This window comes from Pseudomonas palleroniana, assembly GCF_022836895.1.
Classification (GTDB): Bacteria; Pseudomonadota; Gammaproteobacteria; order Pseudomonadales; family Pseudomonadaceae; genus Aquipseudomonas; species Aquipseudomonas palleroniana.
This window is the reverse complement of the sequence record NZ_CP092411.1, coordinates 634,387-692,057: the sequence shown is the minus strand read 5'-3', so window position 1 is coordinate 692,057 and position 57,671 is coordinate 634,387. Positions and strand designations below refer to the sequence as shown.

At 61.9% G+C, this 57,671-nt stretch carries 47 protein-coding genes and 1 pseudogene (2 of these 48 only partly in view); 29 read left to right on the top strand and 19 right to left on the bottom strand.

The window, feature by feature from the left end; translation table 11 throughout:
- The 6 genes from MJP36_RS02925 to MJP36_RS02900 all read left to right on the top strand — a co-directional run.
- Nucleotides 1–759, top strand: partial view of a YicC/YloC family endoribonuclease gene (locus tag MJP36_RS02925; protein WP_090367966.1) — the 3' portion only. It extends 105 nt beyond the left edge of the window; 759 of the gene's 864 nt are visible here — the last part of the coding sequence; its start codon lies beyond the left edge, outside the window; its stop codon occupies nt 757–759.
- A gap of 10 nt (nt 760–769) precedes the next feature.
- Complete coding sequence (gene gmk / locus MJP36_RS02920) at nt 770–1,390, top strand: guanylate kinase (protein ID WP_060753670.1); 621 nt, start codon at nt 770–772, stop codon at nt 1,388–1,390.
- Between the two features lie 167 nt (nt 1,391–1,557).
- The gene (gene rpoZ, locus MJP36_RS02915; RefSeq protein ID WP_060753671.1) at nt 1,558–1,821 is read left to right on the top strand and encodes a DNA-directed RNA polymerase subunit omega; all 264 of its coding nucleotides are present in this window, start codon (nt 1,558–1,560) and stop codon (nt 1,819–1,821) included.
- A gap of 60 nt (nt 1,822–1,881) precedes the next feature.
- Nucleotides 1,882–3,987, top strand: coding sequence for a bifunctional GTP diphosphokinase/guanosine-3',5'-bis pyrophosphate 3'-pyrophosphohydrolase (spoT, locus tag MJP36_RS02910; protein ID WP_060753672.1), 2,106 nt, complete (start codon nt 1,882–1,884; stop codon nt 3,985–3,987).
- Between the two features lie 39 nt (nt 3,988–4,026).
- On the top strand, nt 4,027–4,407 hold the full coding sequence (locus MJP36_RS02905; RefSeq protein WP_060753673.1) for a RidA family protein: 381 nt from the start codon (nt 4,027–4,029) through the stop codon (nt 4,405–4,407).
- Between the two features lie 57 nt (nt 4,408–4,464).
- Nucleotides 4,465–5,208, top strand: coding sequence for a hypothetical protein (locus tag MJP36_RS02900; protein ID WP_060753674.1), 744 nt, complete (start codon nt 4,465–4,467; stop codon nt 5,206–5,208).
- Between the two features lie 161 nt (nt 5,209–5,369).
- Here MJP36_RS02900 and MJP36_RS02895 read toward each other — a convergent pair whose 3' ends face one another.
- Complete coding sequence (locus MJP36_RS02895; RefSeq protein WP_161548603.1) at nt 5,370–6,227, bottom strand: SDR family oxidoreductase; 858 nt, start codon at nt 6,225–6,227, stop codon at nt 5,370–5,372.
- 188 nt (nt 6,228–6,415) lie between these two features.
- Here MJP36_RS02895 and exbB point away from each other — a divergent pair, with 188 nt between their 5' ends.
- From exbB to MJP36_RS02865, 6 genes are all read left to right on the top strand, one after another.
- Nucleotides 6,416–7,396 carry a tonB-system energizer ExbB gene (gene exbB / locus MJP36_RS02890; protein WP_060756680.1) on the top strand — a complete coding sequence of 327 codons (981 nt, stop codon included), beginning with the start codon at nt 6,416–6,418 and terminating at the stop codon, nt 7,394–7,396.
- A 6-nt stretch (nt 7,397–7,402) separates the two neighbouring features.
- Nucleotides 7,403–7,828 (top strand): TonB system transport protein ExbD, encoded by a 426-nt coding sequence (gene exbD / locus MJP36_RS02885; RefSeq protein ID WP_003195519.1) that lies wholly within the window; start codon nt 7,403–7,405, stop codon nt 7,826–7,828.
- Nucleotides 7,825–8,574 (top strand): energy transducer TonB family protein, encoded by a 750-nt coding sequence (locus MJP36_RS02880; RefSeq protein WP_060756678.1) that lies wholly within the window; start codon nt 7,825–7,827, stop codon nt 8,572–8,574. Before exbD ends, MJP36_RS02880 begins: the two co-directional genes overlap by 4 nt.
- A 131-nt stretch (nt 8,575–8,705) precedes the next feature.
- Complete coding sequence (locus MJP36_RS02875) at nt 8,706–9,626, top strand: hydrogen peroxide-inducible genes activator (RefSeq protein WP_244384861.1); 921 nt, start codon at nt 8,706–8,708, stop codon at nt 9,624–9,626.
- 8 nt (nt 9,627–9,634) lie between these two features.
- A complete protein-coding gene (recG, locus tag MJP36_RS02870) occupies nt 9,635–11,710 on the top strand; it encodes an ATP-dependent DNA helicase RecG (protein ID WP_090372290.1) in 2,076 nt (691 codons plus the stop codon).
- Nucleotides 11,711–11,786: 76 nt separating this feature from the next.
- Nucleotides 11,787–13,187 (top strand): aminoacyl-tRNA deacylase and HDOD domain-containing protein, encoded by a 1,401-nt coding sequence (locus tag MJP36_RS02865; protein WP_104995024.1) that lies wholly within the window; start codon nt 11,787–11,789, stop codon nt 13,185–13,187.
- Between the two features lie 155 nt (nt 13,188–13,342).
- Here MJP36_RS02865 and MJP36_RS02860 read toward each other — a convergent pair whose 3' ends face one another.
- The 13 genes from MJP36_RS02860 to tagH form a co-directional block, all read right to left on the bottom strand.
- Entirely contained in the window at nt 13,343–13,720 is a 378-nt protein-coding gene (locus MJP36_RS02860) for a helicase (protein WP_104995025.1), read from the bottom strand.
- 124 nt (nt 13,721–13,844) lie between these two features.
- Nucleotides 13,845–14,768, bottom strand: a complete 924-nt coding sequence (gene tagQ / locus MJP36_RS02855) for a type VI secretion system-associated lipoprotein TagQ (protein WP_060756676.1) — start codon at nt 14,766–14,768, stop codon at nt 13,845–13,847.
- An 84-nt stretch (nt 14,769–14,852) separates the two neighbouring features.
- Nucleotides 14,853–16,565, bottom strand: a complete 1,713-nt coding sequence (locus tag MJP36_RS02850) for a formylglycine-generating enzyme family protein (protein WP_244384860.1) — start codon at nt 16,563–16,565, stop codon at nt 14,853–14,855.
- The gene (locus MJP36_RS02845) at nt 16,558–17,742 is read right to left on the bottom strand and encodes an ABC transporter permease family protein (RefSeq protein ID WP_244384859.1); all 1,185 of its coding nucleotides are present in this window, start codon (nt 17,740–17,742) and stop codon (nt 16,558–16,560) included. Before MJP36_RS02845 ends, MJP36_RS02850 begins: the two co-directional genes overlap by 8 nt.
- Nucleotides 17,742–18,446, bottom strand: coding sequence for an ABC transporter ATP-binding protein (locus tag MJP36_RS02840; protein WP_104995028.1), 705 nt, complete (start codon nt 18,444–18,446; stop codon nt 17,742–17,744). Before MJP36_RS02840 ends, MJP36_RS02845 begins: the two co-directional genes overlap by 1 nt.
- Complete coding sequence (locus tag MJP36_RS02835) at nt 18,446–21,412, bottom strand: serine/threonine-protein kinase (protein ID WP_244384857.1); 2,967 nt, start codon at nt 21,410–21,412, stop codon at nt 18,446–18,448. The genes MJP36_RS02840 and MJP36_RS02835 overlap by 1 nt, the downstream gene beginning before the upstream one ends.
- On the bottom strand, nt 21,409–22,128 hold the full coding sequence (locus MJP36_RS02830) for a PP2C family protein-serine/threonine phosphatase (protein ID WP_090367946.1): 720 nt from the start codon (nt 22,126–22,128) through the stop codon (nt 21,409–21,411). The genes MJP36_RS02835 and MJP36_RS02830 overlap by 4 nt, the downstream gene beginning before the upstream one ends.
- The gene (gene tagF / locus MJP36_RS02825) at nt 22,129–22,782 is read right to left on the bottom strand and encodes a type VI secretion system-associated protein TagF (RefSeq protein ID WP_090367944.1); all 654 of its coding nucleotides are present in this window, start codon (nt 22,780–22,782) and stop codon (nt 22,129–22,131) included. It lies immediately after the preceding gene.
- Nucleotides 22,779–26,279 carry a type VI secretion system membrane subunit TssM gene (tssM, locus tag MJP36_RS02820; RefSeq protein ID WP_060756669.1) on the bottom strand — a complete coding sequence of 1,167 codons (3,501 nt, stop codon included), beginning with the start codon at nt 26,277–26,279 and terminating at the stop codon, nt 22,779–22,781. The genes tagF and tssM overlap by 4 nt, the downstream gene beginning before the upstream one ends.
- Nucleotides 26,276–27,565: a DotU family type VI secretion system protein gene (locus MJP36_RS02815; RefSeq protein ID WP_060756668.1), complete on the bottom strand. Its 1,290-nt coding sequence runs from the start codon at nt 27,563–27,565 to the stop codon at nt 26,276–26,278. The genes tssM and MJP36_RS02815 overlap by 4 nt, the downstream gene beginning before the upstream one ends.
- Nucleotides 27,566–27,571: 6 nt before the next feature.
- Nucleotides 27,572–28,906, bottom strand: a complete 1,335-nt coding sequence (tssK, locus tag MJP36_RS02810) for a type VI secretion system baseplate subunit TssK (protein ID WP_161548595.1) — start codon at nt 28,904–28,906, stop codon at nt 27,572–27,574.
- A gap of 18 nt (nt 28,907–28,924) precedes the next feature.
- Nucleotides 28,925–29,434 carry a type VI secretion system lipoprotein TssJ gene (gene tssJ, locus MJP36_RS02805; protein WP_060756666.1) on the bottom strand — a complete coding sequence of 170 codons (510 nt, stop codon included), beginning with the start codon at nt 29,432–29,434 and terminating at the stop codon, nt 28,925–28,927.
- A gap of 53 nt (nt 29,435–29,487) precedes the next feature.
- Entirely contained in the window at nt 29,488–30,819 is a 1,332-nt protein-coding gene (gene tagH / locus MJP36_RS02800; protein WP_060756665.1) for a type VI secretion system-associated FHA domain protein TagH, read from the bottom strand.
- A 394-nt stretch (nt 30,820–31,213) separates the two neighbouring features.
- On the opposite strand from tagH, the gene tssA reads away from it, so the two are divergent.
- From tssA to MJP36_RS02740, 12 genes are all read left to right on the top strand, one after another.
- Nucleotides 31,214–32,233 (top strand): type VI secretion system protein TssA, encoded by a 1,020-nt coding sequence (gene tssA / locus MJP36_RS02795; RefSeq protein ID WP_060756664.1) that lies wholly within the window; start codon nt 31,214–31,216, stop codon nt 32,231–32,233.
- 54 nt (nt 32,234–32,287) lie between these two features.
- Nucleotides 32,288–32,794 carry a type VI secretion system contractile sheath small subunit gene (tssB, locus tag MJP36_RS02790; RefSeq protein WP_003231688.1) on the top strand — a complete coding sequence of 169 codons (507 nt, stop codon included), beginning with the start codon at nt 32,288–32,290 and terminating at the stop codon, nt 32,792–32,794.
- A 2-nt stretch (nt 32,795–32,796) separates the two neighbouring features.
- Nucleotides 32,797–34,296 (top strand): type VI secretion system contractile sheath large subunit, encoded by a 1,500-nt coding sequence (gene tssC / locus MJP36_RS02785; protein WP_060756663.1) that lies wholly within the window; start codon nt 32,797–32,799, stop codon nt 34,294–34,296.
- 165 nt (nt 34,297–34,461) lie between these two features.
- A complete protein-coding gene (locus tag MJP36_RS02780; RefSeq protein ID WP_060756662.1) occupies nt 34,462–34,950 on the top strand; it encodes an Hcp family type VI secretion system effector in 489 nt (162 codons plus the stop codon).
- 78 nt (nt 34,951–35,028) lie between these two features.
- Entirely contained in the window at nt 35,029–35,544 is a 516-nt protein-coding gene (gene tssE, locus MJP36_RS02775; RefSeq protein WP_060756687.1) for a type VI secretion system baseplate subunit TssE, read from the top strand.
- Nucleotides 35,541–37,400 (top strand): type VI secretion system baseplate subunit TssF, encoded by a 1,860-nt coding sequence (gene tssF, locus MJP36_RS02770; RefSeq protein ID WP_060756661.1) that lies wholly within the window; start codon nt 35,541–35,543, stop codon nt 37,398–37,400. Before tssE ends, tssF begins: the two co-directional genes overlap by 4 nt.
- Nucleotides 37,364–38,407 carry a type VI secretion system baseplate subunit TssG gene (gene tssG / locus MJP36_RS02765; RefSeq protein ID WP_244384855.1) on the top strand — a complete coding sequence of 348 codons (1,044 nt, stop codon included), beginning with the start codon at nt 37,364–37,366 and terminating at the stop codon, nt 38,405–38,407. The genes tssF and tssG overlap by 37 nt, the downstream gene beginning before the upstream one ends.
- Nucleotides 38,400–41,057, top strand: a complete 2,658-nt coding sequence (gene tssH, locus MJP36_RS02760) for a type VI secretion system ATPase TssH (protein WP_244384853.1) — start codon at nt 38,400–38,402, stop codon at nt 41,055–41,057. Before tssG ends, tssH begins: the two co-directional genes overlap by 8 nt.
- 155 nt (nt 41,058–41,212) lie before the next feature.
- The gene (locus MJP36_RS02755) at nt 41,213–43,153 is read left to right on the top strand and encodes a type VI secretion system Vgr family protein (protein ID WP_244384852.1); all 1,941 of its coding nucleotides are present in this window, start codon (nt 41,213–41,215) and stop codon (nt 43,151–43,153) included.
- A 15-nt stretch (nt 43,154–43,168) separates the two neighbouring features.
- Entirely contained in the window at nt 43,169–43,603 is a 435-nt protein-coding gene (locus MJP36_RS02750) for a DcrB-related protein (protein ID WP_010207557.1), read from the top strand.
- A 12-nt stretch (nt 43,604–43,615) separates the two neighbouring features.
- Nucleotides 43,616–48,001 carry an RHS repeat-associated core domain-containing protein gene (locus MJP36_RS02745; RefSeq protein WP_244384851.1) on the top strand — a complete coding sequence of 1,462 codons (4,386 nt, stop codon included), beginning with the start codon at nt 43,616–43,618 and terminating at the stop codon, nt 47,999–48,001.
- 1 nt (nt 48,002) lies between these two features.
- Nucleotides 48,003–48,572 carry an imm11 family protein gene (locus MJP36_RS02740; RefSeq protein WP_244384850.1) on the top strand — a complete coding sequence of 190 codons (570 nt, stop codon included), beginning with the start codon at nt 48,003–48,005 and terminating at the stop codon, nt 48,570–48,572.
- 403 nt (nt 48,573–48,975) lie between these two features.
- Here MJP36_RS02740 and MJP36_RS02735 read toward each other — a convergent pair whose 3' ends face one another.
- The 3 genes from MJP36_RS02735 to MJP36_RS02725 form a co-directional block, all read right to left on the bottom strand.
- Complete coding sequence (locus tag MJP36_RS02735) at nt 48,976–49,251, bottom strand: HU family DNA-binding protein (protein ID WP_003213368.1); 276 nt, start codon at nt 49,249–49,251, stop codon at nt 48,976–48,978.
- 191 nt (nt 49,252–49,442) lie between these two features.
- Nucleotides 49,443–50,591 (bottom strand): NAD(P)/FAD-dependent oxidoreductase, encoded by a 1,149-nt coding sequence (locus tag MJP36_RS02730; RefSeq protein ID WP_161548587.1) that lies wholly within the window; start codon nt 50,589–50,591, stop codon nt 49,443–49,445.
- A 37-nt stretch (nt 50,592–50,628) separates the two neighbouring features.
- Nucleotides 50,629–50,796: a rubredoxin gene (locus MJP36_RS02725; protein ID WP_060756655.1), complete on the bottom strand. Its 168-nt coding sequence runs from the start codon at nt 50,794–50,796 to the stop codon at nt 50,629–50,631.
- A 195-nt stretch (nt 50,797–50,991) separates the two neighbouring features.
- Here MJP36_RS02725 and MJP36_RS02720 point away from each other — a divergent pair, with 195 nt between their 5' ends.
- Nucleotides 50,992–51,555 (top strand): chorismate--pyruvate lyase family protein, encoded by a 564-nt coding sequence (locus tag MJP36_RS02720; protein WP_161548586.1) that lies wholly within the window; start codon nt 50,992–50,994, stop codon nt 51,553–51,555.
- A pseudogene (gene ubiA / locus MJP36_RS02715) lies at nt 51,555–52,446 on the top strand (4-hydroxybenzoate octaprenyltransferase). Before MJP36_RS02720 ends, ubiA begins: the two are co-directional and overlap by 1 nt.
- Before the next feature lie 91 nt (nt 52,447–52,537).
- Here ubiA and MJP36_RS02710 read toward each other — a convergent pair.
- The gene (locus MJP36_RS02710; protein WP_090367923.1) at nt 52,538–52,915 is read right to left on the bottom strand and encodes a COG4315 family predicted lipoprotein; all 378 of its coding nucleotides are present in this window, start codon (nt 52,913–52,915) and stop codon (nt 52,538–52,540) included.
- A gap of 153 nt (nt 52,916–53,068) precedes the next feature.
- Here MJP36_RS02710 and phoB point away from each other — a divergent pair, with 153 nt between their 5' ends.
- The 3 genes from phoB to MJP36_RS02695 all read left to right on the top strand — a co-directional run bounded on the left by phoB (nt 53,069) and on the right by MJP36_RS02695 (nt 56,736).
- Nucleotides 53,069–53,758 (top strand): phosphate regulon transcriptional regulator PhoB, encoded by a 690-nt coding sequence (gene phoB / locus MJP36_RS02705; protein ID WP_244384848.1) that lies wholly within the window; start codon nt 53,069–53,071, stop codon nt 53,756–53,758.
- Between the two features lie 80 nt (nt 53,759–53,838).
- Nucleotides 53,839–55,125, top strand: coding sequence for a phosphate regulon sensor histidine kinase PhoR (phoR, locus tag MJP36_RS02700; protein ID WP_232965739.1), 1,287 nt, complete (start codon nt 53,839–53,841; stop codon nt 55,123–55,125).
- Between the two features lie 270 nt (nt 55,126–55,395).
- Entirely contained in the window at nt 55,396–56,736 is a 1,341-nt protein-coding gene (locus tag MJP36_RS02695; protein WP_060756650.1) for a hemolysin family protein, read from the top strand.
- Between the two features lie 157 nt (nt 56,737–56,893).
- Here the strand turns inward: MJP36_RS02695 and MJP36_RS02690 are convergent, their stop codons facing one another.
- Nucleotides 56,894–57,671 carry the 3' portion of a response regulator gene (locus tag MJP36_RS02690; protein WP_205344305.1) on the bottom strand. Its footprint extends 131 nt past the window's final position, so 778 of the gene's 909 nt are visible here — the last part of the coding sequence; its start codon lies off the right edge, out of view; its stop codon occupies nt 56,894–56,896.

Genomic DNA, 57,671 nt, shown 5'->3' with positions numbered 1-57,671 from the left:
CTGCGCCTGCCGGAGTCTTTCCGTGACCTCGAAGGCGCCGTGCGTGAAGCGCTGCGCCAAGGTATCTCGCGCGGCAAGCTGGAATGCACCCTGCGCTTTACCGAAGAAACCACCGGCAAGCCCTTGCAGGTCGATCGCGACCGCGCCGCGCAACTGGTCGCTGCGGCAGAAACCATCGCCGGCCTGATCCAACAGCCCGCCGCGCTTAACCCACTGGAAGTGCTGGCCTGGCCCGGCGTACTGGTGGCCGACGCTACCGACCCGCAAGCGCTCAACGCCGAAGCCCTGGCCCTGTTCAATCAGGGCTTGAAGGAGCTCAAGGCCGGCCGCGAGCGCGAAGGCGCCGAACTGGCCCGCCTGATCAACGAACGCCTGACGTCAATCGAAGAAGACGTGGTCATCCTGCGCGAACTGGTGCCGCAAATGCTCGCCACCCAGCGCCAGAAGGTCCTCGATCGCTTTGCCGACATGAAGGCTGACCTGGACCCGACACGCCTGGAGCAGGAAATGGTCCTGCTGGCCCAGAAGAGCGACGTTGCGGAAGAACTCGACCGCCTCAGCACCCATATCCTCGAAGTGCGCCGCGTACTCAAGTCCGCCGGTGCCGCCGGTCGGCGCCTGGACTTCCTGATGCAGGAACTCAACCGCGAAGCCAATACACTGGGTTCCAAGGCGTTTGACCCACGCAGCACACAAGCGGCGGTCAACCTCAAAGTGTTGATCGAGCAGATGCGCGAACAAGTACAGAATATTGAGTAAGGCAACTTCCATGACCCACAGCACCGGCACCCTTTACATCATTTCCGCCCCTTCGGGCGCGGGCAAGAGCAGCTTGGTCAAGGCCCTGACCGACGCTGACGAGCACATCCGCATCTCGGTTTCCCACACCACCCGCGCCATGCGCCCGGGCGAGGTCAACGGCGAGCACTACCATTTCGTCGAGCGCACCGAGTTCGTCAAGATGATCGAGCACGGCGACTTCCTGGAACGTGCCGAAGTCTTCGGCAACCTCTACGGCACCTCGCAGAGCCACTTGCAGCAGACCCTGGACGAAGGCCACGACCTGATCCTGGAAATCGACTGGCAGGGCGCCGAACAGGTACGCAAGCTGATGCCCCAGGCGCGCTCGATCTTTATCCTGCCGCCGTCCCTGGAAGCCTTGCACCAGCGTCTGACCAATCGCGGCCAGGACAGCAACGAGATCATCGAAGGTCGCATGCGCGAAGCCGTCAGTGAAATGAGCCACTACGTCGATTACGATTACCTGATCATCAATGACGACTTTGCCCACGCACTGGATGATCTGAAGGCCATTTTCCGCACCAATCAGCTGCAGCAAAAGCGCCAACAGCAGCGTTTCGGCAAATTGCTCGCCGAACTGCTGGGTTGATTGGCTCTTCCCAAAACCGCCGCCAGGGCTTTACATTGGTGCCTGTAGCGGTTTTGCGAGGGCCTGCGGAAAATCAGCGCTTCCCTAAACGCTGGTGATTTTTTAAACTGTTTAGTCCGCTCGCCCAACCGGGCAGCGCGCATCTTGCATTCGCTCCGAGGAATACCATGGCCCGCGTAACCGTTGAAGACTGCCTAGAACACGTGGATAACCGCTTTGAGCTGGTCATGCTCTCTACCAAGCGTGCCCGTCAATTGGCCACTGGTGGCAAAGAGCCTCTGGTCCAGTGGGAAAACGACAAGCCTACCGTTGTAGCCCTGCGTGAAATCGCTGAAGGCCTGATGAGCTACGAGTTCATCGCCGAGCAGGAAATCGTTCAGGACGAACCGCTGTTTGCAGCGTTCGAGGACGAGTCCAACGAGGCCGTTTAAGCCTATGCCTGGTCGACGTAGCACGGCGCAGGGTCACAGCCAACGGCAGGAGTTCGCACTTTGCCGAGCATAGACGCCCTCGCCGATCGCTTATCGGCCTACCTCGGCCCAGACCAGGTCAACCTGGTCCGCCGAGCGTATTTCTACGCTGAACAAGCCCACGACGGCCAACGCCGCCGCAGTGGCGAGGCGTATGTCACCCATCCTCTTGCGGTGGCAAATATTCTTGCCGACATGCACATGGACCATCAAAGCCTGATGGCCGCGATGCTGCATGACGTGATCGAAGACACCGGCATCGCCAAGGAAGCGCTGAGCGCGCAATTTGGCGAAACCGTGGCCGAACTGGTCGACGGGGTCAGCAAACTGACCCAGATGAACTTCGAGACCAAGGCCGAAGCCCAGGCGGAAAACTTCCAGAAGATGGCCATGGCCATGGCCCGCGATATCCGGGTGATCCTGGTCAAGCTGGCCGACCGGCTGCACAACATGCGCACACTGGAAGTGCTGTCCGGCGAAAAACGTCGGCGCATTGCCAAGGAAACCCTGGAAATCTATGCGCCCATCGCCAACCGGCTGGGCATGCATGCCATTCGTATCGAATTCGAAGACCTCGGCTTCAAAGCGATGCATCCGATGCGCTCGGCGCGCATCTACCAGGCCGTCAAGCGCGCCCGTGGCAATCGCAAGGAAATCGTCAACAAGATCGAAGAGTCCCTGAGCCATTGCCTGGCGATCGACGAGATCGAAGGCGAAGTCAGCGGCCGGCAGAAACACATCTACGGCATCTATAAAAAGATGCGCGGCAAGCGTCGGGCCTTCAACGAGATCATGGACGTGTATGCGTTCCGGATCATCGTCGACAAGGTCGACACCTGCTACCGCGTACTCGGCGCCGTACACAATTTGTACAAGCCGCTGCCGGGTCGCTTCAAGGACTACATCGCCATTCCCAAGGCCAACGGCTATCAATCGCTGCATACCACGTTGTTCGGTATGCACGGGGTGCCGATCGAGATCCAGATCCGCACTCGGGAAATGGAAGAAATGGCCAACAATGGCATCGCTGCCCACTGGCTCTACAAGTCCAGCGGCGACGAGCAACCCAAAGGCACCCATGCCCGCGCCCGCCAATGGGTAAAAGGCGTGCTGGAAATGCAGCAACGTGCTGGTAACTCCCTGGAATTCATCGAAAGCGTGAAGATCGACCTGTTCCCGGACGAGGTCTACGTATTTACGCCCAAAGGCCGCATCATGGAGCTGCCCAAAGGCTCCACGGCGGTCGACTTTGCCTACGCCGTGCATACCGACGTGGGTAACAGCTGCATTGCCTGCCGGATCAACCGTCGCCTCGCGCCGCTGTCCGAGCCCCTGCAAAGCGGTTCCACGGTCGAGATCGTCAGCGCCCCGGGCGCACGCCCGAACCCGGCGTGGCTCAATTTCGTCGTCACCGGCAAGGCACGCACGCACATCCGCCACGCCCTGAAACTGCAACGCCGTTCCGAGTCCATCAGCCTCGGCGAACGCCTGCTGAACAAGGTGCTCAACGGTTTCGACAGCGCCCTCGACAAGATCCCGCACGAGCGTGTGCAGGCGATACTCAACGAGTATCACCAGCAAAACATCGAAGACCTGCTGGAAGATATCGGCCTGGGGAACCGCATGGCCTACGTGGTCGCCCGTCGCCTGTTGGGCGAAGGCGAGCAGTTGCCAAGCCCCGAAGGCCCGCTGGCGATTCGCGGCACCGAGGGCCTGGTGCTCAGCTACGCCAAGTGCTGCACGCCGATCCCGGGCGACCCGATTGTCGGCCATCTGTCCGCCGGCAAAGGCATGGTGGTGCACCTGGACAACTGCCGAAACATCAGCGAAATCCGCCACAACCCGGAAAAATGCATCCAGCTCTCGTGGGCCAAGGATGTCACCGGCGAATTCAACGTCGAGTTGCGAGTGGAGTTGGAACACCAGCGCGGCTTGATCGCCCTGTTGGCCAGCAGCGTCAACGCAGCCGATGGCAATATCGAAAAAATCAGCATGGATGAACGCGACGGCCGCATCAGCGTGGTCCAGTTGGTGGTCAGCGTCCACGACCGCGTGCACCTGGCCCGCGTGATCAAGAAACTGCGCGCCCTGACCGGGGTGATCCGCATCACCCGCATGCGTGCTTAGCGCATCAAATAAGTCATCTTCTCTTACAAGGAGTCACAAATGACCAAGACTGTTATCAACAGCGACAAGGCCCCGGCCGCCATCGGTACTTATTCCCAGGCGATCAAGGCAGGCAATACCGTCTACATGTCCGGCCAGATCCCGCTGGACCCAAAGACCATGGAACTGGTTGAAGGCTTCGAAGCACAGACCGTACAAGTCTTCGAAAACCTCAAGTCCGTCGCCGAAGCTGCTGGTGGTTCGTTCAAGGACATCGTCAAACTGAACATCTTCCTGACTGACCTGAGCCACTTCGCCAAGGTCAACGAGATCATGGGCAAGTACTTCGAACAACCCTACCCAGCCCGCGCCGCCATTGGCGTGGCCGCTCTGCCAAAGGGCGCGCAGGTTGAGATGGACGCGATTCTGGTCATCGAGTAAAAACACCCGGCGCAGCCTCCACAGGCCGCGCCGACTTTGTTTTAAAAGGATTTCGTAATGCGCAAAGCGCTTGTAGCCTCTTCGTTGCTCGCCCTGCTGCTGGGCGGCTGCGCCAGCAACCCTGCAGACCTGGATGTGAGTGGCACCTGGATCAACCAGGCCGCCATCGACGCAGCAGCCAAGGGCGGCCCTTTGCGTGAAGCACTGCAGAGCAATGGGCCGAACCTCGAATGGGAGGTCAATACCAAAGCGCTGCAGGCGCGCTACTACAACGGTTTTGAAGTCGCCGAAGGCAAGTTGATCGGCGAGAAACCAGGCGCCTGGAGCGTCGACTTCTACGGCAGCGCAGCCACCGAACTCAAGCGCAAAGGCAAACAACTGCTGCAAGTGGCCAACGACAACGAGCCTGAACAGTTGTTCGCCCGCGCCAAAGACCCGGCCCCGGAAGGCGCACCGCTGGGTGCCAACTTCGAGCGGGCACTGTATGCAGCTTACATGGGCGGCGACTGGAAGATCACCGACGGCAACGGTGACGGCTCCACGGTGCAGTTCCAGGCCAACGGCAAGGTCGCCGGCCTGCCTGGGGTCGATCACTACTCGCTGTGCCTGGCCGGCGACTGCGCCTCCATGAGCGGCGGCTACGACAGCATCTGGCTGCAACTGAACGGCAAGGGTAACCCGTGGATCTTCGCCCGCAAGGGCAAGCAACTGGAAATATTCCAGGCGGTGAACACTGCTCAGGCGGACGAAGTACCTTCGTTTACGCCGGGGCCGCGTCAATGGCTACTGGAAAAGCAATGACGCACGCAGCTCTGTAGTGAGCGGGCTTGCCCCGCGCTGGGCGGCGCAGCCGCCCCAAACCCAGGCACCTCAGTCCTCCTGAAATACCGCGGCGTCTTTGTTGGGGCGGCTTTGCCACCCAGCGCGGGGCAAGCCCGCTCACTACAAATTAGCTGTTTTATTCAGCACTTACCTTCAAGAATCGCCGCATACCCTTCGCGGTAACTCGGATAGGCCGGGCGCCAACCCAGTGCTTTAGCTCGAGCATTACTGCATTGCTTGCTGCCGGCACGCCGCACACTGGCGTCTTCGGCCCATTCGGTCACGCCCAGATACTCGCGTAGCCAAGCCACCACTTCAGCCAGCGGCGCAGGCGCATCGTCGACACCGATATAGATCTTGTCCAGCGAACCACCCTGCTCCACATGGCGCAACAAAAACGCCAGCAGGCCTGCCGCATCATCCGCATGGATCCGGTTGCCATACAAAGGTGGCTCGATCGCCACGCGATAACCTTGGCGAACCTGGGTCAACAGCCACTCACGGCCCGGGCCGTAAATACCGGTCAAGCGCACGACGGTCGCGGGAATACCGCTGTTGAGGGCGACTTGCTCAGCCTCCAGCATCACTTGGCCGGAGTAACCTTTGGCCTGAGTGTCGGAGGTTTCATCGACCCACTCACCATTCTGCTGTCCATACACGCTGCTGCTGGACACAAACAGCAGGTGCTTCGGCGCCTGGCCGTAGTCCTGCAGCCACTCCAGCACATGCTGCAAGCCTTGCACATAAGCGGCGCGGTAGCCGGCTTCATCGTGGTCCGTTGCGGCAGCGCAATACACCAGGTAATCCACCCCGCCGATCGGCCAGGTGTCAGGGCAGTCCTTGTTGAACAGGTCACCGGCAATGCCGATTACGCCGTCGGGCAGACGCGAAATATCGCGACGCAAGCCGTGTACCTCCCATTCCGAGGCCAGCAATTGGCTAGCCAGCCGACTACCCACATCACCGCAACCGGCAATCACAACAGAAGGCGCAGACATTTCAAAACTCCGTTCTTAAAGGCGCAGATTAGCCCCCGAAGATGACCAGCGGCCAGCAAAAGGACAAATAAAGTAACTGTATTACTTTAGTTAACAAGAATTACTTGCAATAATGTCCGCCCATTTGTCCTCGGCCCAAAGGGTCTGGAAGGGCGATCACCCATTTTCTTCTCTCAGGTCCGGCCAGCATGACACGTAATATCAACCCCGCTTCGCCAACCCTGCTTCACAGTCCCTCCCGCGCCTGGCGTGCGGTGGCTGCGATGCTGTTCAGCGTACTGCTGGCGCCGACCGCCGCATTCGCTGACGCCACTGCCCCCGCCACTCCGGCCACTGCCGAGCACAGCGCTGCAGCCCCGGCGGCTCCTGCCGCCGCACCGGTTGCCACTGACCCATCCCAGGCCGCCACTCCAGCGCCTGCCGCCGAACCCGGCGTTGTGCTGGAAGAAGACAACACCCTGGGCATGGCCCATGACCTGTCGCCGTGGGGCATGTACCAGAACGCTGACGTGGTGGTAAAAGCCGTGATGATCGGCCTGGCCATCGCCTCGATCATTACCTGGACCATCTGGATCGCCAAAGGCTTTGAACTGCTGGGCGCCAAGCGTCGTCTGCGCAGTGAAATCGCCCACCTGAAAAAGGCCACCACCCTCAAGGAAGCGAGCGACACCGCGACCAAAAAGGGCACCCTGGCCAACCTGCTGGTGCACGACGCACTGGAAGAAATGCGCCTGTCGGCCAACACGCGTGAAAAAGAAGGCATCAAGGAACGCGTCAGCTTCCGCCTGGAGCGCCTGGTGGCCGCCTGCGGTCGCAACATGAGCAGCGGCACCGGTGTACTCGCAACCATCGGCTCTACCGCGCCATTCGTCGGCCTGTTCGGCACCGTATGGGGCATCATGAACAGCTTCATCGGTATCGCCAAAACCCAGACCACCAACCTCGCCGTCGTTGCCCCCGGTATCGCAGAAGCCTTGCTGGCTACCGCCCTGGGCCTGGTTGCGGCGATTCCTGCGGTGGTGATCTACAACGTGTTCGCCCGTTCGATTGCCGGCTACAAGGCGCAGGTGTCGGATGCGTCGGCAGAAGTCCTGTTGCTGGTCAGCCGCGACCTCGATCACCTGCCTACCGAGCGCAGCTCGCAACCGCACATGGTGAAAGTGGGGTAATCGGCCATGGGCCTGCATTTGAATCAAGGCGACGACGAGCTCGTCGAGAACCACGAGATCAATGTCACGCCGTTTATCGACGTGATGCTGGTGCTGCTGATCATCTTCATGGTGGCGGCTCCACTGGCGACCGTAGACATCAAGGTCGACCTGCCCGCGTCCAGCGCCAAGCCTGCACCACGGCCGGAGAAACCGATCTTCCTCAGCGTCAAGGCGGACCAACGCCTGTTCCTGGGCGAAGAAGAAGTCAAGGCTGAAACCCTGGGCCCGGTGCTCGATGCCAAGACCCAAGGCAAGAAAGACACGACGATCTTCTTCCAGGCCGACAAGGGCGTGGACTACGGCGACCTGATGAGCGTGATGGATGCCCTGCGGGCAGCCGGCTACCTCAAGGTGGGCCTGGTCGGACTTGAGACGGCAGCCAAGAAATGATCACGACGCGCCACAAACTGACGCGTTATGGCACCAGCCTTGCCGTCGTGCTAGGCGTGCATGCCGTCGCGATCCTCATCGCGCTCCAATGGTCCGCGCCGCATCCGGTGCAGCTGCCGCCGGCGGCCATGGTCATCGACCTGGCGCCGATGCCGGCACCACCACCGCCGGCGCCGCCCAAGGTCATCACGCCGCCGCAACCGCCCGCTCCGGTGGAAGAGCTGCCCCTGCCGAAACTGGCCGAGGCGCCCAAGCCAACGATCCAGGTGCCCAAGCCGGTCAAACCCAAGCCCAAGCCTGCGCCGCCCAAACCGGTAGAGAAGAAGCCCGAGCCGCCCAAGGAGAAACCTTCCGAAGAGCCGCCGAGTGAAACACCACCGACCAACGCGCCCGCAGAAAAGTCGGCCCAGCCGGTGCCTGGCCCGTCCCCCCAACAGGTCGCCGCCAAAGCATCCTGGGAAGGTGCCCTGCTGGCGCATTTGCAGAAGTACAAGAAGTACCCGCCAAGCGCCCAGCGCAGCGGCAAGGAAGGCCTGAACCGCTTGCGCTTCGTGGTCGACGGAGAGGGCAATGTGCTGTCCTATGAGTTGGTAGGCCGCTCCGGCAACGCCGACCTGGACCGTGCGACCCTGGACATGATCCGTCGTGCCCAGCCACTGCCCAAGCCGCCGGCCGACATGCTGAAAGGTGGCAGCATCGAAATCGTTGCGCCCTTCGTCTACAACATCGAAAAGCGCCGCCGGTAACGCTGAGCGTGGTGAGGGGCAACTCTCACCACCTTCAGCAAAATCCCCACTCAATCCCCACCAAAGTTCTGATAACGTGCGTCTATCGATTGCAGCCGGTATGCTTGGGCTGTACCTCATGGACGCCCGCTATGACTCTTACAGAATTACGCTACATCGTGACCCTCGCCCAAGAGCAGCACTTCGGCCATGCGGCCGAGCGTTGCCATGTCAGCCAACCGACCCTGTCGGTGGGCGTGAAAAAGCTTGAAGACGAACTCGGTGTGCTGATCTTCGAGCGCAGCAAAAGCGCCGTACGCCTCACCCCGGTGGGCGAAGGCATTGTGGCCCAGGCCCAGAAAGTCCTGGAGCAGGCGCAGAGCATTCGCGAGTTGGCCCAGGCCGGCAAGAACCAGCTGACCGCGCCTCTGAAGGTTGGCGCCATCTATACCGTTGGCCCCTACCTGTTCCCGCACCTGATTCCGCAACTGCACCGCGTTGCACCGCAGATGCCGTTGTACATCGAAGAAAACTTCACTCATGTGCTGCGCGACAAGCTGCGCAACGGTGAGCTGGACGCGATCATCATTGCCCTGCCGTTCAACGAAGCAGACGTGCTGACCCTGCCGCTCTATGACGAGCCGTTCTATGTGCTGATGCCGGCCTCGCACCCATGGACGCAGAAAGACACGATCGACGCCGGCCTGCTCAACGACAAGAGCCTGTTGCTGCTCGGCGAAGGCCACTGCTTCCGCGACCAGGTGCTCGAAGCCTGCCCGACCCTGACCAAGGGCAACGACGGCGCCAAGCACACCACCGTGGAGTCCAGCTCCCTGGAGACGATTCGCCACATGGTCGCCTCCGGCCTGGGCATTTCGATCCTGCCGCTGTCGGCAGTGGACAGCCATCACTACGCCCCCGGCGTGATCGAAGTGCGCCCGCTCACGGCACCCGTGCCGTTCCGTACCGTGGCCATTGCCTGGCGCGCCAGTTTCCCGCGGCCCAAAGCCATTGAGATCCTCGCCGACTCGATCCGCCTGTGTTCGGTGGCCAAGCCGACGGCTGCGAGCTGACACGTCGTATGACTGAACTGTCGCAGGTGTCGGTGACGGCACTCAAGGGTGTCGGTGAAGCCATGGCCGAAAAACTGGCCAAGGTCGGCCTGGAAAACCTCCAGGACGTGCTGTTCCACCTGCCGCTGCGCTATCAGGACCGCACCCGCGTGGTACCTATCGGCCAGTTGCGTCCTGGGCAGGATGCGGTGATCGAAGGCACCGTCAGCGGTGCCGACGTGGTCATGGGCAAGCGCCGCAGCCTGGTGGTACGCCTGCAGGACGGCACCGGCGGGCTGAGCCTGCGCTTCTATCACTTCAGCAACGCACAGAAAGAGGGCCTCAAGCGCGGCACCCGCGTACGCTGCTACGGTGAGGCGCGCCCCGGCGCCTCGGGCCTGGAGATCTACCATCCGGAATACCGCGCCATCACCGGCGACGAGCCGCCGCCGGTAGACACCACGCTGACGCCCATCTACCCGCTCACCGAAGGCTTGACTCAACAACGCCTGCGCCAGCTGTGCATGCAGACCCTGACGATGCTCGGCCCGAAAAGCCTGCCCGACTGGCTGCCCCTGGAGCTTGCCCGCGATTACCAATTGGCGCCCCTGGACGATGCGATCCGCTACCTGCATCACCCACCCGCCGACGCCGATGTCGACGAACTGGCCCTGGGTCATCACTGGGCCCAGCACCGCCTGGCCTTCGAGGAACTGCTGACCCACCAACTGTCCCAGCAACGCCTGCGCGAGAGCATGCGCTCGCTGCGCGCGCCGGCGATGCCCAAGGCCACGCGCTTGCCCGCACTCTACTTGGCCAACCTCGGCTTTACCCCGACCGGAGCACAACAGCGCGTCGGCAATGAAATCGCCTACGACTTGAGCCAGAAAGAACCGATGCTGCGCCTGATCCAGGGCGACGTAGGCGCCGGCAAGACCGTGGTCGCCGCCCTCGCCGCCCTGCAAGCACTGGAGGCCGGTTACCAGGTCGCGCTGATGGCGCCTACGGAGATCCTTGCCGAACAGCATTTCATTACCTTCAAACGCTGGCTCGAACCCTTGGGCCTGGAAGTCGCGTGGCTGGCCGGCAAGCTCAAGGGCAAGAACCGTGCGGCGGCGCTGGAACAGATCGCCGCAGGTGCGCCGATGGTGGTCGGCACCCACGCATTGTTCCAAGACGAAGTGCAGTTCAAGAACCTGGCACTGGTGATCATCGACGAGCAACACCGCTTCGGCGTGCAGCAGCGCCTGGCTCTGCGCCAGAAAGGCGTGGGCGGGCGCATGAACCCGCACCAGTTGATCATGACCGCCACCCCGATCCCGCGCACCCTGGCCATGAGCGCCTATGCCGACCTCGACACCTCGATCCTCGACGAACTGCCTCCCGGCCGTACCCCCGTCAATACCGTCCTGGTCACCGACACCCGCCGCGTGGAAGTAATCGAGCGCGTACGCGGAGCCTGCGCCGAAGGTCGTCAGGCCTATTGGGTGTGCACGCTGATCGAAGAGTCCGAAGAACTGACCTGCCAGGCCGCCGAAACCACGTACGAAGACCTCAGCAGCGCCTTGGGCGAATTGAAGGTCGGGTTGATCCACGGCCGCATGAAGCCTGCGGAAAAAGCTGCGGTGATGGCCGAATTCAAGGCCGGCAACCTGCAACTGCTGGTGGCCACCACGGTAATCGAGGTGGGTGTGGACGTACCCAACGCCAGCCTGATGATCATCGAAAACCCCGAGCGCCTGGGCCTGGCGCAACTGCACCAGCTGCGCGGCCGTGTCGGCCGGGGCAGCGCGGCCAGCCATTGCGTGCTGCTGTATCACCCGCCGCTATCGCAAATCGGTCGTCAGCGCCTGGGCATCATGCGTGAAACCAACGATGGTTTTGTCATCGCCGAGAAAGACCTCGAACTGCGCGGCCCCGGCGAAATGCTCGGCACCCGCCAGACCGGCCTGCTGCAATTCAAGGTCGCCGACCTGATGCGCGACGCCGACCTGCTGCCCGCCGTGCGTGACGCGGCACAAGCGCTACTGGAGCGCTGGCCGGAGCATGTCAGCCCATTGCTGAATCGTTGGCTACGACATGGACAGCAATACGGCCAAGTGTGACGCCTGCCTCACTTTCCGACCAACACCTGTATCAAGCTGGTTATACTTCTTGGACTGTACGAATTTGGATCAGGCCATGTCAGAAGTAGCCCTCGCCACAGCCCCACTGACCGCTCCGCCGGTCATTCGGGCTCTGCTCGCAAAGCTCGCCATCCCCTACACGGAAGTTGCCGAACAACCTGGCCTGAATCCCGCGCGAAAGGTCCAGGCGGTACTGCTGGAAGATGCCGTTGGCGCTCTCATGGTGCTGTTCCCCCAGAACCAGTTGCTTGACCTCAACCGCTTGGCCGAACTGACCGGGCGCCGCCTGACGGCCGTAGCGCCGGAGCGCATCGAACGCATGCTGGGCAAGCATGAATTGAGCCTGCTACCCGGGCTGCCCGCGCTCACCAGTTCGCCATGCCTGTACGAAGGCAGCTTGCTAAACGAACCGAGCCTGCTGGTGCATTCGGGCGAAGCCGGGCTGCTGCTGGAAATTGCCAGTGACATGTTCAAGACCATGCTCACCAAGGCCAGCGCCGGGCACTTCGGCGAGCCGTTGAGCAACATCCGCCCCAACCTCGATCGTCCCAACGATGACCGTGAGGAAATTACCCAGGCGATGCAGGCGTTTACCGCCCGGCGTATCCAGCAACGCCTGGAAGCGACCATCGAAATTCCGCCGCTGGCCGATACCGCGCAAAAAATCATCAAGTTGCGCGTCGACCCCAACGCCACCATCGATGACATTACCGGCGTGGTCGAAACCGACCCGGCCCTGGCTGCCCAAGTGGTGAGCTGGGCCGCGTCGCCGTACTACGCCTCGCCAGGTAAGATTCGCTCAGTGGAAGACGCCATCGTGCGTGTGCTGGGCTTTGACCTGGTGATCAACCTGGCGCTTGGCCTGGCCCTGGGCAAGACCCTGAGCCTGCCCAAAGACCATCCGCACCAGGCCACCCCGTATTGGCACCAATCGATCTACACCGCCGCCGTGATCGAGGGCCTGACCCGCGCCATGCCGCGCGCCCAGCGCCCGGAAGCCGGCCTGACCTACCTGGCCGGCCTGCTGCACAACTTCGGTTACCTGCTGCTGGCTCACGTATTCCCGCCACATTTCTCGTTGATCTGCCGCCACCTGGAGGTCAACCCGCACCTGTGCCACAGCTATGTCGAACAGCACCTGCTGGGCATCAGCCGCGAACAGATCGGCGCCTGGCTGATGCGCTACTGGGACATGCCGGACGAACTGTCCACCGCCCTGCGCTTCCAGCACGACCCGACCTACGATGGCCAATACGCCGAGTACCCGAACCTGGTGTGCCTGGCCGTACGTTTGCTGCGCAGCCGTGGCATCGGTTCCGGGCCGGATGAAGCGATCCCGGAGGCGCTGCTCGAGCGCCTCGGGTTGAGCCGTGACAAGGCAGAGGACGTGGTGGGTAAAGTGCTGGATGCCGAGGTGTTGTTGCGCGAGTTGGCGTCGCAGTTCAACCAAGGCTGACGCTCAGCTTGTGTAGTGAGCGGGCTTGCCCCGCGCTGGGTGGCAAAGCCACCCCAACAGCAACGCCGCGGTGTTTCAGAGAGACCGAGGTGCCTGGGTTTAGGGCGGCTGCGCCACCCAGCGCGGGGCAAGCCCACTCACTACAAAGCCCCTTGTCAGGCTTTCTTTTTCTTCGGCTTCAAATATTTGGTCAAGCCCTGGAACCAGATTACCAGCGCCGGGTTTCCCTTGATCTGGATCGACTTGTCCTGAATCCCCGTCATGAACGCCAGTTGCTTGTTCTTCGCCTGCATGGTGGCAAAGCCATAGGCGGCGTCTTTGAAGGCAATGGCAAATGCCGGTGACGGGTGTACACCCGAACGGCTGGTGATGCGCTGGTCTTTGACGATGAAGTGACGGGCAACCTTGCCGTCGAGAGTCTGCAACTGGAACGCCAGGTCTTTATCACCCAACTGTTGCTGGAAGGCAGGATTGGTGCGGCTGGCTTTGCCCATCATCAGGCCCAGCACCCACAGCAGAAGACGAAATTTCATGCACACGGCCTCGGTGTATTTATTAAGTGGCCGCAGCAGTGTAACGATTTGCAGGCAGAACGCCACCGATCTCGCGCTTTAGCGGGAGATCGGCAGGCGTTTAACGCTTATAGCAACATCTTGCTTAAACGTTAGGGCAAGGCACCGGCGCCCAATCGGCCAGGTTCGGATCGCGGCAAGTGCCTTCGATCTGGGCCTTGCCGGCGCTGGCAACCTGCTTGCTTTCAGCTTGCTTGGCCTGCACGGTCTGGATGCTCTTCTCGGTAGTGACCGCTTCTTTAGGCACGGTTGGCAGAACCGGCTTTTTCGCAGGTTTTACGGCTTTCTTACCCTTGGTCGGCGCTACCACAGGCGTGGTGTCGGCGGTGGCCACGGTGACCACGTCGGTACGTTGCACGCCAACCTGTTGCAGGTCTTTCTCATAAGCCTGGGTGTAGTTGTTCAGGTCTTCACTGGCCTTGCCGTTGACCGCGACGATCAGGTCGTTGGACTCCTTCAGGCCCGCGACGATTTCCGCCAGGCGCTTGCGGCCTTCGGTGTCGTTGACGGTCTTGGCCTTGCGGTCATTCACCAGCTGGGTGAACGCGCTCTGATAGCACTGCTGGGACGCTTTGGCGTAAGCGGTGCTGCGGTCGATGTCGGACGCGCTTTTATTGAAGTCGGTGGAGTAGGACGCGATGCGCTGCTTGTCATCGGCGATCTGCTTTTGACGCTCGGTGTAGTAACCCGCCGCGCCGCCAGCCAGTGCACCGCCCGCAGCGCCAATGGCCGCGTTACGACCGCGCTTGTCGGCGTCGCCGGTCAGGGCACCCAGCAATGCACCACCGGCCGCGCCGATGGCCGCACCGGTCACCACCGATTTGGTCATGTTCGAATCGGTGGCGCGCAGGTGCTGCACCGGCTCGTAGCAGTTCGGGTAGTACTCGACCTTGGTGCTCGACGCGACCTTGGAGGCCGGTGACGTGGCGCAACCAGTCAATACGGTACTGAAACCGGCTGCGATCAGCAGCAGGTGACGCTTGGAAACCGCCTTACGGGAAAAAAGCATAGGTGTGATCTCTGTTAAGTTTGACTTGCCCAGCACGGCCCACCGCCGCCTGAGTCCCTTCCAAGCTCGCCGCACAACCAACGGTCAAGACCGCTGACCGCTCGCTGCGAGCAGTTCCTTCAAGATCGTTGCCGGGTCGGCCCGCTGTTGCTTGCGGTAGTTGCCGACATGGCGAACGAACAGTGTCGCGCGCGTCACCAAGCTCTTGCCGAGCACAGGTTTGCGATCCAACTCTTCCTTGATCCGTTGAAACTGAGCCTGGATCACCGCATCGGTATAGCGCGTGCCGGTGGCCAGGTTGTCGATATAGATCGCCACCGCGCCGTCGAGGGCGCTGCGGCCATTGTCGATGGCCGTAGCGAACAGCGTCGCACTGGCTTCGTCCTTGTTGGCGACCGCCTGATCGCGGCTCTTCTGCAGGTTGATCAGGCGGATGTTGTAGTTGCTGATGGTCTCGGCCACCAACGCAGCGGACTGGATCAGGTTGCCCGCCGCCTCTTCGCGTTGCTGGGCGATCAGCGAGACGTTGCGCTTGAGCTCTTCGTTGACCAGCCCCAGCTCGGCTTGCAGCTTGGGGTCGACACTGGCGGCAATGATGGTGTCCAGGCGCTTGGTCGGGTCCTGGGCTTCGTCGATGGCATCGGTCAGTGCGGCCAGGCGCCCTTCTTTCTGCCATTGGGCAAACAGCTCCTTGTAGCGCGAGCGCGGCGCCGACAGCGCGCCGATCGCCACACGGAAACCGGTGGTCTCATTGCTTTGCTCGGTGCCGTCGGCGGCGAACAGCGGGTACTCACGGCGCATGCCGGTAAACAGCGTGCCCTCGCCTTCGAGGTAATTGCCGCCCTTGACCACAAAGCCGCCGTAGGTGCCCTGGCGTCGCCCGGCGTGCACCAACTGGAAGGACTCCTGGACCATCTCCGCAGCGTTGCCGATCACATCGAACAGGCCGATCGGGTTGGGCAACTTGGTGCCGATGGGCATCAGGCGTGCAGCCTGGCCGGTGCCGCCGGCCACCTGGTTGAACACCGCATAATCCGCCAGCGGGCCCTCGCCTTCATGGCCTTCGGCACGCCGAGGGAACAAGCGGCCCTCCAACTCTTGGCGGCTCACCGCCTGCCCGCCGCGTGCGGCGTATTCCCATTCCACTTCGGTGGGCAGGCGCACAAACCCCAGGCCACCGTCTTCCGCGGAAGAACCGCGACCGCTGACCGGCAGCAAATCACGGTGGTATTTCATCAACCAGGCGCTGTACACCGCCGAGAAGCGTTCGGCTTCAAAGCGTGACAGCTTCACCTTGGGCAGCCGCGCCGCCATGCCGGTGGGAATGTCGCAGGCCGGCGCCGGTTCACCACTGGCCAGGGACTGCGCCTGGGCCATCACCGCAGCATATTGGCGGGCGGTCACTTCGTACTTGCCGATGAAGTACAGCATGGGCTTGAGCGGGGTCTTGGCGTCTGTCTTCGGCATCAAGGGCGCAATGACGTTGTTCCAATCCTTGGGCAGATCCTTGAGGGTGAACTGGCCGTTGATGAAGTCGCGCCGGTAGCCGGAAATAAACGATTGCTGGTAACCCGCCTCGCCTTCGGCGAAGGGGTAGCCAAGACTGATTTCGCGATCATCCAGGGTGCCTTGGGCGAGTACGTAGGCGTAGCGGAACACCATGTTGCCTTCGCACGGCAGCGGCAGGCTCACGTCGTCCGGCAGCGGTTTTGGATTGTCGAGCTTGTCGCTCGCCTCATCAGCCCAGGCCAGCGAGGCCAGGCTCAGCACCACACAGGCACCCAGTAACTTATACATCTCTGATTCCTTCAGAAGCCTGGATCCGCGCCACACGCCAACCACCACAGGCCGCCGCCACGGCGCTGACGCCGAGGACTGCAACCAGGGCCAGGCCGTAATGACGCGCCAGCAGGTGGCTGGCGTATTCGCCCGGAACCTGCACAAATAGCTTATTCAACCCCGCCTCGGCCAGGCCATACAACCCTGCACTGAGCACGGCGGCAGCACCTGCGCTGTACAACGCTTGCACCACCACAAACCACAACAGCCCACCGGTGGAAAAGCCCAACAGGCGTAACACCGACAATTCCCGGCGCTTGCGCGCCACGGCGGCCAAGGCCCCGGCGAAGATGGCCGCGAATGCGCCCGCCAAGGCCAACCCGGCGATGATCCAGAATACGATCGACAGGTTGCGGCTCAACGACTGCACCTGCGCGATAGTGTTCGCCTGGGTCGATACCAATAGGTTCTGCCCGGCGAAATACACACGTAGCACTTCTACATCGCTGAGACGGCGTGCGTACAGGCGAAATGCCGGGTACACCCGCTGCTCACTCGCACCGACCGCGTCACCTTCCCACCCCAGCGCCGGCACCGCACGGCCGTCGCGATAATCTTCGGCTGCTTCCAGCAGGGCCAGGTCGGCAAACAGCCCATCACGGGCGAACGCCTCCAACGGCAGCACTGCCAGCACCTGCACACGCGTGCCCCGGGCCTCGACACGCCCGGCCACTTGCCGCGCAAAGCGGGTGTCCAGCCAATCGCCGGGGCGTGCCGCAAGCTTTTCGGCGGCGGTGTGGCTCAGCACGATCTGGTCCATGCCCTTGGGCATCGGCAAACCGGCCAGCAACGGGTCACCCGCCGCGGTAGGCAGCATTTCCAGGGTCAGCGTGCCGACCTGCGCCGTCGCTGCAATCTGCCGCGTACGCGGCACGGCAAACGCCACGTCGCTACGTTGCCCCAGTTGCTCGACAAACGCAGCGCTGAATCGACCACCGCCCAACGGAATAATTTCACGGGTGGCGGGGTCGGTCTCCAAACGTTCGGTCAAACTGCCAACCAGTCCAAATTTCAAGCCAAATAACACCAGCAACGGCGCGATCACCGCCACCAACGCCAACACTGAGCAGGCCGACAGCCAGGCATCGTTGCGGTAATCCTGCCAGGCCAGGGACGCCACCAAGCCGATGCGCATCAACAAGCCTCCCCAAGGGTGGCGGTGACGCCGCCATCCGTGTCGCGGCGGCAACTGATGCGCCGCACCTGCAAGCCACTGGCACGGGCCAAGGGTTCGTCATGGGTGGCGATCACGCAGGCGGCACGGTGTTCGCGAGCCTGCGCCAGCAGCGCCTGCATGACCCGTTCGGCATTCAGTGGGTCCAGCGACGCGGTCGGCTCATCCGCCAACACCAGTTGCGGCCCGTGGGCCAGGGCGCGTGCACAACTGACGCGCTGACGCTGGCCTACCGACAATGCAGCGGGTTTCTTGGCCAACTGGTCACTGATCTCCAACTGCGCGGCCAGCCGTGTCACGCTGCCGTCATCCGGCAAACCGAGCAGTTTGCGCGACAAGGCGATATTGCCGCGCACATCGAGAAACCCCAACAACCCGCCGGTTTGCAGCACGTAGCCCAGATGCCGGCTGCGTAGCTCGGCCAACGTCGATTGCCGATCCGCTCGCCACAGCCCGCCGATGTCCTGCTGATTGAACTCGAACCGCCCCACCTGATCCGGCGCCAGCACCAACGCCAATAGATCCAGCAAGGTGCTCTTGCCACAACCGCTGGACCCGACGATCGCCAGTTGCTCACCCGCGCGCAGGTGCAGCGCCGGGATCACCAGGCTGTAACGCTGGCTACCCACGCCCCGGCTCTTGTGCATCGCGCTCAGGTTCAGCATTACGGCAACGTCGACAGCGGCACGCGGTACAACGCATCGCCCGGCTCGGCATCGCCGAAACGGACCCAGTTGGCCAGGTCATTGTGGAAGGTTTCGTAAAGGCGGATTTTCGAATCCAGCTCGTCGATAAAGTCTTCCTGCTCGGCCACGCTCAACGACAACCACAAGTCCTGGGTCATGTTCAGCGACTTGCTGCGGTACGGCAGGCCTTCCAGGTATTCGCCGAGGAGGCCGCCATCGGCCAGGTTGCCGCCCTTGCGCAACGCCTGCGGGTCGCGGCTCATGTAGGCCGAGGCACTGGCGATTTCCTGGAAGAAGTCCTTGGGTGAGCTTTGGGTTTTGCGCGCCGCGTCGACGATCAGTTTCAGCGACTGCTGCAAATCGTTGAGCTGCAACTTGGTCAGCATCACGCACACCTGGAACGCCGGCAGCGCCGGGTTGGTCAGGTCGCGGTCGGCGGTCCAGGCGCTGACCAGTTGCGGTGCCTGGCTGGCGGTTTTGCGTCCGAGGAAATCCATGTGCATGGCATAGCCGACGGCGGCGGATTTGTCCGCCAGGCTCGGCGCGCTGCTCAGCAACGGCACCGGCTGCGGTGTGTTGCTGCGCACTTGATGAACGAGGTTGGCGAACACCGTACCGATCTCATCGACGCGCTCGCCCAGTTTGCGCACATCTCCGCCCGGCACTGGCGTGTACAGGTCGCCGATCTGCGGGTTGGCGTCAGCCGTGAGGATGCGGTACTGGATCTCGGCACCGGCGTGGGTTTTCTTGCCGGCATCGGTACGCAGGTGCAGCGCGTAGATCTTGATCTGCTTACCCAATGCGGCCTGGCGCACTTCGGCTTCGTTCATCTGGGTGGCGGCGAACGGGTCGTTCTTGCGCAACGCGCCGGCGTCAGTCACCAGCAGGATAATGCGCCCGCCATAGCCGGACCAATCCATGCCATCCACGGCCTGCATCACCCCAGCAAAAGCGTCTTCGTTGAACGAATGGCTGGACACCGTGGACGCTTTGACTTGCCGCGCCATGTCGAGAAAGCGCTGCGGGTCGCGACCTTGATCCAGGGTGATCAAGGTCTTGGCCACATATTCCAGGCCCGGGGTTTTCTTGATGCTGTTGCGAAAACCCACCAGGCCGAAGCTGACGCTGTCCAGCTCACCGCGTTCGGCGATACGGGTTTGCAACTCATGCACCACGTCACGCACCTGGTCGATGTAGGGCTGCATCGACACGGTGGTGTCGACCACCAGCACCACAGCGGTACGGAACGCATCGGCACTGACCGAAGGTACAGCCGGCTTGGCAACGCTGCTGCCAGGATCGATGGACGCCACGTTGAGCAACTGCACCGGCTGGCCATTTTCGTCGAAGCTCTCTTTGGAGTCGAAGATCGGCAACAGGTAAAACTGGTTCTGCGGCACGGCGCTGGCGGTCGGCTCGAGCGCCAGCACTTGCTGATTGTCTTCGCTGTTTTTCTGCGCCTTGGCCAAGACGTTTTTGGCCGCTGCGGGGTCGGCCAGCAACTTTTCCACTTCGCCGGGCTGGCGCAGGAACATCACCGGTGCCCGGCCCGAGCGCTCGGTAAACTTGAGCACCAGGCTCTGCTTCCAATCGCTGACCTGGGCGGCGGGCAACCAACCGTCACTGCGACCATCGGTAGCGGCGCCGACGCGTACCCACGGGCTGCCATCGACCTCTTTGCGTTGGTACACATACAGCACGGAGAACGCCGGCAAGGCTTTGCCGGGCGCAGCCCCGGCATCGCTGGAAAGCTTGGCGCCAGGCTTGCTGAGCACGCGCTGGAACAAGGTCTTTTTGCCCGCCATCAGCAAGGGGTGCTGACCGCCATCCGCGTCAGCGACCACAGGTTTCAACTCAGGCGGCGGCGTTTTGGGGACGACGGCGGCCGGCGGCGCGGCAGGCTTATCAGTGCCGCTCAACCACCAATAACTGGCGCCGCCGATGGCCAGCGCCACCGCCACGGCCACCGCCGCCAACGCCAATACCGGCCCGCGACGCTGCTCGTTATGCTGGGACGCCGCCGGTGGCACCACCGGTTGGCGCACAGGCTCAGGCGGTGCGCTCGGGATCTCAATGGATTCCGGGGTGATGCCGCCCAGATCAAAGCTCATCGGGACCGGCAACGGCCGCACCAGAGTGGCTTCCAACGAGTCCGCCGGCAGTTGATCGAGCGCCAGCAGCAACGCCGCCGCATCGGGGAAACGATCAGCCGGGTCCTTGGCCAACAACTTGCGCAGCACCCCTTGGTAACGGCCATGGTGCACCGGCAGTTCCGGCAACGGCTCGGTCAGGTGCGCCAGCGCCGTGGAAAGCGCATCGGTGCCGTTGTACGGCAGCTTGCCGACAAGGATTTCATAGAGCACCACACCTAGCGCGTACAGGTCGGCGCGACCATCAATTTCCTGGCCCCGCGCCTGCTCCGGGCTCATGTAGCTGGGCGTGCCCACGGCAAACCCGGCTTGGGTGAACTGGGTACGATCATCCAGGGACTTGGCGATGCCGAAGTCCGACAACACCGCCGTGCCATCGGCGCGGAACAGGATGTTGGCAGGCTTGACGTCACGGTGGACCAGGCCCTGGGCATGCGCATAGCCCAACGCCGAGGCGATCTGGCGGATCAGCGTCACCCCTTGCTCCGGCGTCAGGCCGGCGGCAATGCGCTCCTTGAGCGTGCCATTGGGCAGGTATTCCATGGCCATGTAATACAGTTCACCGACGTTGCCGATGTCATGGATGGTCACGGTGTGCGGGTGCGACAGCCGCGCCAGGGTCTTGCCCTCGCGCAGGAAACGCTCGCAGAAGGTCGGGTCGGCCGCCAGTGCCGCCGCCATCACCTTCAACGCCACCTTGCGCTCCAGCGAGCGTTGGGTCGCCAGGTACACGCTGGCCATGGCGCCTTCACCGATCTCGCCTTCGATGTCATAGCCCGGGATCACGATGTTCATGGCGACACCTTCACGACAATGGTGGTGATGTTGTCCGGTGCACCCCGGTTAAGCCCCAGGTGCACCAGGCTGCGCACGATTTCATCCGGCGCGTCATGCCCCAGCACTTCGCGGATCTCATGATCTTCGACGGTCTTGTTCAGACCGTCGCTGCACAGCAGGTAGCTGTCACCGGGGGCGATCAGCAGGTCGACGACGGCCACCTCCAGCTGGGCTTCCACCCCCACCGCGCGGGTGACGATATTGGCGCGTGGATGCACGCGGGCGTCGGCTTCGCTGAGCAGGCCGCTGTCTTGCAGGTCCTGCACGTAGCTGTGGTCGCGGGAAATACTTTCCAACGCACCGTCGCGCAGACGGTACAGGCGACTGTCACCGGCCCACAGGCACACCCCGCGCAAGCCGCGCGCGGCCAGCACCACCACGGTGCTGCCCATCATGGTCACGCCACGGTTGGCGGTTTCTTCACGCACGATCGCATTGATGCGGATCAGGTCATTACGCAGCGCCGCCGAGTATTCATCGAGGGAGCGCCCTACCGGCACCTGACGCAGACTGTCGACAATCAGGCTGCTGACATAGTCACCCGCCGCATGCCCGCCCATGCCGTCGGCCACCACCCACAGGCGGTTTTCCGGCAGGTCCAGGCAGGCGTCTTCATTGACCTGGCGCACCATGCCCACATGGCTTTTGCTCGCGGATTTGAACGTCGACCCCATCTACACCACACCTTCTTGTCCGAGCAAAAACTGCGCAAAATCGTCGGCGGCAGGCAAGCCCTGACACCGCAATAAACCAGGGGAAATACGTTGCGAGCCGCGGCCCCACCAGAGGCTGGCACCGGCGCAGGCTTGTTCCGCCAGCGCGGTCATCCGGTCGTGAGGCAGCGTGGCGTTCATCCGTTGCAAACCGGCGAAACGACTGTCGACCACTCGCAGCTCGCTGGCTGGAAGGCCCAGCTTGTCGACGCCAGCGTTGAAGCTTTCGAACGTGGCATCGGCGTCCAGGGTACTGAGCAACAGCTCTTCGGCCTGCTCAAACCACGTATCCGGCCCCCCCACGAGTGACGCAGGATTGGTGTCCTGGTCCAGCAGGGTCACCACCGCCAACGGAAAATACCGCCCGACCCGATCGATACTCGGCATCACCACGCCCGCCGCCGCATCCGGCCCGCACACGCCCGGCGCCAGCACAAAGCGCCACAACGGGCTGACCAGGTACACGTTGAGCCATTCGCCGCCCAGGCTGTTTTGGCTGGCGAGCAAACCTGCCGCCAACCAGCTGTCCCACGGGCCGATAAAACTCTGGGGCAAGGCGCGGCTGACGAAGTCACCGCGGCTGGCCAACTTGCCGTAGAAACCCAGCGTGGTCATAACCGCTCCGGCAGGCTGAAACCGCTGAGCACGCGGCTCTTGAACGGGTTGAAGGCGCTGTTGGCGCGTAACTCGTAGGCAATGCTTGCGCCGTCGACCCGCAGGCGCAGGTTGAAGCGATCCGGCGAGTTACCGGCCGTGAGGTCCGACTGCTCCAGCAGGCGGAACCAGGCCCACGGCCCATCCAGGGTCACACCGGAGCGCCCACTGGCCGACGGCGGCATGATGGAAATACGCACCACGCCAATGCTGCCGGGGTTCGGCCATTGCATCGCAACCGGGCGGCTGGGGCCGTGGTCATAGCTCAATTGCTGGCCATCGAGGTCGAGCAGGAACTGGGTGATGGTCGGGTCCATCGACACCGGCTTGAGTTCGAACCGTACGATGGGCTGGGTGCCCCCGGCGCGGAAGAACGCATCACGAATGGCCGCCGCGCGCTGGAAAGTCTGCAGCACACCCGGCGCGATCCCGAGCTTTTGTGCCGCGCCCGGCTGCCAGCGCCAGGTTGGGGTGGAGGTGTCCACATACGGCTGCAGGTACTTGCGGAAGTAGTTGTCCATGACCCCGCCCACGCCGAAAAACTGGCCAAAGTCATCCAGGGTCGCGTCCCGCGCACTGCCCGGCGACATCGGGTAGCGCCCGGCCAGGGACTGGCGATACACGTTGACCACTTCGCTGACCCAGGCCGCGTTCAGTTGGTTGCGCACCCCGCCCATCATGCTGTTGGTGGTGGAGTTGACCACCGACTTGACCATGCCCTGCACCAAGGGTGGCTGGCGCTCGGCATTCAGGCTGACCCGCGTGGCCGCAGCCGCCGCCTGGTTCTTCGCTTCGCCGAGCAAGGCATCGCCACTGGCGCCGACCATGGCGCTGACCTGCACATACAGCGCATTCATGTCCGCGAGCAGGCCGTCGATGGCCGCCGGCTCGCCTTCATTCTTGCTGACGATGCCGTTGAGTTCGGCAAAGTGTGCGGTCACCGGATCGTCCGCCACCTGCGGCTGGCTGGCCGCCTGTTGCTCCTGGCCGAGCAGGCTGCCCAGGCGTTCCTTGAGCTTGTCGACGCCACCTTCCACCGGCACGCCTTTGGCTGCCAGCTGGCGTTCCTCGGCTTGCAGGTCGGTTTCCTTGGCCACCGCCACCAACAGTTTTTTCAGCGGTGAGGTCGGCCCGGAAATCACCCGCAGCACATCGGCCGCCTGGGCCACGCTGGTGATCGGTACGAAGTCGATGTCTGCCAACAGCGCGTCCCATTGGCGCTGGTAGTCCTGGAAATACAGGCGGCGCACGTCACCGGCCAGGCTCACCACGTTCTGTTGATCGGCCTGCTCGCGGCCCAGCACCCATTGCTCTTCGGCGAGCGTGCCGGTCTGGTTCAGGCTGCTCAGCAAAAACGCCTGGCGGTAGCCCTTGGCGGTGAAGAAACCACTGAGTGGCTCACCCAGCGGCTTGCCGCTCTTGCGACTGAAGACCAGTGCGGCATCGCGGCCGGCGGCTTCATTGATGCGAAAGTCCGGGATGCCGTCGGGCAATTTCTGGCGCTTGACCCGGTCGTACACACGTTGGGCCACCGGCAGCTGTTGCAACTGGCGACGCAGGTCGTCGATCAGCCGCGGATCGAGGCGCGCATTCGGTGGATGGCGGTCAAACAGGGCCTGCAAATGCCCACTCAAGGCCTGGCGCTGGTCGGCCGGCAAATCGCGGGGCAGGTTGCGATCCCAATCCAGGGCGATCCAGGCTTTGATGAAGTCCGGGTCGTAGTGCTCGCTGTCGGCGAGCATCAGGTAAGCCTTGAGCCCTTCGTACAGGAAGTCGGAGTTGCCACCGCCGCGCAGTTGCTCTTCGATACGCGTCACCAGGCGCGGCGCGAACACCGCGATCAGCAGTTTGCGGTACACGCTGCCGGATTCGGCTTCGAGCATATCGCCCTGGTACAGGCCCAAGCCTTCGGCCCAGCCAGGCGGATCGCCGGCAAGGTTTTTCGTGGCGTTGAGCAACGGCAGCACGGCGAGCACTTCACGCTGGGCCGGGCTCAGGTTCTGCACCGCCTGGCCCAGTGGCGCAACCTTCTGGTCGACCTGGGCGATATACGCCTGGTTGGCGCGATAACTCACCCACCACAAACTGCTGACCACCACCACCAAGGCCACGGTGGCCGCCAGGACGCCGCGTGCAATCCACTTGCGCCGACGCTCGACCTTCGGGTTCACCCCGACCAGCCCACGTTCGGCAAACGCCACGGCGCTGAACAGTTTTTCGATGAAGTAACTGCGCCCGGTGCCGCTCTGGCGGGCCAGGTGCTGGCGATCCAGGTTCATGCTCTGGGCCATGGCGCCGATCAGGCGATCAATCGGGCTGCCTTCCTGAGTACCGCTGGTGAAGTACACGCCGCGCAGCAGCACGCGTTCTTCGAAGGCATTGGGTTTGAACACACCGTCGAGGAAGCTTTGCAGGCAGTCCTTCAAGGCCCCGAACTGCTGCGGGAAGCCGTAGATCAGGTCGCGTCGCGCCGGGTCGCGTTCCTGTTGCAGGCGTTCCACCAGGCGCTCGTTGAGGCGTTGTTCCAGCCCTGCGAATTCGCTTTGCAGATGCGCCAGCGGGCCGTCGCTGTGCTTGCCGTCGTCCAGGGCAAAGGTCATGCCCCATACCTGGGCGCGGTCTTCCTTGCTCAGGTTGTCGAAGAACTCCATGAAGCCGGGCACCAAGTCGAGCTTGGTCAGCATCAGGTAGATGGGGAAACGCACGCCCAGCTGGGTATACAGCTCCTGGATACGCAAGCGAATCGCCGCCGCGTGGGCAGCGCGCTCGGCTTCAGTCCCGAGCAACAGATCCGACAGGCTGATCGCAATGAACGCACCGTCGATCGGGCGGCGTGAGCGTTGCTTTTTCAGCAGGTCGAGGAAACCCAGCCACGCGGCTTTATCGACCGTGGAGTTGCTGTCTTGAGTGGTGTAGCGGCCAGCGGTATCGAGCAGCACGGCCTGGTCGGTAAACCACCAGTCGCAGTTGCGCGTACCGCCGACACCGCGCACGGCCCCGGCGCCCAATTGGGCCGCCAGCGGGAAATGCAGCCCGGAGTTGACCAGCGCGGTGGTCTTGCCCGAACCCGGCGGGCCGATGATCACGTACCACGGCAATTCGTAGAGGTTGCGCCGCTCATCACCACCGAGCTTGGCTTTCTTCAGCAGCGCCAGGGCCTCGTCCATGCGCTGGCGCAGGGTGCTGAGTTCTTCGGCGGTGGCGACACTGTTGGGGTCGACCGGGGTTTGCGCCGCCAGGCTGCGCATCACTTCGGCAGCCTGCCGACGCGCCTGGATGATGCGGAACACGCGGTAGGCGATCCACACCGCAAACACCAGGATGATCAGCGCCCAACGGCGCCCTTCCGGCATCAACAGGTCGAGCAGCGGCCCGACAAACCAGATGATCAGGCTCAGGGCGATCAGGCCCAGTACCGGGATCACCCAGCGAATCATGAAACTGAAAAACGCCTTCACTCGACGCCCTCCGCCAATACGGTGATTTCAACCCGACGATTACGGGCACGGCCTTCGGCGGTGGCATTGGTAGCCACCGGCTCGGTGTCGCTTCTGCCCTCGGCGCTGAAGCGCTCGGCCTGGCCGGTCTTGGCCGCCAGGATCTCCAGCACCGACTTGGCCCGCGCTTCGGACAACGCCCAGTTGGACGGGAAACGCAGCGTGGCAATCGGGCGGTTGTCGCTGTGCCCGGTGACACGCACCTGGCCTTTGACTTTGCGAATGGCGTCGGCAATGCGCAGCATCAGTGGCTGGTAGTCATCGACGATGCTGGAACTGGCCGAGGCGAACAGTTCATCACCACGAATGGTCACCACGGAACGGTCGACCGCATCCTCCACGGCAACACGACCAGCCTTGATGTCTTCCACCAGGAAGCCGGCCAGGCGTGGGCGTTCGATGATTTTGGGTTGTGCCACCGGACGGTCGATCGACTGCACCGGGATCTCGCCCAAGGCATGGATATTCTTGAACACCGGCTCGGCATCCGACGCCAGTTTCAGGCGCAAGCCGAACAACAGCGCCAGCAGCAGCGCCAGGCCGATGGCCACGGCGATCCACGGCGGCATGAATTGCGCCAGGCGATCACGCGCCACCGTCACACCGCGCCAGTGCGGCGACAGCTCGCGCTCGTGTTCACCACGGGCACTGCGAATCGTCGCCGCCGTGCGCTCACGCAGGGCATCCAACTGGCTGCGCCCGTCGTTCATCACACGGTAACGGCCTTCGAAACCCAGGCACATGCACAGGTACAACAACTCCAGCAGGTACAAGCGTTCCCGTGGGCTTTGCAGGCAGTGGTCGAGCAGTTGGAAGACTTTTTCACCGCCCCAGGCTTCGTTGTGCACCGTGATCAACAGGCTCTGCTTGCCCCAGTCGCTGGTGCTGCCCCACGGCGTGCTCAGCACGGCTTCATCCAGGGCGGTGCATAGCGCGTAACGGGCCAGCAGCACTTCGTTACGCGGGATGCCGGCGGCTTCAGCACGCTCTTCGAACTGGCGCAAATAAGCCAGCAGCTGCGCGCGCAGGCTGGCCGGCGCCGGATGGGCGATGGTGTTGCGCAGGCGTGTGAGCAACGCCAACAACGGGCCGGCGGCGCTTTCCAGCGGGTTCAGGCCCTGGCTTTTGCCGGTGAGCATCGGCGCGGCCGGCATCGACAGCGGGGCCGGCTCTGCACGCGCAGGTTCTGGCGCCCGGCCACCCGGGCGCGGCATGAACTGGGTGCGGTCATCATCATTGGGATGCATCGCGAATTATCCTCGAATCGCCCAGAAGGCCAGGTTCAAGCCCGGGAACTGCCCGGCGATATGGAAGGCAAATCCGCCGGAGTTGTGCAGTTGCTGCCAGTGCTCGCTGCCCCGGTCCAACTCGTAATAGGTACTGCCTGCGTGATACGGAATCTGCCGTGGCGCCACCGGCAACGGCAGCAGGCCGATGCCCGGCAGTTGCAGGTTGACCATGTCACGGATGTGCTCCACCGAGCCGACCTTGCTCTGTTGGCCGAAGCGCGCCCGCAGGGTTTCGCCGGGCACGTCGGCGCGCACCACCAGGATGAAGCTGGCGCTCTCGAGCAGGGTTTTGTCGGCAAGCATGGCCACGTGGATGCCATAGGCTTTTTCGACAATCGGGATCGGCGTGGCCTTGCTGTCGATCAGCATCGACAGCGCTTCACGCAGCGCCTGCATGACCGGGGCGAAACTCAGCGCCAGGTCGTCATGCTGGTATTGCGGGTATTCCTGAGGGCGCCGGCCCGAGGTCGAAAAGGTCGAGAACTCGCCGGCCAGGCTCACCAGTTCACTGAAGAAGCGCTCCGGGTGCAGCGGGCTCAACTGGCTGAAATGCTGGAGCAGCGGCTGGGCGCGGTTGACCAATTGCAGCAGCATGAAGTCGGCAATCTCCGACGCACCACCGGCCCCCGAGGCGACCACGCGGCCAGCCAGGGCTTCGCCGCGCTGGTGCAGCAGGCCGAGCAGCTCACTGCGAAAGGCCGTCAACGGTTTGCTCGCGGCGACGTCGAGCACCGGCGGGATGTAAGTGTCATCCAGCACCAGTGCGCGGTCGGCGCGTTTTTCCTTGATGCGCACAAGGCCCACGGCGGCGTAATCGCTGATGCCATCCTGGGCCGTCAGCAGGCGCAGTGCGCGCGAGCCGACAGCCACGGGCGCACGGTTCTCGAACGGGGCATTGTCATCGCGCACTTCGCGCACCTGGCTGACATACCGCGCAGCTTCCAGGGCTTCGCCCGCTTCCACGGTATCGCGGGCACCGGCGCGCTTGAGCGGCAAGGCCAGGTACACCAGGCCGTCGCGCAGGTTGTCGTCGATATTCAACGGGCTCGGCGCGAGGTCGTCCTGAGGGATATTGAACGGCGTGCCATCCGGCAACAGACCGCGCGCCGAAACGATCGCCAGCTTGCCCTGGGCCAGCAGCCCCTGGTCGATCAGCAACTCGGAAAAGCCCCAGGCACCGGCAGACAACGGGCGGCTGCGGGCGTCGATCAGGTTCTCCAGGTAACGGTCATGCTGCTGGAAGTGCTGCGTTCCGATGAACATGCCTTCCGACCAGACCACGCGATTGTTCCAGGACATGGGGGCTCCGAGGGTTTCTTATTGGGCAGGGCTGGATGGGGTAACCACGACATCGGCACGTACGGCGCGTACATCGAGGCTGATCTGATATTCGGTGTATTGGCGCGGTGGCACGTTGATCACCGTGCGCCATTGCGCACGGTCCAGCTCGCGATAGCCCACCAGCAAGCCGATCTGGCGCGTGGCAGGGTCGAGGTCGCGCTGGATGCTCAGTTGCTGGCCGGGTTGCACCATCACTTCATCCTGGTCCAGCAGGTCCAGGCCGAGGGTCGATTGCGCGCGATCAGCCAGGGCGAAGTAGTCGGAGCGCCCGAAGGTAGCGGCATTTTTCAGCTCGAAGATGCGCACACGCACGGGTGCGGCCTGGCCGTTGGCGCCCGGGTTGAGCCCGGCAATGGCATGAAAGTGCAACTCGACCGCGGCGGTGTCCGCTTCAGTTTCGCCCGCCACTTCGGGCTTGGCCGCGTCCTTGGCACACGCCGTCAGCAGCAGCACAGTAGCGGCTGCGAGTAAAAACCTGGGAATCATCCTGCGTCCTCAATGACGTTCTTAGCTATCCGTTAAATCCGTGTATTGCGTGTTCAGCGCCGCTGTCGTGCGCTGTGTTCTTCGTAGGCTCGGCTGAATTCGCGGCCGAACAGGTCCTGGAAATCTTCCTGGGCCTCGCGGGAAATATTGCTGTAAAGCTCAGTGAACTGCTGCCAGTACTGCGCCTGGCGCGAACCGTTGAACAGGCTCGATAAGCCGCCGGGTTTGCCCATGCGTTCCTCCAACTGCGAGGGTTCAAAGCGGGTGAGCAGGTGCTTGATCGCGGCCTCCACGCCGGCCATCACGGCCAGTTGGTGAGCACGCAGGTCATCGAAACTGTCGCGCACGGCCGCGTCCGGTGCCATAAACGCCTGGTTGCCGTGGCGAAGCAGCAGCAGCAAGGCTTCGTCGGCATTCGGCGCGAATTTCAACGGGTTGTTCTCGGCGGGGCGGATCATGGTCTGCTGCATGCGGAACTCGCCTTTGAGGCTGGCGCGGGCACGCAATACATCGATCAGGCCCTCGACCATCAGTCGGTAGCTGCGGCCGATGTTTTCCATCTGGGCGCAGGCATCGGCCTTGTCCAGACGCAACTGCTCCAGCCCGGCGCCACGCAGGAACGCTTGCAACAAGTCGGGGGATTGCTGGGGCTCGGCCACGGGGCGTACCGACTCGACCACGGGCGGCGGCTGAATCACCGGGGCGACCGGCGGTGGCGGTGCAACCGGAACGACCGGTGCTACCGGTGCCGGGGTATCGGCAAACAGGTCCCAGTCATCGGGAATCAGCGAGCCTGCGACCACGGGTTTTTCCACCGCCACCGGCGTCGGCGGGCGGAAATCGTGCTGCTCGGGCGGCACATGATCCGCCACGGTCGGCGGCGGCACAGCAGTGGGGCTGAGGAAGTCGAACAGGTCCGGCAAGGTGTCCATTGCCGAGGCGCCCTGGAACTGCGGCGCGATCACCGGGGTCGGCGTTGGTGGCTTTGCCACGGCGCCCATCAACGCCTCGAAGCTGTTCGGCGAATCACCGGCAAACGGTTGGCTATCAACGGCTTGCACGTTGAAATCGATACGCGCCTGGATCTCGTAGTCGCCGATGCGGATCAGCTCACCATCTTGCAGCGGCTCGCTATTGCCACGGCGCATACGGATACCGGCGCGGACCAACTCCACCCCGTTTGTACTGTTATCGGTTAAATAATAACGGCCATCTTTGTATTGAATAACGCAATGCTGTGAAGAGACGAGACGCTCCGGATCAGGCAAGACCCAGTCATTATCCGAACTGCGGCCAATAGCCATCACGCCCTGGTCCATGGACTTTTCCGAGCACTGCCCAGGGGTAATCTTGTGATAACTAGTGATAGTCAAACACAGCGACATCTTGCCTCCTTGCTGATTACATCGCGCGCGGTCGATTCCCGGGGCTACGCTTCCCGGGACATGCCCGCCAGGTCACACAAAATGACCCTGAATCTACCTAAACCCGCAAGATCGCTGATCTTAGCTGGCTTGCATGACAAAAATCCTGCTTGGCGGGCGCCGTTCGACCCACCAGTCGCGCAGGTTGTTAAACACCGCACATCTGTCACAGAGGACGAATAGCTTACCTTGACAAGGCATAAGTACTACACCAAAAATGCACAACTTCTTGAACATCACTGATGTCACAGTAGTGGCACTCTGACTATATGACCAAGAAAACATGCAAAGTTCCTCAGACAACTAATGCATGCATTGCCCGCCATCTATCGGGCTGATAAGGAGATCAAACTCAGTGGATGTGCCGTTGCTGCTCGCCGCCGTTTCCCCGACTTCGCCCTGTGGCGAAGACATGGAATATGACGCGCAATTTCTCCAGCTGGAGCGTGATGCCAAGGGCCAACCCGAGCGCAGCATGGGCGACTCGATCCTGCCCGCCGAACCGCCGGAATGGCGCAGCATCCAGCAGCAAAGCCTCGATTTGCTGCAACGCAGCAAAGACCTGCGCATCACCCATTTTCTGCTGCAAAGCACCCTTGCCCTGCAAGGCGTGGCCGGGTTGGCTGAAGTCCTTTCATTGATCAACGCCTTGCTGCGCGACTATTGGGTCGACCTGCACCCACGCCTGGATGCCGACGACGATAACGACCCCACCGTGCGCGTCAACGCCCTGTCCGGCCTGACCGGTGACACGACCATCCGCCTGCTGCGCGAAAGCATCCTCACCCGCTCGCGCACCTTCGGTCCGGTCAGCCTGCGGGCGGCGCTCAATGCCAGCGGCCTGCAGATTTTTGCCGACGAGCAGCTCGGTGCCCAGCAACTCCACGCCGCGTTCCTCGACAGTGACCCCGAGCACCTGCAAGCCACCCGTGACGCCTTGAGCGCAGCGCGTGCGGCGTGTGAGGCCATCGAGGAGCAGGTCAATGACCAGGTCGGTTCCGCCCGGGGCGTGGACTTGAGCGCCTTGAAGCAACCGCTCAAGCAGGCGCTGCAGATACTCAATCAAGCGGTGCCAGGCACCGACAACAGTGGCGAACCCGAGGCCGTCAGTGACGACAATGCCCCCTCGGTCGACTTCGCCGCTGCGCCTGTGGCAGTGCGCCCGGCCGGCGATATCGCCAGCCGCGACGACGTGCTGCGCAGCCTCGACAAGATTCTTGCGTACTACACCCGGCATGAGCCTTCGAGCCCGCTGCCGGTGCTGTTGAATCGGGCCAAGAACCTGGTGCACGCCGACTTCGCGGCCATCGTGCGCAATCTGATTCCCGACGGCATGTCCCAATTTGAAAACCTGCGCGGCCCGGACAGCGAGTAAGCCACCGGGCTATGCAGTAACAACACCGTCGCTCAAGCGACCAGGAGCAGCAACGTGGCGAAGCAAAGTTCTCAGAAATTCATTGCGCGCAACCGTGCGCCTCGAGTGCAGATCGAGTACGACGTCGAGCTCTACGGCGCCGAGAAGAAGGTCCAACTGCCCTTCGTAATGGGTGTGATGGCCGACCTCGCCGGCAAACCTGCCGAGCCGCTCGCCGCCGTGGCCGACCGCAAGTTCCTTGAAGTGGACGTCGACAACTTCGACTCGCGCCTCAAGGCCATGCAACCGCGCGTGGCCTTCCACGTCCCCAACGAACTGACCGGCGAAGGCAACCTGAGCCTGGACATCACCTTCGAGAGCATGGACGACTTCAGCCCGGCCGCCGTGGCGCGCAAGGTCGATTCGCTGAACCAGCTGCTCGAAGCCCGCACCCAGCTGGCCAACCTGCTGACCTACATGGACGGCAAGACCGGCGCTGAAGAAATCATCATGAAGGCAATCAAGGACCCGGCACTGCTTCAGGCACTTGCCAGCGCGCCTAAGCCTGCAGGGGACCAGTAATCATGACCGACAATACCGCCCGCGAAGGCAGCCAGATCCTCGGCACCCAGACCGAAGAAGCCAGCGAGTTCGCCAACCTGTTGCTGCAGGAATTCAAGCCAAAGACCGAGCGTGCCCGCGAAGCCGTGGAAACCGCAGTGCGCACCCTGGCCGAACAGGCCCTGGCGCAAACCGACCTGGTGTCCAATGACGCGATCAAGTCGATCGAATCGATCATCGCGGCCATCGACGCCAAGCTCACCGCCCAGGTCAACCAGATCATTCATCACCAAGATTTCCAGCAGCTGGAAAGCGCCTGGCGTGGCCTGCATTACCTCGTCAACAACACCGAGAGCGATGAGCAGCTCAAGATTCGCGTGCTCAACATCTCCAAGCCCGAACTGCACAAGACCCTGAAGAAATTCAAGGGCACCGCATGGGACCAGAGCCCGATCTTCAAGAAGATGTACGAAGAAGAATACGGCCAGTTCGGCGGTGAGCCGTACGGCTGCCTGGTGGGCGACTACTACTTCGATCAGTCGCCACCCGACGTGGAGCTGCTGGGCGAGCTGTCGAAAGTCTGCGCCGCCATGCACTCCCCGTTCATCGCTGCCGCTTCGCCGACCGTGATGGGCATGGGCTCGTGGCAGGAACTGTCGAACCCGCGCGACCTGACCAAGATCTTCACCACCCCGGAATACGCCGGCTGGCGCTCGCTGCGTGAATCGGAAGACTCGCGCTACATCGGCCTGACCATGCCGCGCTTCCTGGCTCGCCTGCCGTATGGCGCCAAGACCGACCCGGTGGAAGCCTTCGCCTTCGAAGAAAACACCGACGGCGCCGACAGCTCCAAGTACACCTGGGCCAACGCCGCCTACGCGATGGCCGTGAACATCAACCGCTCGTTCAAGCACTACGGCTGGTGCTCGCGCATCCGTGGCGTGGAGTCCGGTGGTGAAGTGGAAAACCTGCCGGCCCACACGTTCCCTACCGATGACGGTGGTGTGGACATGAAGTGCCCGACCGAAATCGCCATCAGCGACCGCCGTGAAGCGGAACTGGCGAAGAACGGTTTCATGCCACTGCTGCACAAGAAAAACACCGACTTCGCCGCCTTCATCGGTGCCCAGTCGTTGCAGAAACCGGCCGAATACGATGACCCGGACGCCACCGCCAACGCCAACCTGGCTGCGCGCTTGCCGTACCTGTTCGCCACCTGCCGTTTCGCTCACTACTTGAAGTGCATCGTGCGCGACAAGATCGGTTCCTTCAAAGAGAAGGACGAGATGCAGCGCTGGTTGCAGGACTGGATCCTCAACTACGTCGACGGCGACCCGGCCCACTCCACCGAAACCACCAAGGCCCAGCACCCATTGGCTGCCGCTGAAGTGATCGTGGAAGAAGTGGAAGGCAACCCGGGTTACTACAACTCCAAGTTCTACCTGCGCCCGCACTACCAGCTCGAAGGGCTGACCGTGTCGTTGCGCCTGGTATCGAAGCTGCCTTCGGCAAAAGGCGCTTAAGTAAGTCGCTCTTCTGTGGGAGGGGGCTTGCTCCCGATGCAGGCAACTCGGTCTCTCAGTCGGACCGAGGTGATGCCATCGGGAGCAAGCCCCCTCCCACACAAAAGCATTGCCCCTTCTGGGGCATAACCAAATTCAGTGGCAGGGGCCACACAGGGAGAAAACATGGCTGTTGATATTTTCATCAAGATCGGCGACATCAAGGGCGAGTCCATGGACAAGGCCCACAAGGACGAAATCGACGTACTGAACTGGAGCTGGGGCATGTCCCAGTCCGGCAACATGCACGTCGGCGGTGGCGGTGGCGCCGGCAAGGTGAATATCCAGGACCTGTCGCTGACCAAGTACGTCGACAAGGCGTCGCCTAACCTGATGATGCACTGCGCCAGCGGCAAGCACATCGACAAGGTCAAGCTGACCGTGCGCAAGGCCGGTGGTGAAAGCCAGGTCGAGTACATGGTGATCAACCTGGAAGAAGTGCTGGTAACGTCCCTGAGCACCGGCGGTTCGGGCACTGATGACCGCCTGACCGAGAACGTCACCCTGAACTTTGCCCAAGTGATGGTCGACTACCAGCCGCAGAAAGCCGACGGCACCAAAGACGGCGGCGCGATCAAGTTTGGCTGGAACATCCGTTCCAACACCAAGCGCTGATAGCTCTGGTGGCCGTGGCCCAGCGCCACGGCCCCAGAAACTTTGTCCTCCTCACACCCCGTCCGTGGAGCTGCTTTGGTGGTAACTGAAATCGCTTCCCGCGACCGTCTGCAACCGTCCCTGCTGGACCGGTTGACCGACGACGACCCGACCAACCCCAAGGAAAGCGCCGACAAACGCGTGCTGTCCCTGACCCAATTGAAAGCCTCGGTGCTGCGCGACCTGGCGTGGCTGCTCAACACCACGTCGTTGCTCGATGCCGATGCCACGTTGCACACCCCAGCCGGTACTTCGGTGGTCAATTACGGACTGCCGGCATTGGCGGGAAACAGTGCCTCCAGTGTCGATATCAAAGCGCTGGAAGCCCTGATCTACCAGGCCATTGCCACCTTTGAGCCGCGCATCCTGCGCCACACCCTGCGCGTCAAAGCCCGCCTCAGCCAGGGCGAGATGAACCACAACGCGTTGAGCTTCGAGATCGAAGGCGATCTGTGGGCACAGCCGGTGCCTCTACGCCTGTTATTGCAAACCGACCTCGACCTGGAATCCGGCCATGTGCGTGTCGTCAACGCCGACCAGCGGAGACGAGCATGAACCCGCGCCTGCTGGAGCTGTATAACCAGGAACTGCATCACGTGCGCGAAAGCGCCGCCGAGTTCGCCAAGGAATACCCGAAGATCGCCAGTCGGCTGACCCTGTCCGGTATGGACTGCGCCGACCCGTACGTCGAACGCTTGCTTGAAGGTTTTGCCTACCTGACGGCCCGCGTGCAGCTCAAGCTCGACGCCGAGTACCCGACCTTCACCCACAACCTGCTGGAAATCGCGTACCCGCACTACCTCGCGCCAACCCCGTCGATGACCGTGGTGCAGCTGCAGACCGACCCCGACGAAGGCTCCCTGGCCAGCGGTTTTTCGCTGCCCCGCGACACGGTGTTGCGTGCGGCATTGGGCCGTGAAACCCAGACCTGCTGCGAGTACCGCACCGCGCACCCGGTGACGCTGTGGCCGTTGCAGGTAGCCAACGCGGAATACTTCGGCAACCCCGCCGCCGTGCTTGGCCGCCTGGCCGCCAGCGAACCGAAGGCCAAGGCGGGTTTGCGCCTGACCCTGCGCACCGGCGCCGAGTTGCCATTCAACAGCCTCGACCTGGACAGCCTGCCGCTGTACCTCAGCGGTGCCGACGAGCAGCCGTTCCGCCTTTACGAGCAACTGCTCGGCAACGCCTGCGCGGTGTTTGCGCGCAAGCCTGGCGGTGATTGGGTCGAGCGCCTGCCCCAGGACGCGCTGCGCTCACGCGGCTTCGACGACGCCGACGCCGCCATGCCGGTGGTGGCGCGCGCCTTCCAGGGCTATCGCCTGTTGCAGGAATACTTCGCCCTGCCCCATCGCTTCCTGTTTGTCGAATTTGCCGAACTGCGCCGTGCGATCAAGCGCTGCGACGGCCAGGAACTGGAGCTGATCGTGCTGTTCGACCGGCATGAACCGAGCCTGGAAGGCAGCGTCGGCGCGGCGCAGTTCCTGCCGTTCTGCACGCCGGCGATCAACCTGTTTCCCAAACGCCTCGACCGTATCCACCTGTCCGACCGGGTCAACGAGCACCATGTGATCGCCGACCGCACCCGGCCGATGGATTTCGAGATTCATTCGCTCAGCGGTATCACCGGCCACGGCACCGGCCCGGAGCAGCCATTCCTGCCGTTTTATGCGGTGCGCGACCCCTCGCGCTATGGCCGCGACCTGGCCTATTACATGGTGCGCCGCGAGCCGCGTGTGTTGTCCAGCGACCAGCGTCGCAACGGCCCGCGCTCCACGTATGTGGGCAGCGAAACCTTTGTCAGCCTGGTCGACAGCCGGCAAGCGCCCTACCGCCACGACCTGCGCCAACTCGGCGTGACCGCGCTGTGCACCAACCGCGATTTGCCGTTGTTCATGAGCGTGGGCAACGGCAAGACCGATTTCACCCTGGCCGACAGTGCGCCGGTGCTGGCCGTGCGTTGCGTGGCCGGCCCGAGCCGCCCGCGGGCCAGCCATGCGCATGATGCCAAGGCCTGGCGCCTGATCAGCCAGTTGTCGCTCAACTATCTGTCGCTCAGCGAGCAGGGCCAGGGCGCGGGCGCCTTGCGTGAACTGCTGCGCCTGTATGGCGACAGCAACGACGCCGCCCTGCAATTGCAGATCGAGGGCCTGCGTGAAGTCAGCAGCAAAGCCGTGACCCGGCGCCTGCCGATGCCTGGCCCGATCGTGTTTGGCCGTGGCCTGGAGATCACCCTGGAATTCGATGAAAACGCGTTTCGCGGCACCGGGGTGTTCCTGCTCGGTGCGGTGCTGGAGCGCTTCCTGGCACGCTACGTGTCGATCAACAGTTTTACCGAGACGGTGATCCGTACCACCGAACGCGGCGAGATCATGCGATGGAAAGCCAAGCCCGGGCGGCGTCCGACCCTGTGAACACACTGGATGCGATGCATCAGGAACCCTGGGAATACGATTTCTTCCAGGCGCTGCGGCGTATCGAGTGCGAATCGCCCGACCTGCCGCGCCTGGGCCATTCCCTGCGCCTGGCGGATGACCCACTGCGCCTGGGGCAACAGGCCGATTGCACGTTCGCCCCGGCCACCCTGGCCTCGGTCGACCCCGGTGGTGACGGCAAGCCGGCGCGCCTGGAGCAATTCTTCTTCGGCCTCGGCGGCCCCAATGGCCCGCTGCCGCTGCATATCACCGAGTACGTCCGCGAGCGCCAGCGCAACAACGCCGACAGCACCAGCAAGCAGTTCCTGGACGTGTTCCACCATCGCTTGCTCAGCCTGTTCTACCGGGCCTGGGCCGAGGCCCGGCCCACCGTCAGCCATGACCGCCCGGATGATGACTACTGGTCCGCCCGCCTCGCCGCCCTGAGTGGCCGTGGCATGCCAAGCCTACTCAACCAGGGGCTGATTGCCGACGCCGCGAAGCTGCATTACAGCGGCCACTTGTCGGCGCAGACCCGCTACCCGGATGGTTTAAAGGCGATCCTCAGCGAGTACTTCGGCCTCCCGGTGGAGATCGAAGAGTACGTCGGCCAATGGCTGGAACTGCCCGAACGCAGCCGCGTGGGTGTCAGCGCCAACCAACTGGGCGTGGACTTTTGCCTGGGCAGCCATGTGTGGGACCGCCAGCACAAATTCCGCATCCGCCTGGGGCCGCTCAAGCTCGATGACTACATGGGCATGCTGCCCGGCCACCCGCCATTCAATGAGCTGGTCGCGTGGGTAGCCGAGTACCTGGGCCATGAACTGGACTGGGACTTGAACCTGGTTCTGCAACAACCTGAAGTACCGGCGCTGCAACTCAATGGCCAGTTCCGCCTGGGCTTCAACACCTGGCTCGGCCAACCCGAGCACGACGCCAACGACCTAATCCTGGCCCGGCATTACGCCGATCAGGCCACCACCTCAAGGAATCCAGAGCATGGGTGAAATCAGTCGCGCCGCATTGTTCGGCAAACTCAACAGCGTGGCCTACAAGGCCATCGAAGCCGCCACCGTATTCTGCAAGCTGCGGGGCAACCCGTATGTGGAACTGGCCCACTGGTTTCACCAACTGCTGCAACTGCAGGACTCGGACCTGCACCGCATCATTCGCCAGTTCAACGTGGAGCCGGCGCGCCTGGCCCGTGACCTGACTGAAGCGCTGGACCGCTTGCCCCGCGGCTCGACCTCGATCACCGACCTGTCCTCCCATGTGGAAGAGGCCGTGGAGCGCGGTTGGGTCTACGGCAGCCTGATGTTCGGCGAAAGCCAGGTGCGCACCGGTTACCTGGTGTTAGGCATCCTCAAGACGCCGAGCCTGCGCCATGCGCTGCTGGGTCTGTCTTCCGAGTTCGACAAAATCAAGGCCGAGGCCCTGAGCGAGCGCTTTGATGAATACGTCGGTGACTCGCCGGAGAACGCCCTGAGCGCCAGTGACGGTTTCAACGCCGGCGCCGTGCCGGGCGAAGCCAGCGGCGCCATGGCACCAAGTGCCATGGGCAAGCAGGAAGCCCTCAAGCGCTTTACCGTCGACCTGACCGAGCAGGCCCGTAGCGGCAAGCTCGACCCCATCGTCGGCCGCGATGAAGAGATCCGCCAACTGGTCGACATCCTCATGCGCCGCCGCCAGAACAACCCGATTCTCACCGGTGAAGCCGGTGTGGGCAAAACCGCCGTGGTCGAAGGTTTCGCCCTGCGCATCGTCGCCGGTGACGTGCCGCCTGCGCTCAAGGATGTGGAACTGCGCAGCCTCGATGTGGGCCTGCTGCAAGCCGGCGCCAGCATGAAAGGCGAGTTCGAGCAGCGCCTGCGCCAAGTGATCGAAGACGTCCAGGCGTCGCCCAAGCCGATCATCCTGTTTATCGACGAAGCTCACACCCTGGTCGGTGCCGGTGGCGCCGCCGGCACGGGCGACGCCGCCAACCTGCTCAAACCGGCATTGGCCCGTGGCACCTTGCGCACCGTGGCCGCGACCACGTGGGCCGAGTACAAGAAGCACATTGAAAAAGACCCGGCCCTGACTCGCCGCTTCCAGGTGGTGCAAGTGGCCGAGCCATCGGAAGACAAGGCACTGCTGATGATGCGCGGCGTGGCCTCGACCATGGAACAGCACCACCAGGTGCAGATCCTCGACGAAGCCCTGGAAGCCTCGGTGAAGCTGTCCCACCGCTACATCCCGGCGCGCCAGTTGCCGGATAAATCCGTAAGCCTGCTGGACACCGCCTGTGCCCGCGTTGCCATCAGCCTGCACGCGGTGCCGGCTGAAGTGGACGACAGCCGCCGTCGTATCGAAGCCCTGGAAACCGAGCTGCAAATCATCGCCCGCGAGCATGCCATCGGCATTGCGATTGGGGCCCGTCAAAGCAACACCGAAGCGCTGTTGAGTGCCGAGCGTGAACGTCTTGCAACGCTGGAGAGCCGCTGGGCCGAAGAGAAAGCACTGGTCGATGAGTTGCTTGCCACCCGTGCCACCCTGCGTGAAAAGGTTGGCGCGGTGGACAGCGGCAACGATGAATTGCGCACGCAGCTGGTCGATCTGCAACAGCGCCTCAGCGCCCTGCAAGGCGAAACCCCGCTGATCCTGCCGACCGTGGATTACCAGGCCGTGGCCTCGGTGGTCGCCGACTGGACCGGTATCCCGGTGGGCCGCATGGCCCGCAACGAGCTGGAGACCGTGCTCAACCTCGACCAGCACCTGAAGAAGCGCATCATCGGCCAGGATCACGCCCTGCAGATGATCGCCAAACGCATCCAGACCTCCCGCGCCGGCCTCGACAACCCGAGCAAGCCGATTGGCGTGTTCATGCTGGCCGGCACCTCGGGCGTGGGCAAGACTGAAACCGCCCTGGCCCTGGCCGAAGCCATGTACGGCGGCGAGCAGAACGTCATCACCATCAACATGAGCGAGTTCCAGGAAGCCCACACGGTATCCACCCTCAAGGGCGCACCACCGGGTTACATCGGTTACGGCGAAGGCGGCGTGCTGACCGAAGCAGTGCGACGCAAACCCTACAGCGTGGTGCTGCTGGACGAGGTGGAAAAAGCCCACCCGGACGTGCACGAGATCTTCTTCCAGGTGTTCGACAAGGGCGTGATGGAAGACGGTGAAGGCCGGGTGATCGACTTCAAGAACACCCTGATCCTGTTGACCACCAACGCCGGCACCGAGCTGATCTCCCACGTTTGCAAAGACCCGGCGAACGTGCCGGAGCCGGAAGAGATCGCCAAGGCCCTGCGCCAACCGCTGCTGGAAATCTTCCCGCCGGCGTTGCTGGGTCGCCTGGTGACCATTCCGTACTACCCGCTCAGCGACGAGATGCTCAAGGCAATCACCCGCCTGCAGCTCAACCGCATCAAAAAACGCGTGGAGAGTACGCACAAGGTGGCTTTCGACTACGACGACGCGGTGGTCGACCTGATCGTCTCGCGCTGCACCGAAACCGAAAGCGGTGGCCGTATGATCGACACCATCCTCACCAACAGCTTGCTGCCGGACATGAGCCGTGAGTTCCTCACGCGCATGCTCGAAGGCAAGGCGTTGGCGGGTGTGCGCATCAGCAGCCGGGATAACGAATTGCACTACGCGTTCAACGACTGACCTGAAGGAACACAATCAAACGGTGGGAGGGGGCTTGCTCCCGATAGCGGTGCATCAGGCCCCTATGCATCAACTGACACACGGCTATCGGGAGCAAGCCGCCTCCCACCGTTGAACCGGTTTCTTCAGTTATCAAGGTATTTACGGGACTACCGATGCTTTTTAACCAAGCCTCACGCCTGGCCAAGATCACCAGCCCCCTCGGGCCGGATGTCCTGCTGCTCAATGAAATGGGCGGCGGCGAAGAGCTGGGCAGGCTGTTCAACTACGAGCTGCAACTGACGTCGCTGGACGCCAACATCGACCTTAACCAGTTGCTCGGCAAACCGATGAGCGTGGGCCTGCAACTGGCCGATGGTGGCGAACGACACTTCCACGGCATCGTTGCCCGTTGCAGCCAGAACATCGACCAGGGCCAGTTCGCCAGTTACCAGGTGACGCTGCGCCCGTGGCTGTGGCTGCTCAGCCGTACGTCGGACTGCCGGATTTTCCAGAACCTGAGCATCCCGCAGATCATCAAGCAGGTGTTTCGCGACCTGGGTTTTTCCGACTTCGAGGATGCCCTGAGCCGGCCGTATCGCGAGTGGGAATACTGCGTGCAGTACCGCGAGACCAGCTTCGATTTCGTCAGCCGCTTGATGGAACAGGAAGGTATCTACTACTTCTTCCGCCACGAGCAGGACCGCCATGTGCTGGTCTTGGCCGACGCCTATGGCGCCCACACCACGGTGCCCGGCTACGCCTCGGTGCCGTATTACCCCAAGGACGAACAACAGCGCGAACGCGACCATATGCACAACTGGCATCTGGCGCAGGAAGTGCAGCCGGGCTCGCTGGAACTCAACGACTACGACTTCCAGCGCCCCAGCGCCCGTATCGACGTGCGCTCGGCGATGCTACGTCCGCACACCGCCGGCGACTACCCCCTGTACGACTACCCCGGCACCTACGTGCAAAGCGAAGACGGCGAACACTATGCACGCACCCGCATCGAAGCCCTGCAAACCCTGCACGAGCAGATCGAGTTTGCCGGCAATGCGCGGGGCCTGGGTTCGGGCCACCTGTTCAGCCTCACCGGCTTCAGCCGCCAGGACCAGAACCGCGAATACCTGATCGTGGGTTGCCGCTATTACATCAATCAGGAAAGTCTGGAAAGCGGCGGCGGTTCAGGCTCGGCGCAGTTCGAAAGCAGCCTGACCTGCATCGACGCCCAGCAAAGTTTCCGCCCAATGGCCAACACCCATCGGCCCATCGTCAAAGGCCCGCAGACCGCACTGGTGGTCGGCCCCAAAGGCGAGGAGATCTGGACCGACCAGTACGGCCGCGTGAAGGTGCACTTCTACTGGGACCGTCATGACCAATCCAACGAAAACAGCTCGTGCTGGATTCGTGTGTCACAGTCCTGGGCAGGCAAGAACTGGGGCTCGATGCAGATTCCACGGATCGGCCAGGAAGTGATTGTGAGCTTTCTGGAGGGCGACCCCGACCGGCCAATCATCACCGGAAGGGTCTACAACGCCGAGCAGACGGTGCCCTACGACCTGCCGGAAAATGCCACACAGAGCGGCATGAAGAGTCGTTCGAGCAAGGGCGGCACGCCGGCCAACTTCAATGAAATCCGCATGGAAGACAAGAAGGGGCTGGAGCAGTTGTATATCCATGCCGAGCGTAACCAAGACATCGTGGTGGAGGTGGATGAGAGCCATTCGGTGGGGCATGACCGGAATAAGAGCATCGGCCATAACGAGACGGTGACCATCGGCAATAACCGCCTTCGCATCGTCAAGCAAGAGGACATCCTCTCGGTCGGCCAGCGCAAGACCGACAGCATCAGCCAGAGCTACGTCATCGAAGTGGGCGAAAACCTGCGCCTGGTCTGCGGTGAAAGCATCCTGGAATTGAACGCCAGCGGGCAGATCAACCTCACCGGCGTGCAGATCAGCTTCTATGCCAGCGGCGATGCCGAGTTCAACACCGGCGGCGTACTGCACCTGAACAACGGCGGCGGCGCCGGGGCGACGCCTGATGGCCAGGGAGTTAAAGCCAGCATCGACGCCAATATCAAAGCCGCGTTCCCCACGCCTAAAAGCTCCTGACGAGACCTGTTTGCCATGACGTACCGCATCAACGAATTCCAGTTTCAACTGCCTGCCAGTGAGTTGCAGGACGCGACGATCAATATCCTCAAGTTCCCTGAATTGGGGACCTCCCTGATCGTCAGCCGTAGCCTGCTGGCCGAGGGTGAAACCTTGCACAGCAATTTCAATGACCAACTCCAGCGCCTGGAAAAACAGGTACAGGACTTGCGCTATCAACCGGGTGTTGACGTGCGCCTGGGCGCAGCGCAAGAGGTGGAAGGGATCGAGTTGCGCAGCCAGTTCAACAAGGGCAATGACAAGGTGTTCCAGTATCAACTGGCGCTGGTGCTGCCGGGTACGCGCAAGATGCTCGCCTTGAGTTACGTGAAGGCCGACAAGCTAGGGGATGCCGAAGCGGCGCATTGGGCATTGATCAAAAACTCGCTGTCGTTCGACGCTATTTCCTGATGAGCAACTTGAATGTCTGACGCGTTATGGGCGGCCCGGATGGGCGATGCGCTGTCCCACACTTCGATGATGGCGGACATCCTTGGCGGTGTGCTGGAAGTGGCGGCCAATATCGCGATCACCGCTGTGGCGACCGCTGCCGTGGTGGCCGCCACCGGTATTACCGTGGTCACCGGCGGGCTCGGCTGCTTCCTGCTGGGTGCGGTAGTAGGCACGATTGTCGGCCTTGCCATGAGCAAGAGTGGGGCCGATAAGGGCCTGACGAAGTTATGCGATGCCTTTAGCAACGCATTGTTTCCGCCCACGGTACAGGCAAACATTCTCACCGGGTCCACCAACACCCTCACCAACAATATCCCCGCTGCCCGCGCCGCCGGGGCGATCAGCTCCCATGTCGCGCCGGCTGGCACCGAGCTGGAAGAAACCAAGCCTGAACCCGACCCCAGTTACCTGGATATGGCCGAGAGTTTCTTCTCGCAGATGTGGCGCCCTACGGTCGCGACGCCCGCGCCGGGCGCCGTGCCCAAGCCGTTGGACATGGTCGTGTGCATGAAGCATCCGCCGATGCCGCCACAGTTTCTGGCCGAGGGCTCGGAAAAGGTCACGGTCAACGGTCAACCGGCGGTGCGCAGTGGTGACCGTAGTACCTGCGATGCGACAGTGGTGTCATCGGGGCTGATTTCCTCCAATGTCACCATTGGCGGCGGCTCGGTAGTGGTGCGTGAAATTCGCAGCGGCAAGACCCCGGGCGTCGGGCTGGCGGTGACGGCGCTGCTGATGCTCAAGGGCGGCAAGGGCAAGTTCTTCAGCAAGTTGCCGTGCATGTTGATTGGTGGGGCGACCTCGATGGCCGTCAGCAGTGCGATGGGCGCGCTGGCCAACGCGGCGATGGGCTCGTCGAACCCGGTGCATGCGGCGACAGGCGCGAAGGTGCTGGGCGACGTCGAGGAGCTGGACTTCGTACTGCCCGGCATTCTGCCAATCGACTGGCAGCGCTTCTACAACAGCCGCGATGAACGCCCTGGCACACTGTTCGGGAAAGGCTGGAGCGTGACTTATGAAGTGTGCGTCGAGATCCGGCCCCATCCGGAGGGCGGTGAGACGCTGATTTATACCGATGAGCAAGGTCGGTCCATCGACATGGGCTCCATTCCTTTAGGCGGTGCAGTGTTCAGTGCCGGTGAAGGGCTCGCGGTGCGACGCCACCTCAACGGGCAGTTGTTGATCGAAAGCGATGATGGGCTGTATCGCTTATTTGAACCCTCTGCCAACCCATCATTACTGCGTCTTAGCCAACTCGGCGACCGCAATGAAAACCGCATCCATGTCGACTACGACGAAGCCGGCCATCTGGTAAGGCTGCGCGATACGTTCGATCTGGTGCAGGTTGAGTTGATCCGCGATCAAGGCTTCCTGGTACGGATCGAACGCCTATACCCCGATCAGCGCCGCGAAACGCTCGTCAGCTATAACTTCGACGCGCAGGGAAACCTCGCCGAAGTGCGTGGTGCCACCGGCCAGGTTCAGCGGCGTTTCGCTTACGACAGTGGCCGCCGAATGGTGGAACATCAACTGCCCACCGGATTGCGCTGCTTCTATGAGTGGGCTTTGGGTGAAGATCTGGAATGGCGTGTGGTGCGACATTGGACCGATGAGGGCGACGCTTACCAGTTCGACTATGACTTGCAGGCCGGTATCACCCGCATCACCGATGGCTTACAACGCGTCAGTACCCGGCACTGGAACAGTCAACACCAGATCATTCTGTACAGCGACAACCTCAACCACACCTGGCTGTTCGAGTGGAATGATGAACGCCAGTTGCTCAGCGCCACTGACCCTCAGGGTGGGCGCTTCGAATACAGCTACGATGAGGCCGGCAACCTGATCGGCGAAACCGACCCATTGGGCCGCAGCGACTCGACCCTGTGGCTGGAACACTGGGCGTTGCCGCTGGTGGAGACCGATGCCGCCGACAACAGTTGGCAGTACCGCTACGATCCGCGCGGTAACTGTATCGCCGAGACCGACCCACTGGGCAACATCACTCGCTACCGATACGACGCCCACGGACAGGTCGTGGAAATCATCGACGCCACCGGCAAAAGCAAAAAGCTGCGCTGGAACCCGTTCGGACAACTGGTCGAGCATATTGATTGTTCGGGTTATCCGACGCGGTTCAGCTACGACGAGCGCGGTTATCTGCAGGTCATTATCGATGCGCTCGGTGAGCGCACTCAATTCAGCTACGACGCCCAGGGGCGGTTGCTCACCACTCAATTGCCGGACGGCCGTACCGAGCAGTACCAACGCGATGCAAGTGGGCAACTGGTCGGTTACACCGACCCGGCCGGGCACACCACGCTGTATCAGCACAACCGTCGCGGGCAAGTACGCCAGCGCACCGACGCCCATGGCCGGCAGGTGCAGTTCGACTATGACAGTTATGGGCGGCTGCAAGCGTTGATCAACGAAAACGGCGAGCGTTATCGCTTCGCGTGGGATGCCGGCGACCGTTTGGTCGAGCAGCAAGACCTCGATGGCAGCGCCAAGCGCTACGACTACGATGCGTTGGATAACATCACGACGGTGACAGCTGTACCCGCGCCTTACGGCAATGGCCTGGCGTTGGTACCCGACACGCCACCCGATCCTATCGTGCATCAACTGGAACGCGATGCGGTCGGTCGACTGGTGGCCAAAACCACCGACGATGGTCGCACCGATTACAGCTACGACGCGGTGGATCAGCTCACCGCTGTAATCTTCACCGACCTGCAAGGCAATGCCCAGGCGCTGGGCTTCGCCTACGACGCCCTTGGCCAGTTGACTGCTGAACACAGCGCTGCAGGTGCCCTGCAACACCACTACGACGAACTGGGCAACCTGATCCAGACTCAGTTGCCGGATGGCCGCTGGCTCAACCGCCTGTACTACGGCAGCGGCCACCTGCACCAGATCAACCTCGACGGCCAGGTCATCAGCGACTTCGAACGCGACCGCCTGCACCGCGAAGTGCTGCGTACCCAAGGCCAGCTCAGTACCCGCAGCGAATACGACCGCAGCGGCCGCCTGCGTTCACGCCAACGCCGTCTCGCCAGCCAACCCTCATTGATGCCGGCAGCGGCGCAAAAGCAGTTCGAGTACGACCCCGCCGACAACCTGATCGGCAAACTCGACCAACAACCCGCCGCGCAACATCGCCAACTGCTGCACTACGACGCCACCGGCCGCATCATCGCCAGCCAGGACAGCCTGCACGGCCAACGTGAAACCTTCGCTTACGACGCCGCCGCCAACCTGCTGGACGGCCCGCAGGCGGGTGCCGGGTTGGTGGTGCATAACAAGCTGCTGACTTATCAGGACAAGCGTTATCGCTACGACGCCTTTGGCCGCACGATTGAAAAACGCAGTGCCAAACGAGGTGTGCAGCGATTTGCGTATGACGCTGAAAGTCGGTTGGTTGAAGTGCGTAACGACGACGGCAGCGTAGTGCGAATGACCTACGATCCACTGGGCCGACGCATCGGAAAAACTGAGCATGGCAGTGATGGATATCCACTGGGCGAGTCTCGGTTCACATGGAACGGCCTGCGATTGTTGCAGGAGCATAAACACAGCCAGACCAGCGTCTATGTTTACGAAGATGATGGCTATGAACCTATTGCCCGCGTCGACGGTGTGGGTCCGTTGCAGAAGATTCGCTATTACCACAACGACCTGAACGGATTGCCCGAGCAACTGACCGAGGCCGACGGGCATAACGTCTGGCGCGCTACGTATCAGGTGTGGGGCAATACCGTTGAGGAAGTGCGTGAGCCGTATTACATCGAAGAGCAGAACCTGCGGTTTCAGGGGCAGTATCTGGATCGGGAGACGGGGCTGCATTACAACACTCTACGTTTCTACGATCCCGAGATAGGGAGATTCACGACGCCAGACCCGATTAGCTTACTGGGCGGCATCAACCTATACCAATACGCGCCAAATCCAATTACTTGGGTTGATCCATGGGGACTGTTTAATTGGAACTACAAAAATATGCCTGGAATCGATGGATTCCAGAAACACCATATTATTCCTCAATCGCTGGCTGATCATCCTGCTCTGAAAAAAGCCGGATTCGACATACACAAAACTTCCAACATCATTTACTTGCCTAGTGAAGCGGGCAAGCACGAATATCGAACTATTCACAAAGGCTCGCATCCGGGTTACAACAAAGCTGTTCGCGCACAACTCAATGAAATATCCATTGCTGGCAAGGCCGGAAAATGGAAAAAAGCTCAGTACGCGCAAGCGGTGCGGGAGGTTGTCAGCTCTCAAAGGTCAGGATTACGCAATGGGCGTACCCGACTGAATAAAAATTCAACTCAAGCAGGTCGCTGCGGGAAATAATATGTACCTATTAGAAATCAGTGAAAACTACTCGGAAATTTACTGGTTCAAATATGACCAGAAAACCTCTCCTGACCACCTATTATTTATTAGTGGAGAAGAACAATCATTAACTCCCACTACTCCGACCTTTAGAAACAATAAAAAAATCAGCAAACCTCGTTTATTGTCTTTCGACCTCCTTCAAAGTGACACGCTTGAATTCGTAAGCGAGGCAATGGCCAACGTATTGCGTGAATTCCCCAAAGACGTCCAGCTTTTTCCTGCTAATGTTTACCTGAAAGAAGAAAAGCTGGACGCTTACTATGTATTCAATGTGATCCAGACACTACCTTGTATTGATTTGGATAACTCTCAGCATGGTCCCATGTTCAGCTTTATGCCTGATGGCCCGCTGAAATTCACCACCCTTCAAAGTCTGCCACCTGCTACCTTAGGCAATCACCATATCGTAAGGGCCAAGGAAAGTTCACAACGCATTTTTGTTTCCCAGCACTTCAAGCAACAGTGCGAAGCGGCCCAGCTTAAGGGGCTTCGATTCATAGACTGCTCCAAAGGTATTCAAGTCTGAGCAGAACAGAAGACTTAGTCACACCGCAAAAAAGGCATAAAAGCAAAGCCTGCACTGAAGGGGGCTATTTATTCAATTAACTTAAATAAATCCGCCCCCTATTTATTGATTCGAAAAATAGACTTTCATTGATGAAACAACACAACCGCGCTTGATAACACTTTGAAAACTAAATTTTGACATCTCCAACAATAACGATGAGATTTCAGCAAACTCGTGAAATTGCTTACGACGAACGTCACTCTCTACCGATTGAAGAAAACTTCGGACGTTTATGGATTACTTCTACGGATGAGGCTGATCTGAAGCCGAGTCAGTCGTCAGTCACACAAAAAATGGGCACCCGACCCAGTCGACGTGCCCATTTTCTTACCAACCCGCCTCCCTTCAGACGGCCTCGCGATTACGGGTTGACGCTGTCTTTGAGCGACTTACCCGGCTTGAACGCAACGGTGTTGCTCGCCTTGATTTTCACCGGCTCGCCGGTCTGTGGATTTTTGCCAGTGCGGGCGCCGCGGTGGCGTTGCAGGAAGGTGCCGAAACCAACCAGGGTGACGCTGTCCTTGCGGTGCAGGGCGCCGGTGATTTCTTCGAGAACGGCGTTGAGGACGCGGTTGGCCTGTTCTTTGGTGAGATCCGCTTTTTCAGCGATGGCGGCTGCGAGTTCTGGTTTACGCATATGTGAAGCCTCTTTGACGGTTTTTTGTTGTTATGTCCGTGCTGCTCTCTTACGGAGCAGCGCCCAAGGCGCCGCAGGCTCTACTCTGCGGCAGACGGGAGTGAGGATGGCATGCCCTCGCACGCTCCGCCAGCCTCGCGACGACCTTTCTGAGGGTAGGAACGTGCTGATTCCGACAGAACGACCGCTATTTACGCCAACAACGGCGGAAGCTCTTTATTGAGGGCCAGTTTTTCCATGACGGCGCTGCCGGTCAGCGCGTAACCCAGCAGGCGGCCGTCGGCGTCGCGGCACAATGCCTTGATGTCGGCACCCTGGCCTTCAACGTTCCACACGCCTTCCGTGCCCCTTGGCGGAGGTGACACCACCAACGGACAGATCGGGGTTTTCACGGTGATCGGCATCGGCCCGTAGCTGACAGCGGTGGCGTTACCGGCCAGGGTCTGGGCCAGGGCGCGGGCGCAGCTCATCAACGGCATCACGTACAGCAGGTTCAGCCCATCGACCTCGGCGCAGTCGCCCAGGGCATAGATGTTGGCGTGAGAGGTCTTGAGATAGCGATCGACCATGATCCCGCGGTTGGTCTGCAAGCCGGCGGCGGCGGCCAGGTCGACACGCGGGCGCAGGCCGACGGCCGAAACCACCAGGTCGCAGTGAATCACTTCCCCGTCCGACAGATGAGCCTGCAGGCCATCTGCCGTGCGCTGCAAGCGGTTGAGCACCGGGCCCAGGTGGAAGCGTGCGCCGAGACCTTCCAGCCCAGCCTGCACCGCTGCGGCCGCCGCCGGGTGCAACAGGGTCGGCATGACTTGTTCACACGGCGCCACCAGGTCGATTTCATAGCCGCCGAGGATCAGGTCATTGGCGAATTCGCAGCCGATCAGACCGGCGCCCAACAGCAACACACGGCGCTTGCCGGCGGCTGCGGCGCGAAAGCGTGCGTAGTCTTCAAGGTCGTTGATCGGGAAAATCAGCTCAGCCGCATCGCCTTCTACCGGCACCCGCACCGTCTCTGCGCCCCAGGCCAGGATCAAGTCGCGATACGCTACCGCTTCCTCGCCGATCCACAGCCGCCGGTGGCCCGGATCGATGCCGCTGACGCGGGTGTGGGTACGCACCTCGGCCTTGAGTTGCTCGGCCATGGCGCCGGGTTCAGCCATGCTCAGGCCATCGGCTTCCTTGTTCTTGCCAAAGCCGGTGGAGAGCATGGGCTTGGAGTAGGAGCGCCCGTCATCCGCAGTGATCAGCAGCAATGGGGTCTCGCTGTCGAGCTTGCGAAACTCCCGGGCCACGTTGTAACCGGCCAATCCTGTGCCGATGATCACGACAGGTGCGTTCATTCCCTTCTCCTTGCAGTAGGTTTCTTGAAACTGAGAATTAACCGATCTCGATCATTTCGAAATCCATTTTGCCTACGCCACAGTCTGGGCACAGCCAGTCTTCCGGGACATCTTCCCAACGGGTACCCGGCACAATTCCGTCATCCGGCCAGCCGTCTTTTTCATCATAAATCAGGCCGCAAACTATACATTGCCACTTCTTCATCACTTGCTTCCTCAGGGTCCAGGCATCTTGGCCGACGGTCGATAGACCCACGTTGCCGTGCGGCTCAGGGCGTTTTGTACTGATCGGGGCCGGCAGATGCAAGCATGATCGACGCATGGGGCCGGTTCACCCCGGCAAAAGTGCAGGACGCCATGGTAAGCTCGCCGCCTCTTTTGCTGCCAATACTGACCCACCGTGCCGCACTCAATCGCCCCTTCCGATGCTTGCCAATGGCTGCCCCAGAGCCTTCTGAGCCCAGTGCCCGCGCCCCTGACCCTCAACTGGCTGTTCAATGAAGATTCGCTGACGCGGCGGCTGACGCGGCTGTCCAACGACGGTTTCAGCGTGACGCCGTTGTTCGAGGGCTGGCAGCCATTGCGTGTTGATGAATGCGTGGCGCTGGGCTTGCCGGCCGCTACTGTCGGCTGGGTGCGCGAGGTGTATCTGCGCGGTCATGGTCAGCCGTGGGTGTTCGCCCGTAGCGTGGCGGCGCGCAGTGCCCTGCAAGGCGACGGCCTGCATATGGATGAGCTGGGCAGCCGCTCGCTGGGGGAATTACTGTTCTGCGACCACGCTTTCGTCCGCCAGGCCATTGAGGTGTGCCACTACCCCAGCCAGTGGCTGCCGACTGCGGATCAGGCCGATGGCCTTTGGGGCCGCCGCTCGCGCTTCGATCGCGGACCTTTGAGCGTGCTGGTCGCGGAAGTCTTCCTGCCCAGCTTCTGGCATGCGCTGCATGACCATCCGGAGAACTGCTGATGTACCAACGTCTGCTCAAATCCTTGAACCGCCTGAACCCCAGGGCCTGGGATTTCATTCAGTTGACCCGCATGGACAAGCCCATCGGCATTTACCTGCTGCTGTGGCCGACGCTGTGGGCATTGTGGATCGCCGGCAAGGGCTCGCCGTCCCTGGCCAACATCGTGATTTTTGTGCTTGGCGTGACCCTGACTCGCGCTGCCGGTTGCGTCATCAATGACTGGGCGGACCGCAAGGTCGACGGCCATGTGAAGCGCACCGCGCAACGTCCGTTGGCCAGCGGCAAGATCAGTTCAAAAGAGGCCCTGGTGTTCTTTGCGGTCCTGATGCTGATCAGCTTCCTGCTGGTGCTGCTGACCAACGCTACAACCATCTGGTTGTCGCTGGGCGGCCTGGCACTGGCGGTCAGCTATCCGTTCATGAAGCGCTACACCTATTACCCGCAAGTGGTGCTGGGCGCGGCGTTTTCCTGGGGTATGCCGATGGCGTTCACCGCCGAGACCGGCCACCTGCCCGCCACTGCATGGCTGCTGTACATCGCCAACCTGCTGTGGACGGTGGGTTACGACACTTATTACGCCATGACCGACCGCGACGACGACTTGAAAATCGGCGTGAAGTCCACGGCCATCCTGTTTGGCGATGCCGACCGCGTGATCATCCTCACATTGCAGGGCCTGTCGCTGGCTTGCCTGTTGCTGGCAGGCGCCAGGTTCGAGTTGGGGGGGCTGGTTCCATCTGGGCTTGCTGGCGGCGGCGGGCTGTTTTGCGTGGGAGTTCTGGTACACCCGCGACAGGGACCGGATGAAGTGCTTCAAGGCGTTCCTGCACAACCACTGGGCCGGGTTGGCGATATTTGTCGGGATTGTGGCTGACTATGGGTTTCGCTGACGCCTTCGCGAGCAAGCCCACTCCCCCCACTTGGAATGCATTCAAATGTGGGAGCGGGCTTGCTCGCGAAAGTCTCAGAAGCACCGCTTGATCAGGGCTTGATCACGTGCCATGCCCCACCCTTGCCATCACCGGTCTTGTCACCGGCCTTGTGGTCATCCTTGTAGGTGTAGACCGGCTTGCCTTTGTAGGCCCACTGGCTGGAATTGTCGTCGCGGGTAATAACAGTCCAGTCTCCCATCGACTTGTCGGTGGACTCCGCCTTCAGCGGCGGCCAATTGGTCGCGCACTGGTCCTTGCACACTGACTTGCCGTCAGCGTCCTTGTCGAAGGTGTAGAGGGTCATGCCCTTGTGGTCGACCAGCATGCCGTCTTTAGTCATCGCCGGCTCCGCCGCAAATGCCAGCGTCGGCAGCGTCAACGCCGCCGTGACCAGCAGGGCCTTCCAGGAAAACGTACTTTGAGTCATCGGAACCTTCCTTTTGTGGTTGTCAGGATTCGGTCCCAAAGCGTAGCCCAGAGCGACGCAAATTGCCCAAGCGTCTAAATTACTGTCACACGACTGCAATAATTCCGTTATCTAATGCGGCGCAAGACAGTTAAATGACAAGAGGATTTAGGCATGGTTGGCAGGAGCATTCTGATCGTCGACGACGAAGCGCCCATCCGCGAGATGATCGCCGTTGCGTTGGAAATGGCCGGCTATGACTGCCTGGAGGCGGACAATTCCCAGCAGGCCCATGCCATTATCGTCGACCGCAAGCCAGACCTGATCCTGCTGGACTGGATGCTGCCCGGCACCTCCGGCATCGAGCTGGCCCGCCGCCTCAAGCGGGATGAACTGACCGGGGATATCCCGATCATCATGCTCACCGCCAAGGGCGAAGAAGACAACAAGATCCAGGGCCTGGAAGTAGGCGCTGATGACTACATCACCAAACCCTTTTCCCCACGGGAACTGGTCGCGCGCCTGAAGGCCGTACTGCGCCGCGCCGGCCCGACCGATGGCGAAGCCCCGATTGAAGTCGGCGGCCTGCTGCTGGACCCGATCAGCCACCGCGTGACCATTGACGGCAAGCCTGCCGAAATGGGCCCGACCGAGTACCGCCTGCTGCAGTTTTTCATGACCCACCAGGAACGCGCCTACACCCGTGGGCAATTGCTGGACCAGGTATGGGGCGGCAATGTGTATGTGGAAGAACGTACCGTCGACGTGCATATCCGCCGCCTGCGCAAAGCCTTGGGCGATGCCTACGAGAATCTGGTACAAACCGTGCGCGGCACTGGCTACCGGTTTTCCACCAAAGGTTGAGCCGCGCCGAATTTCCTGAACAGCTGACAAGGACGCATGTTTAAGTGAACCAGAACTGGCATGGCACCCTGATCCGCCACATGCTTTTGCTGATCACCGGCTGCCTGCTGGTAGGCCTGATCAGCGGCTATTACGGCTGGAGCCTGGCCGTCGGCCTGGCCTTGTACCTGGGCTGGACCCTCAAACAACTGCTACGCCTGCATGAATGGCTGCGCCAACACAAACCCGATGAAGCACCACCCGACGGCTATGGCCTGTGGGGCGAGGTGTTCGACAGCATCTACCACCTGCAACGCCGCGACCAACGGGTCCGTGGGCGCCTGCAAGCGGTGATCGACCGGGTGCAGGAATCCACCGCCGCGCTCAAGGACGCGGTGATCATGCTCGACAGCGATGGCAACCTGGAGTGGTGGAACCGCGCCGCCGAGACCCTGCTGGGCCTCAAGACGCCTCAGGACAGTGGCCAGCCGGTGACCAACCTGGTGCGTCATCCACGCTTCAAGGAATACTTTGAGCAGGACAATTACGAAGAGGCGCTGGAAATCCCCTCGCCCACCAATGATCGCGTGCGCATCCAGCTGTACTTGACCCGCTACGGCAACAACGAACACCTGATGCTGGTGCGCGACGTGACACGCATCCACCAGCTGGAACAGATGCGCAAAGACTTCGTCGCCAACGTTTCCCACGAGCTGCGCACGCCGTTGACGGTGATCTGCGGTTATCTGGAGACGTTGCTGGACAATGTCGACGAGATCAACCCACGCTGGAACCGTGCCCTGCAGCAGATGCAGCAGCAAGGTTCACGCATGCAGACCCTGCTCAACGACCTGCTGTTGCTGGCCAAGCTTGAGGCGACCGATTATCCGTCGGACAACCACCCGGTCACCGTGCAAAGCCTGCTGAAGACCATCAAGAATGATGCCCAGGCCCTGTCCGGCGAGCGCGGCCAGCAAATCACCCTGGAAGCCGACCCGCTGGTGCTGCTCAAAGGCAGCGAAGGCGAATTGCGCAGTGCGTTCTCCAACCTGGTGTTCAATGCCGTCAAGTACACCCAGGACGGAGGCAATATCCGTATTCGCTGGTGGGCCGACGAACACGGCGCACATTTGAGCGTGCAGGACTCCGGCATCGGCATCGACGCCAAGCACCTGCCGCGCCTGACCGAACGCTTCTACCGTGTCGACTCCAGCCGCAACTCCAACACGGGCGGCACCGGGCTGGGCCTGGCGATTGTCAAACATGTGCTGCTGCGCCACCGCGCACGACTGGAAATCAGCAGTGTGCTAGGGCATGGCAGCACCTTCACCTGCCACTTCCCGCCAGCGCAGGTGACCCACTCGCGGCTCGTCGGAAATGACGAATAACTCAAACCCGACACCAATCTCAATGTGAGAGGGGGCTTGCTCCCGATAGCGGTGTATCAGCCTCAGATGTACCGACTGACTCACGGCTATCGGGAGCAAGCCCCCTCCCACAGTTGCAATTGTGCTGTTTCGAAGGCGCCATTCCAGGCTCCACCCGGCAGTGGGCACTAGGCAAGCGCCCCGCCAGCCGCTACATTGGCCGACTTGCACGCGCCTTTGCGGCCCACCTGCCACCCCTTATTGAACACACGGAACCTGCAAAACCCCATCATGGACCCTTCCCCTGGTATCACCCTCGCTACACTCTTCGCCGACTTCGGCATGATTCTTTTCGCACTGATCCTGGTACTGCTCAACGGCTTCTTCGTTGCGGCGGAGTTTGCCATGGTCAAACTGCGCGCCACCCGGGTCGAGGCCATCGCCCACCAGAACGGCTGGCGCGGGCAGATCCTGCGCACCGTGCACAGCCAGCTCGACGCTTACCTGTCGGCCTGCCAGCTGGGTATCACCCTCGCCTCCCTGGGCCTGGGCTGGGTGGGTGAGCCCGCCTTTGCACATATCCTAGAGCCGTTGCTGGAAGCCGTAGGCGTGCAATCGCCAGAGGTGATCAAGGGCGTATCGTTCTTTGCCGCCTTCTTCGTGATTTCCTACCTGCACATCGTGGTCGGCGAACTAGCCCCCAAATCCTGGGCCATCCGTAAACCGGAGCTGCTGTCGCTGTGGACGGCGGTGCCGCTGTACCTGTTCTACTGGGCGATGTACCCGGCGATCTACCTGCTCAACGCCAGCGCCAACGCCATCCTGCGCATTGCAGGCCAAGGTGAGCCCGGCCCGCATCATGAGCACCATTACAGCCGCGAAGAACTCAAGCTGATCCTGCACTCCAGCCGTGGCCAGGACCCGAGCGACCAAGGCATGCGGGTACTGGCCTCCGCCGTGGAAATGGGCGAGCTGGAAGTGGTGGACTGGGCCAACTCCCGAGAAGACATGGTCACCCTGGACTTCAATGCCCCGCTCAAGGAAATCCTCGCTTTGTTCCGCCGCCACAAATTCAGCCGCTACCCGGTGTACGACGCGGTGCGCAACGAATTTGTCGGCCTGCTGCACATCAAGGACCTGCTGCTGGAGTTGGCGGCCCTGGACCACATCCCCGAGTCGTTCAACCTGGCCGAACTGACCCGGCCGCTGGAACGTGTGTCGCGGCACATGCCGCTGTCGCAGTTGCTGGAGCAGTTCCGCAAAGGCGCCGCACACTTTGCCCTGGTGGAAGAAGCCGACGGCAAAGTCATCGGCTACCTGACCATGGAAGACGTGCTCGAAGTGCTGGTGGGCGATATCCAGGACGAACACCGCAAGGCTGAACGCGGCATTCTCGCCTATCAGCCCGGCAAACTGCTGGTGCGCGGCGATACCCCGCTGTTCAAGGTGGAACGCCTGCTGGGTGTGGACCTGGACCACATCGAAGCCGAAACCCTGGCCGGCCTGATCTACGACACCCTGAAACGGGTGCCCGAAGAGGAAGAAGTGCTGGAGGTGGAAGGCTTGCGGATCATCATCAAGAAGATGAAGGGGCCGAAGATCGTATTGGCCAAGGTCCTGCTGCTGGATTAACCCCTGCACACCAGAAACCCTGTAGTGAGCGGGCTTGCCCCGCGCTGGGGGGGCGAAGCCGCCCTAACTCAGGCGCTGAGTTTTCCCAGTTAAAATTGAGGTGCCTGGGTTTGGGGCGGCTTCGCCCCCCAGCGCGGGGCAAGCCCGCTCACTACAATCACGCACCCGGGACGAAGTGCTTCTGCGCCGTACCCCGTGCGATCAGGCGAGAGATGTAGTCGAGTTTCTGCGCATCCTGGTCGATAAACCGGAAGGTCAGTTGCAGCCAGTCGCTGTCGGGCTTGGGCTCGTAGGCGACGATAGCGTGCAGGTAGCCGTTCAAGCGGGCGACTTCGGCGTTTTCGCCTTGCTCAAGGTCGAGTACCGCGCTTTCCAGTACCTGAGGCAGGATTTCGCCGCGACGCACTACCAGCAGCGCCTCCTTGATGCTCAGCGCCTTGATCACACATTGCTGGCTACCGCTGGACAGTCGCAGTTGGCCTTGGCCGCGGTTACCGGTCGGCGTTGCTGACGGCGCCTGTACCGGAGGGCTGTTGAGCAAGCCCTTATTTGGCGCGGGCGCTGCCGCCGCGACAGGGGCTGCGCGCACGGCCTCAGGCTTGCCGCCGGTCAGGGCGCTCAGGGAGTCGTTGCCGAAAGCCGAGTTCACCTTGGTCGGCGCACTGGCGACCAAGGCGTCGAGACGGCCGACCTTGTGCAAAGCCTGCTTGACCTTGTTCAACAACTGTTCGTTGGTGAAGGGCTTGCTGACGTAGCCGGAAACGCCTGCCTGGATCGCCTGAACCACGTTCTCCTTGTCGCCACGGCTGGTCACCATCACGAACGGCATGGCCTTGAGGTGCGCTTGCTCACGGCACCAGGTCAGCAGCTCCAGGCCGGACATCTCGGGCATTTCCCAGTCGCACAGCACCAGGTCGAAGCTCTCGCGCATCAGG

Bases quoted from the DNA above. Each gene is read 5' to 3' on its own strand.
- exbB (WP_060756680.1), top strand. From the start codon at position 6,416: ATGACACGTAATATCAACCCCGCTTCGCCAACCCTGCTTCACAGTCCC.
- MJP36_RS02815 (WP_060756668.1), bottom strand. From the start codon at position 27,565: ATGCATCCCAATGATGATGACCGCACCCAGTTCATGCCGCGCCCGGGT.
- MJP36_RS02900 (WP_060753674.1), top strand. From the start codon at position 4,465: ATGCGCAAAGCGCTTGTAGCCTCTTCGTTGCTCGCCCTGCTGCTGGGC.
- MJP36_RS02845 (WP_244384859.1), bottom strand. From the start codon at position 17,742: ATGCGCATCGGCTTGGTGGCGTCCCTGGCCTGGCAGGATTACCGCAAC.
- MJP36_RS02695 (WP_060756650.1), top strand. From the start codon at position 55,396: ATGGACCCTTCCCCTGGTATCACCCTCGCTACACTCTTCGCCGACTTC.
- tssF (WP_060756661.1), top strand. From the start codon at position 35,541: ATGAACCCGCGCCTGCTGGAGCTGTATAACCAGGAACTGCATCACGTG.
- MJP36_RS02780 (WP_060756662.1), top strand. From the start codon at position 34,462: ATGGCTGTTGATATTTTCATCAAGATCGGCGACATCAAGGGCGAGTCC.
- MJP36_RS02835 (WP_244384857.1), bottom strand. From the start codon at position 21,412: ATGAACATCGTGATCCCGGGCTATGACATCGAAGGCGAGATCGGTGAA.
- gmk (WP_060753670.1), top strand. From the start codon at position 770: ATGACCCACAGCACCGGCACCCTTTACATCATTTCCGCCCCTTCGGGC.
- MJP36_RS02745 (WP_244384851.1), top strand. From the start codon at position 43,616: ATGTCTGACGCGTTATGGGCGGCCCGGATGGGCGATGCGCTGTCCCAC.
- MJP36_RS02755 (WP_244384852.1), top strand. From the start codon at position 41,213: ATGCTTTTTAACCAAGCCTCACGCCTGGCCAAGATCACCAGCCCCCTC.
- phoB (WP_244384848.1), top strand. From the start codon at position 53,069: ATGGTTGGCAGGAGCATTCTGATCGTCGACGACGAAGCGCCCATCCGC.
- tssH (WP_244384853.1), top strand. From the start codon at position 38,400: ATGGGTGAAATCAGTCGCGCCGCATTGTTCGGCAAACTCAACAGCGTG.
- rpoZ (WP_060753671.1), top strand. From the start codon at position 1,558: ATGGCCCGCGTAACCGTTGAAGACTGCCTAGAACACGTGGATAACCGC.
- tagF (WP_090367944.1), bottom strand. From the start codon at position 22,782: ATGACCACGCTGGGTTTCTACGGCAAGTTGGCCAGCCGCGGTGACTTC.
- tagQ (WP_060756676.1), bottom strand. From the start codon at position 14,768: ATGCTTTTTTCCCGTAAGGCGGTTTCCAAGCGTCACCTGCTGCTGATC.
- MJP36_RS02725 (WP_060756655.1), bottom strand. From the start codon at position 50,796: ATGAAGAAGTGGCAATGTATAGTTTGCGGCCTGATTTATGATGAAAAA.
- MJP36_RS02840 (WP_104995028.1), bottom strand. From the start codon at position 18,446: ATGCTGAACCTGAGCGCGATGCACAAGAGCCGGGGCGTGGGTAGCCAG.
- tssG (WP_244384855.1), top strand. From the start codon at position 37,364: ATGGAAAGCCAAGCCCGGGCGGCGTCCGACCCTGTGAACACACTGGAT.
- tssC (WP_060756663.1), top strand. From the start codon at position 32,797: ATGACCGACAATACCGCCCGCGAAGGCAGCCAGATCCTCGGCACCCAG.
- tssK (WP_161548595.1), bottom strand. From the start codon at position 28,906: ATGTCCTGGAACAATCGCGTGGTCTGGTCGGAAGGCATGTTCATCGGA.
- MJP36_RS02905 (WP_060753673.1), top strand. From the start codon at position 4,027: ATGACCAAGACTGTTATCAACAGCGACAAGGCCCCGGCCGCCATCGGT.
- MJP36_RS02875 (WP_244384861.1), top strand. From the start codon at position 8,706: ATGACTCTTACAGAATTACGCTACATCGTGACCCTCGCCCAAGAGCAG.
- MJP36_RS02895 (WP_161548603.1), bottom strand. From the start codon at position 6,227: ATGTCTGCGCCTTCTGTTGTGATTGCCGGTTGCGGTGATGTGGGTAGT.
- exbD (WP_003195519.1), top strand. From the start codon at position 7,403: ATGGGCCTGCATTTGAATCAAGGCGACGACGAGCTCGTCGAGAACCAC.
- phoR (WP_232965739.1), top strand. From the start codon at position 53,839: ATGCTTTTGCTGATCACCGGCTGCCTGCTGGTAGGCCTGATCAGCGGC.
- tssJ (WP_060756666.1), bottom strand. From the start codon at position 29,434: ATGATTCCCAGGTTTTTACTCGCAGCCGCTACTGTGCTGCTGCTGACG.
- MJP36_RS02750 (WP_010207557.1), top strand. From the start codon at position 43,169: ATGACGTACCGCATCAACGAATTCCAGTTTCAACTGCCTGCCAGTGAG.
- recG (WP_090372290.1), top strand. From the start codon at position 9,635: ATGACTGAACTGTCGCAGGTGTCGGTGACGGCACTCAAGGGTGTCGGT.
- MJP36_RS02850 (WP_244384860.1), bottom strand. From the start codon at position 16,565: ATGTATAAGTTACTGGGTGCCTGTGTGGTGCTGAGCCTGGCCTCGCTG.
- tagH (WP_060756665.1), bottom strand. From the start codon at position 30,819: ATGTCGCTGTGTTTGACTATCACTAGTTATCACAAGATTACCCCTGGG.
- MJP36_RS02865 (WP_104995024.1), top strand. From the start codon at position 11,787: ATGTCAGAAGTAGCCCTCGCCACAGCCCCACTGACCGCTCCGCCGGTC.
- MJP36_RS02710 (WP_090367923.1), bottom strand. From the start codon at position 52,915: ATGACTCAAAGTACGTTTTCCTGGAAGGCCCTGCTGGTCACGGCGGCG.
- MJP36_RS02830 (WP_090367946.1), bottom strand. From the start codon at position 22,128: ATGGGGTCGACGTTCAAATCCGCGAGCAAAAGCCATGTGGGCATGGTG.
- MJP36_RS02735 (WP_003213368.1), bottom strand. From the start codon at position 49,251: ATGCGTAAACCAGAACTCGCAGCCGCCATCGCTGAAAAAGCGGATCTC.
- MJP36_RS02880 (WP_060756678.1), top strand. From the start codon at position 7,825: ATGATCACGACGCGCCACAAACTGACGCGTTATGGCACCAGCCTTGCC.
- MJP36_RS02860 (WP_104995025.1), bottom strand. From the start codon at position 13,720: ATGAAATTTCGTCTTCTGCTGTGGGTGCTGGGCCTGATGATGGGCAAA.
- MJP36_RS02730 (WP_161548587.1), bottom strand. From the start codon at position 50,591: ATGAACGCACCTGTCGTGATCATCGGCACAGGATTGGCCGGTTACAAC.
- MJP36_RS02740 (WP_244384850.1), top strand. From the start codon at position 48,003: ATGTACCTATTAGAAATCAGTGAAAACTACTCGGAAATTTACTGGTTC.